Genomic DNA, 45586 nt, shown 5'->3' with positions numbered 1-45586 from the left:
GTCGTCACCCCAAACGGCAAGGTAACCGTCCGCTATGCAAGTAGGCTTTACCAACTTGGTATCGGGCGAAAATACACTGGCGAAACCGTCCTTATGGTCATCACCGACAACCATGTCACCACATCATTAAAAGAAACTGGCGAGATCATCACCGAGCACTACATCGACACGTCTCGCAATTACCAAAAACCTTATTGGAAGAAAGGCCAGCCACCCCTGACCTAAAAGTAAAAACGGCGCCTCGGAAAAAGAAAAACCGAGACGCCAGTTTGTCCATGATGTCGCGACTGAAGTGTCAACTATGTCGCGACTCATGACAATGGCGCCCCCGGCAGGACTCGAACCCGCGACACATGGGGTAGAAACCCACTGCTCTAATCCACTGAGCTACGGAGGCATACGAGTAGATGATAATGCACGCGCACGTGCGCTGAATTTGCGGGGCAGCCATACCGTAAGCGTGGCACAGCCGCGCAGGTCGGTACGGGGCAGCGTGGCACTGTCGCGGGGGTTCAGTGCGCCGCCGCAGTGACGCAACCAACATCACAAAACCAGGAAGTTCACCCTGTCCGGAGCGGAGGGTAAGGTTCCAAACATGTCCTCCCAGGCAGATCAGGAAGCTAAGCAAGAAGCGCCAGCCAAGCCCGCACAGGCGGAAGCGCAAACCCCGTCCCAGCCAGCGAAGCTGGGCAACCCCGGCCTCGTGTACCTCATTGGCGCACTCGTCGCCGGGTGTTTCGGCGCGGCCATCGGCTACTCCTTCCTCGGCGAATCGCTCGCGCTGCTGGGTATCCCGGACCCCGGCCCGCTGACCACTGTCGGCCTGCCTTTCGTCCGCGGCGCGGCGATCTTCATCGGCTGCCTGGGGCTCGGCGGGTTCCTGATGTCCGCCTTCGGCACGCCCCCGGACAAGCAGGGTTATCTCACCCTCGACGGCTTCCGTGCCGCACGCACGGGCACCTGGGGAATGATCGGTTTCGCAGTCCTGTCGATCCTGCTGATCCCCATGTACATGTCGGACATCTCCGGCAGCCCCCTCAAAGAGGTGCTCAAGCCCGAGTACTGGGGGATTGCACTGGATCAGGTGTCGGCGTCAAAGGCTTGGCTCTGGGTAGCCATCTTCGCTGGCGTGGCCGGTGGGCTGTCGCTGCTCACGCGGAAATGGATCTGGCAGCCGATCTTCCTGGCGCTGTCGGTCCTTTCACTGGTTCCGCTGGCCCTGGAGGGGCACTCCGCGGCGGGCGGTAACCACGACTACGGTGTGAACTCGCTGCTCTGGCACATCATCTGCGTCTCACTGTGGGTGGGTGGCTTGCTGGCCCTGCTGGCGCACGCGAAGCGCCGCGGCCCGCACCTGGCCCTCCTCGTCCAGCGCTACAGCACCTTGGCGCTGTTCTGCATCATTGCCGTTGCGATCTCCGGCTTCATCAACGCACTGCTGCGCGTCCACCTGGACGAGCTCTTCACCACCCAGTACGGCCTGGTCATCGTCGCAAAAATGGTCATGACGTTGCTCCTGGCTTGGTTCGGCTGGGAGCAGCGCTCCCGCATCATCCCGAAGCTACGCGAAGGCGAGGGCGAAAGCGGTAAAACCACCAACGCTCAGCGCAAGCCGTTCATCCGCTTCGCTGCACTGGAGATCTTCATCATGGCCGCCACCATCGGCATTGCCGTCTCCCTGGGCCGCATCCCGCCGCCGATCGAGCAGATCGTTGACCTCACGCAGCAGGACGTACTGCTGGGCTACACCCTCACCGAGCCGCCGAGTATCGGGCGTTACTTCACCATGTTCCGCCTGGACCTCATCTTCGGCGTGGGCGCGATCCTCCTCCAAGCCGGTTACATGTGGGCCTGGCTGAGCATCCGGAAGCGCGGCATCGAATGGCCCATCCAGCGCCTGATCTGGTGGACCGCCGGCAACGTCACCCTGCTGTTCGCCACCAGCTCCGGCCTGGGCATGTACTCCATGGCGATGTTCGGCCCACACATGCTGCAGCACGTGATTCTCTCCATGGCCGTGCCCGTGTTCTGGGTCCTTGGTGGCCCCATGACGCTACTACTGCGCGCCCTGCCCGCCGCCGGCCGCGACGGCGTGGCGGGCCCGCGCGAATGGTTGGTCGTGTTCATCAACAACCCGTTCTCGCGCTTCCTGACGCACCCTATTGTCGCCGGAACGCAGTTCGTTGTCGGCTTCTATTACCTCTATCTTTCGCCGCTTTTTGACGCCATTGCGGGTGAGCACGCCGGCCACCTGTTTATGATGCTGCACTTCATCATCTCGGGGTACATCTTCTATTGGGTGATCATCGGCGTGGATGCTGCACCGCGGAACCTCTCGCCGTTCATCAAGATGCTGACGCTGTTTGCGATGGTGACTTTCCACGCATGGTTCGGTATTGCGATGATGCAGATTTCCGAGCCGCTGAATGCGGAGTTTTATAACCAGTTGGACTTCCCATTCCCTGTGGACCTGGATCACCAGCAGTATCTGGGCGGCAGCATCACCTGGGCTCTGGGTGAGATTCCGCTGCTGGTGGTTTCCATCGCCCACGGATTCCAGTGGCTGCGTTCCGACCGGCGCGAGGCCAAGCGTTTCGACCGCCGTGAAGAGCGTACGGGCGACGAAGAGCTGGAGGCATACAACGCGATGCTGGCTGGGCTTTCCAGCGGACAGATTGATACTGGCAACCGCGCATACTACGGCGATGATTACCACGACCAGGACGTTCAGAGCTCCCTGCACTCGGCCAAGCACAAGTCGCAACACAAGGCCCAAAATCGGGGCCAGAGCCAAGCCCAGAGCCAAGCCCAGCGCCAGGCTCAGGAGCAGGGCAAAAAACAGGCTCAGGGCAAGGCCGAAACCAAAGCCGAGGACAAGCAATCCCGCGGAAAGTCGGACTAACACACACCCGGCCGCGAACTGTCAACCCCCTTCTTTTCAACCTGTGGATAAGCGCCTTGGATGGGCGGAGTTGTCCACAGGGTGGCGTCACGAAGAAAAAGAAAAACCCCGAAACGCGCTAACAATAAAGCCACGCGCCGGGGAACAAGCTTCGGTGCGAAAACAAGGAAGGGGACAAGTCGGATGAGCAACAATCTGGCGCAGGCATATCTGGTGGGGAACGCGGTTGACCACCCGCAGATTCGGATCAAAGGGCTGGACGGCGGGCCCACACTCACCACGTTCCGCGTGGCGATGAACCACCGCTACCAAGGCGCGGACGGGCAGTGGAAGGACGGCGACCCGTGCTACATGGAAGTGCAGTGCTGGGGAGCGCTGGGCGATAACGTCAGCGCGACGGTGTGCAAGGGGATGTCCGTGATCGTCGTCGGACGCATCGTGCAGAGCACGTGGGAAGCCAACGGCGAAGATGGCCAGCCCGTGACCCGCAGCGTGCTGCGCGTGCGTGCGACTCACGTGGGTCCGGACCTGAGCGCCCGGAACGTGTTGGTGAACGTCCGTAAGGCCGTGGAGCAAAACGCACAGCAGAGCGCCGAGCAGAACCTGGCGCAGAACACAGCGCAGAACCAAGCTGGCTCCCCGGAGCTAGTGGGAGTCGGCGCGGGCGGCCAGGAAGAGGAAGTGGAACCTGCGTTCTAAGCGCTAGTCTCAGCGCTAATCCAAGCGCTTAATGGGCGCTAAATGGTGAGGCCGACCTGGGCCGCTCGGGGGAGTAGCCCAGGTCGGCCTTCGCACGGTGGCACCACGTACACTGGGTGGGCGAATACATTGGGACACTAACCACGAAAGGTCAAAAGAGTTCACCGTGGGCGAGTTCATTTACACCATGAAGAACGTGCGCAAGGCGCACGGCGATAAAGTCATCCTGGATAACGTCACGATGGCGTTCTACCCCGGCGCCAAGATCGGCGTGGTGGGCCCGAACGGTGCAGGTAAGTCCTCCATCCTGAAGATCATGGCTGGCATCGATCAGCCCTCGAACGGCGAGGCTTTCCTGGACCCCGGCGCAACCGTCGGCATCCTGCTGCAGGAGCCGCCGCTGAACGAGGAAAAGACCGTTCGCCAGAACGTCGAAGAGGGCATGGGCGAGATCTTCGAAATCCGCCAGCGCTACGAAGAGATCGCCGAAGAAATGGCCACCAACTACACCGACGAGTTGATGGAAGAGATGACGACTCTGCAGGAGAAGATCGACGCTGCAGATGCGTGGGAGCTGGACTCCAAGATCGAGCAGGCCATGGAAGCGCTGCGCTGCCCGCCGTCTGATGAGCCGGTGACCCACCTCTCCGGTGGTGAGCGCCGCCGTGTGGCCCTGGCGAAGCTGCTGCTTTCCGAGCCGGACCTGCTGCTGCTCGACGAGCCCACTAACCACCTGGACGCCGAGTCCGTGCTGTGGCTGGAGCAGCACCTGAAGGACTACAAGGGTGCCGTCCTGGCCGTCACCCACGACCGCTACTTCCTGGACCACGTCGCCGGCTGGATCTGTGAGGTCGACCGCGGCAAGCTGTACCCCTACGAGGGCAACTACTCCACCTACCTGGAGACCAAGGCCAAGCGCCTGGAGGTCGCCGGCAAGAAGGACGCGAAGCTGCAGAAGCGACTCAAGGAAGAACTGCAGTGGGTCCGCTCCGGCGCAAAGGCCCGCCAGGCCAAGAACAAGGCGCGTCTGCAGCGCTACGAAGAGATGGCTGCCGAGGCGGAGAAGTACAAGAAGCTGGACTTCGAAGAGATCCAGATTCCGACCCCGCCTCGCCTGGGCAACCAGGTGGTCGAGGTCAAGGATCTGAACAAGGGATTCGACGGCCGCACCCTGATCAAGGATCTGTCGTTCACCCTGCCGCGCAACGGCATTGTGGGCGTCATCGGCCCGAACGGTGTAGGTAAGACCACCCTGTTTAAGACCATCGTTGGCCTGGAACAGCCGGACTCCGGCGAGGTGAAGGTCGGCTCTACCGTGCAGCTGAGCTACGTGGACCAGAACCGCGAGAACATCGACCCGGAGCAGACTGTCTGGGAGGTAGTCTCCGACGGCCTGGATTACATCCACGTCGGCCAGAACGAAATGCCTTCCCGCGCGTACCTGTCCGCATTCGGCTTCAAGGGCCCGGACCAGCAGAAGCCTTCCAAGGTGCTGTCCGGTGGTGAGCGCAACCGCCTGAACCTGGCGCTGACGCTGAAGCAGGGCGGCAACCTGATCCTGCTGGATGAGCCGACAAACGACCTGGACGTTGAGACCCTGTCCTCCCTGGAGAACGCTCTGCAGCAGTTCCCGGGTTGCGCCGTGGTCATTTCGCACGACCGCTGGTTCCTGGACCGCACCTGTACCCACATCCTGGCTTGGGAGGGCAATGTTGCCGAAGGCCAGTGGTACTGGTTCGAGGGCAACTTCGAGGACTACGAGAAGAACAAGGTCGACCGCCTCGGCCCGGAGGCTGCACGTCCGCACCGCGTGACGCACCGCAAGCTGACACGCTAGTCGGGAAACTCGGCGGCGCAGCAGTGCGCCGGCACCGCGCGTGACCACAGCGCGCTGAAGTAGCTCGGCGGCGCAGGCCAATTTGCTGGCCTGCGCCGCCTTTCTCGTTTAAACCGTGTAACTACGTGAACCTGTGTGAACGATGTGGCAGTATTGGTTCACGAAACAAAAGTTATCTGTGAGGTTCTAAGCGAGGTTTGAAACGCAATGCCCTTCATCGAACACGAGGCCACCGGGACTCGCTGGCACACCTGCCACCGCGAGCTCCGCTGGTCCGACTTCGACCAATACCAGCACGTCAATAACGCCAAGTACCTGGAATTCGGCCAGGACGCGCGGATGGTCTTCCTCAAAGACGTGCTGATGGAAATGGACATTGCCGTGCCCCCGATGTTCGCGCGCCACACCACCATCGACTACCCATTCCCGCTGTCGCCGGGGGAGTCGGAAGTGGCCGTGACCTCCTACTTTATCGACGTCGGGCGCAAATCCTGCACCATGCGCCAGGTCGTCCAGGATTCCGTCGGGCGGATCACCTGCACCATCGACGCGGTCATGGTGGGTATCGACGTGATGACTGGGAAGTCCCGCGAGTGGAGTGAGCAGGACATCGACAACATCAACCAGTTCTTGATTCCGGAGGACCACGAGGTGGTCACCGACCGCGCCACCACCGCCGCGCGCTTCTAGGCAGCGCTTGTTGTGTCGTGCGCTTTCGTCCCGGCGCTGCCCCGCTGACCCGCAAGCGCCCAGCCCGCGCGAGCTTTAACCCTGAGGAGGGCTAAGGTGGGGGAACTATGGGCGTCACAATCGATCTACAGGGAACAATTGATTCGCGATCCGCGACCGCGGCCGTGAGTGCCATGCGGCGCGCGGGGGCGGTGATGAAGCGTGCGCTGGTGATGGATCCGGGTGCGCTGGTGCGGTTGAGTGCTGTGGGGGAGCGGTCGACGGATCTTTTTATTTCGACGCCCCTAGGCTGCGTTGCTTCCGTCCGAGTGCCCGGACAAGTAGGCGGCGCCGGCACGGTGGCCTACGCCAGCGACGCGCTGGAGGCCATCGTCGCGTTTGAACCCGGCCAGCAGACCCTCAACCTGGGCGCGGACATGGACCTGATGTGGGTTGGCTCGCCGCCTCCGCAGCAGGGCTTCGAGCTGATCGACACGGTACCGGGGGACGTGGTGCGCGGCCTGCACGCGGACATGGCCACGGAAAACGAGGCGAACTCCGGGCCGATGGGGATTGCGCGCAGCCTTCTGGAGCAGCAGGTGCTGACGGTGCAGCGCACGGACGGTGCCGCCGAGGGCGCGGAGGGTAATGACGCCACCACCTCCGTCGCCCTGGAGGGGCGAACCATCGCGGCACTTGGCGGCCTGCGGCTGGTTCCAGAGCCAGGGGAGAAGCTGCGGGACTATGACTATGTGCGCGTGAGCGCCAGCGGGTCGTGGATTCGGGTGGATGCACTGGTTGGCAGCGTGTACGCGCCACGCCCCGGTGGACTGGCGCGGGTTCCCGGGCCACGCTAGAGGTTTGGGGAGCCGCCGCACGCGGGGGTGCTGCGACGTGAGCGATTTAGGAACCGGCGTACATGTCGTAGCCCAACTTGGTGCTCATGACCACGACAACGACGAGCAGCGCGATGCGGACAAAGCCGGTTCCCTTGGTAAGCACCAGGCGTGCCCCAATTTGCGCTCCCGCCACGTTGAAGACCGCCAGGCCGAGGCCCAGCAGCCAAAGCACGTGACCGCCGATGGCGAACACGGTTAGCGCGCCCAGGTTCGTGGCGATGTTGATGACCTTCGCCAGTGCGGCGGATTCCACGAAGGACCTGCTAAGAAGCGCGGTGAAAACGATAATGAGAAACGTGCCCGTGCCCGGACCGAAGAAGCCGTCGTAAGTGGCGATAGCTCCCACCGCGAACAGCGCGATGAGCCATCGGCGACGGCTCTGCGATGGAGCGCGTTGGGGTGTGCCAAAGCTGGGTTTGAGGGCGACATACGTGCCAACCGCCAGCAAGAGAATAATCACCAGAGGTCGCAGAACCTCGGAGCTGAGCGCTGCTACCAGCAGCGCACCAGAGGCCGAGCAGGCGAAAGCCAGCGGAACCCCATAGGCCACCAGGCGCCGATCGATCTTTTGGCGAATATCAGAGGATCGGAGCATGCGCGTGGCAGCCGATGAAGTGCCAAAAACCGCCGCGAGTTTGTTCGTCGCCATTGCCGAGGCTTCGGGGGTCGCGGGTGCGACGATCAAAATGAGGGGGATGAGGACGAGGCCACCGCCGCCGACGATGGCATCAATGAGCCCGGCGACGAAGGATCCCACTGCGAGGAGTGAAAACGCCTCGGCAGAAAGATCGGCTAACACCGTTAGAACTGATCGGGGGTGTTGACCAGCATGTGTGCGACCCGCTCCATGTGTTCCCACATGGCCGCGCGGTGTGCGTCGGGGAGCTGTTCCTTGTCGATGGTGGCCATGGCGTTACCCATGAGCTCTAGCCAGCGGTCGCGGGCGGCCGTGTCGATGCGGAATGGGGCGTGGCGCATCCGCAGGCGCGGGTGGCCGCGGCGGGCATTGAACTCCGCGGGACCGCCCCAGTACTGCACTAGGAACCAGCGGAGTCGATCCTCGGCGCCTTCGAAATCCTGCTCCGGGTACATCGGCGCGAGGATATCGTCGGTGCGGACCTGGCGATAGAACTCGTGCACGATGGCGCGGAAGGTCTCCTCGCCAACAGCGTCGTAGAAGCTAGAAGTCATGCCTCCAACCATATCTGTTCTGCCATAGCCGGCGGGGCAGGTTGGGCGCGGCCACGGCCGCAGGGGCGCAGCACAACCTGCCGCATGGGCGCAGCCGGGCGGTTACTCTCCCGCCGCGTCGAATGCGCGGGCGGCCTTGGCGCGTGCCACCCGGTCGCGGCCTTCGGAGAGCACGCGGCGCAGACCACTCGGGGTGTCTTCCGCCTTCACGAGTTCAGCGATGGCGGAATCCGTTTCGTCGCTGTGATCCCAGGAGGGATAGATGCCCTCCAGCGTGCGCAGAGCCATCTCCGAGTTTAGGGACTTCCACCACTCCACGGCGTGGGCAACGTAATCCTCGCTGAACTGCTGCAACAAGTCGGCGTGGCCGACGTGCACCAGACCCGCGTTGCGGTGGCGCAGGCTCAGGTTGCTCTGCTGCGGGGCCTCCACGGTCAGGGCGCGCCAGACCTGCTGCTTGGTCTGCTCATCCGGCACGGAGGAGCGCGCCTGCAGTGCCAGTGCTGCTCCGCTGGAGGACTTGTCCTGGGCCTCCTCGGCGGCAATGCGTGCTTCCATCTGCTCGGCGGTTTCGCCGGTGGCACGGGCCGCGGCGGTCAGCGCAATGATGATCGCCCAGCGCAGGTCCTGGTCCACGTTCAGGCCCGGAATCACCTCAGCGCCATCAGCCTCACCCAGCAGCGCGCGCAGCACGCCCGCGGACTCCGCAGAGTGCACGCAACCCACGTAGGCCCGGACGAACGCCAGTTGGGCCGGGCCTTCAGTCTCGCGCGCTGCAGCCAGGAAGGCCTCGCGCAGCTGCGCCCAGCCCTCGTCCGCCCAGTCCGGGTCGGCGTAGTTTGCAGCCGCCGTGCGGGCCTGAGCCAGAATCTGCTCCAGCACCGCCAGCTCGGTTTCCTCAGCCGCGCCGCCGGCAACCAGGCCAATGAAATCGCGCGCCCGCATCTGCGCATTGCGCGTCATCTGCCACGCCGCGGACCACACTAGGGCACGCGCCATCGGGTCCGTAATGCGCACGATGTTCGGCTTGCCGCCCTCGGCCCCGCCGCTATCCCCGCCGCCGATCGCCGTCGCCAGGGATCCCTCATCCAGCGCCATGTTGCCGTAGGCCAGGTCATCGTCGTTGACCAGCACCAGATCGCCGGCGGGCACGCCCACCAGCTCCGGAACTTCGGTGCGCTCGCCGGAAATATCCAGCTCCACGCGCTTGGTGCGCTTCAGCACATCTCCGTCAAAGCCGTACACACCCACGGCAATGCGGTGGGTGCGGGTCTCGCCCGCGCCAGGCTGCGCGCCGGACTGCTCCACGGCAAAGGAAGTGTAAGCCCCGTCGTTTACCTCAAAGACCGGGGTCAGGGTGTTAATACCCGTCGTGCGCAGCCACTGGTCCGACCAGTCGGAAAGGTCGCGCCCCGAAGCCTTCTCCAGCGCCCCCAGCAGGTCCGCGAACGTTGCGTTATCCCAGGCGTGCGCCGCAAAGTGCGCGCGGATGCCCGCGAAGAACTCCTCCAGCCCCACGTAGGCCGCCAGCTGCTTCAACACACTTGCGCCCTTGGCGTAGGTGATGCCGTCGAAGTTGGCCTCCACCGTCTCGATGTCGCCCGCGTCGGAGAACACCGGGTGGGTGGAGGACAGCTGATCCTGCGCATACGCCCACGCCTTCTCCTTGCTGTTGAAGGTCACCCATGCCGTGTCGTACTTCGTGGCCCCAGCCTGGCTCATGGCGGCCGACCAGGTGGCGAAGGATTCGTTCAGCCACAGGTCGTCCCACCACTTCATCGTCACCAGGTCGCCGAACCACATGTGCGCCAGCTCGTGCAGGATCGTATCCGCACGGCGTTCGTACTGGTAGTGGCTGGCTGCGGAGCGGAAGATGTACTCGTCGCGGATCGTCACCGCACCCGCGTTCTCCATGGCACCCATGTTGTATTCGGGGCAGAAGATCTGGTCGTACTTGTAGAACGGGTAGCCGATGCCGAACTTATCCGCGTAGTAGTCGAAGCCCTGCTTGGTCACCTCGAATAGCTCGTCGGCATCCAGGTACTCCGCCAGCGACTGGCGGCAATACAGCGCCAGCGGTACGCGCATCTCCCCGCTGGTCTGCAGGTTCTTCTCCTTCGCAGCCGCGGACTCGGGGTGCTCGGTGATCGTGCCGCGCCATTCGTCGCGCACCACGTGCCACGGGCCGACGCAAAACGCAATGAGGTAGGTCGACAGCAGGTAATCCACGGTCGCACTGTGCTTTTTCTTATTGACGCCCTCAGCCTCCGCCACGGAAACCTCGTTGTTCGTCACCACGGTCCACTCGGCGGGCGTGGTGAGCTCGACATCATAGGTCGCCTTGATGTCCGGCTGGTCGAAGCAGGCGAAGACCCGCTTGGCGTCCGCCGTCTCGAACTGGGTGTACATGTAGGCCTGGTCATCGCTGGGGTCGAAGAAGCGGTGCAGACCCTGACCCGTGGTGGAGTACGGAATTTCTGCCTCCACCAGCAGCTCGTGCTGGCCACTAGACAGGCCTTCGAGCGGAATGCCCGTAGTGGCGTCATAAGTAAAGTCCCCAAGTGCGGTGCCATCGAGCTCCACCCGCGACAGCGAATCCGCGCGCAGGTCCAGGAAGGTGGACCCGGCGCCGGAGGTGAAGGTAATGCGGGTCAGCGAGCGGAAGTGCTTGTTCTCGGGCTTCTCGCCGCCGGAAAGATCCAGCTGGATGGTGTAGTGAACATCGCTGATGAGGTTGGCGCGGTGCTCGGCCTCGGTACGGGTTAGGTTGATGGAAGTCATGCAGACCACCCTAGTAGCCGCGCCGGACAGGGTTCCCGCGCCATGGCTAGAGTGGGGGACATGACCGATACAAAGAACCAGACCGTAACCATGTTCTTCGACGCCATCTGCCCCTTCGCCTGGGTTACCAGCCGCTGGCTGATGGAGGTCCAGGAGGTCCGCGACGTGGAGGTGAAGTTCCAGCCGATGAGCCTCTCCGTCCTGAACGAGGGGCGCGACCTGGACCCCGCCTACCGCGAGAAGATGGATGCCGCGTGGGCGCCGGCGCGCGTGGCCACCGCGATTTGGCAGCAGCACCCGGAGAAGCTCTCCGCCTGGTACACCGCCATCGGCACCAAGATTCACAACGAGGAGCGCGCGGATGCAACCGACCCGCACGGCTACGACGAACTGATCGCCGAGGCTCTGGAAGAAGCTGAGCTGCCCGCCGAACTGGCAAAGGTTGGTCACCTGGCCGCCGACGACGAAGGATCTGTAGACGCGGCTCTGCGCGAATCTCAGGACCAGGCGATCGAGCTGGTGGGCGACGAGGTCGGCACCCCGGTCGTTCAGCTGGGCGACGTGGCCTTCTTTGGGCCGGTCATCACCCGCATCCCACGCGGGGAAGAGGCAGGCAAGCTGTTCGATGCCTCCGTGACCCTGGCGGCGAACCCTCACTTCTTCGAGCTGAAGCGCTCCCGCACCGAAGCGCCGGTCGCGGAGTAAGACATCCGCGGTAGAACACTTGCGGAGTAGCGCCCGCCGGCAGCTGGCAACCGGCTAGACTGGCACCATGCGTATTTACCTAGGTGCAGATCATGCCGGTTTCGAGATGAAGAACGTGATCAAGGATCACTTGACCTCCAAGGGCTTCGAGGTTGTGGACTGTGGCGCCCACACCTACGACGCGAACGACGACTACCCGGCCTTCTGCATCGCAGCGGCCAAGTCCGTGGTGGAGGACGAGGGCTCGCTGGGCATCGTGCTCGGCGGTTCCGGCAACGGCGAGCAGATCGCCGCCAACAAGGTTCCGGGCGCGCGCTGTGCGCTGGCGTGGTCCGTGGAGACCGCGAAGCTGGCCCGTGAACACAACAACGCCCAGCTGATCGGGCTGGGCGGTCGTATGCACTCCGAGGAGGAGGCGCTGGCGATTGTCGATGCTTTCGTCACCCAGCCGTGGTCCGAGGCGGAGCGCCACCAGCGCCGTATCGACATCCTGGCTGAGTACGAGCGCACGGGGGAGGCGCCGGCGCTGCCGGAGAACTAAATAACTACTTCTCCGCGAGATCTGCTCGCGAGAACTACTTCTGCGCGGTGGTGTCCGACGAGGTCGGGGCGCCATCGCGTTTTTGCTGCCATTCCTTGACCACGCTGGAATCCCACAGGGTCAGCCCGTTGTACTTGGCCACTGGGCGGGGTGCGCGACCGCGGCCTGCATAGCTGGTGAAGGTGCCACGAGCTGTGCCGGAGTACTCAGCGCACTGTGATGCTGTCCAGAGCTCCGTGCCGGTATTTTTGTCGACGATAATTAGTTCCATAAAACTAGAATGTACAGCCCATAGGTAACCCATACAATTAGAGTGGCGCATTTGCTACACCTGCATACCCCCGCAACTATGCAGGTTGTAAGGCTTTTTAGCTAGTTGTGCTGGGGTGATTTTGCTGGATGGTGGGGTGTATGGTGTAACATCGCACAACGTAACGGAAGCTAGCTTCCAGTGGGAATGTCGTATAGTGGCTAATACCTCAGCCTTCCAAGCTGAAGACGCGGGTTCGATTCCCGTCATTCCCTCCAAACTTTAAGGCAGTTCCCCCGAGCGCAGGCGAGTGCAACGGCGGGGGAGCTGCCGTTTTGTATTTCCCAGCAACCAGCCAGTAAAGTAGCGGGCGCAACGTCCCTTCGGGGCATGCAAAGATCGGGATATGGCGCAGTTTGGTAGCGCACTCGCTTTGGGAGCGAGGGGTCGCAGGTTCAAATCCTGTTATCCCGACATTTTTTATTTTCACTCTTTTCTTTGTGACGCCACCCTGCGGTTCGTCGCATTGAAAAGGTGAAATGGGGGTTCGCAGTCCGGATCGGTGGGGGATTCGGCGATCCGCTTAGTGGCCAGGGAGCCTGAAAACCACACCCCAGCGTGATGCGCCTGGCGATGGTTCTATAAAATTGAGCACCGACCGTAAAAAGCGCTGCGAGATAAACGAGAGACCGCGGTGCCAAAGAAGCTATTAATACACAGGAGTGTGCATTCGTGAAGAGCTCTGTAGAAAAGCTGAGCGCCACCCGCACCAAGCTGACGATTGAGGTTCCATTCGAGGAGCTTAAGCCAGAGTTCGACAAGGCCTACGCAACCCTCGCGCAGCAGGTAAACATGCCGGGCTTCCGCAAGGGCAAGGTTCCGGCGAAGATTCTGGAAGCTCGCCTGGGCCGTGGCGTTGTCCTGGATCAGGTCATCAACGAGATGCTGCCTTCTCGTTACAGTCAGGCTGTCGAGGAGAACGACGTGAAGGCCCTGGGCCAGCCGGAGATCGAGATCTCCGAGCTGGAGGACGGCAAGCACATCACCTTCACCGCCGAGGTCGACGTTCGCCCGGAGATCGAGGTTCCGGACTTCTCCGCCATCTCCGTTGAGGTTGCACCGCTGAAGGCCGACGACGAGGCCATCGATGCGGAGCTGAAGAACCTGCAGGCTCGCTTCGGCACCCTGAAGCCGGCTGACCGCGCAGTGAAGAAGGGCGACTTCGTCTCCATCGACCTGTCCGCCACCATCGACGGCGAGACTGTCGACGAGGCCACCACCGAGGGCCTGTCCCACGAGGTCGGCAACGATTCCCTGATCGAGGGCCTGGATGATGCGCTGGTCGGCATGAAGGAGGGCGAGGAGTCCACCTTCACCTCCAAGCTGGTTGCCGGCGAGCACGCCGACGAAGAGGCTGAGGTTACCGTCAAGCTCGGTTCCGTCAAGGAGCGCGAGCTGCCGGAGCTGGACGATGACTTCGCACAGCTGGCCAGCGAGTTCGACACCCTGGACGAGCTGAAGGAGTCCCTGAAGGGTCAGGTCGAGCAGCAGCTGAAGAACACCCAGGCCGGCGAGATCCGCGACAAGGTTCTGGCCGAGGCCCTGGAGCAGACCGAGTTTGAGCTGCCGGAGGGTGTTGTTAAGGAGCAGGTCGACGCTCAGATCCAGCAGATCATCCAACAGTTCGGCGGCGACGAGAAGGTCTTCGAGTCCATGCTGGCTGCCCAGGACATGACGCGCGAGAAGTTCGAAGAGGATGCACGCAGCTCCGCTGAGGATTCCGTGCGCACCCAGCTGTTCCTGGACGCAGTTGCGGACAAGGAGCAGCCGGAGGTTTCCCAGGAAGAGCTGATGGATCACATCGCCTTCACTGCAAACCAGTACGGCATGGACCCGAACCAGTTCATCATGCAGCTGCAGCAGGCCGGCCAGCTGGGCAGCCTGTTCGCTGACGTCCGTCGCGGCAAGGCTCTGGCGCTGAACATCGCCCGTACCTCCGTGAAGGACACCGACGGTGCGGACGTTGACCCGAAGGAGTACTTCGGCGACGTTGAGGCTGAGGGCGACAAGGCTGACAAGGCCGAGGCAGACAAGGCGGATAAGGCTGAGGAGAAGCCGAAGAAGGCTCCTGCCAAGAAGTCCACCGCGAAGAAGAGCACGGCCAAGAAGTCGACTGCCAAGAAGTCCACCGCGAAGAAGAGCACGGCCAAGAAGTCGACCGCTAAGAAGTCGACTGCCAAGAAGAGCACGGCTAAGAAGTCGACCGCTAAGAAGGCTTCGAAGTCTACGGCCAAGAAGACCACTGCCAAGAAGTCCACTGCCAAGAAGGCAGCGGAGAAGAAGGAAGACTAAGAGTTTTCCCTGACCGCCGGGACCTCCACGCGAGGTTCTGGCGGTTTTCTTTTTGCCCCGCCTGCCCCGTACCCGCTCCGGTGCGCAGCCACACCGTGCGCTGACAGCGAACAACCCCACCGGAAGGCACGCTTTGCCGACGGGTGTGACTAGGCTGGGGCGCATACAAAAGTGAACTTTCGTAAAACTTTCGGCAAGGAGCGAAGTTGAGTTCGGAAACCCCAAACCATAGAGACTCAGTCTACGAGCGCCTGCTGCGCGAGCGAATCATCTTCCTGGGCAGCCAGGTGGACGACGAGATCGCCAACGAGCTGTGCGCCCAGATTCTGCTGCTGTCCGCAGAGGATCCGACGCGCGACATCAGCCTGTACATCAACTCTCCCGGCGGCTCCGTCACCGCGGGTATGGCTATCTACGACACGATGAAGTACGCGCCGTGCGACATCGCTACCTACGGAATGGGCCTGGCGGCGTCCATGGGCCAGTTCCTGCTTTCCGCAGGCACGAAGGGTAAGCGCTACGCCCTGCCGCACGCCCGCATCATGATGCACCAGCCTTCCGCAGGCGTGGGCGGCACCGCCGCCGACATCGCCATCCAGGCGGAGCAGTTCGCCTACACCAAGCGGGAGATGGCGGAGCTGATCGCGGAGTTCACCGGCCAGACCGTTGAGCAGATCACCAAGGATTCCGACCGCGACCGTTGGTTCACTGCCCAGCAGGCCAAGGAATACGGTTTCGTCGACCACGTCATCACCTCTGCGAAGGAGAGCTAAGACATGTCAGAGATGCAGATGCCAGAAATGCGATACATCCTGCCGTCGTTCGTGGAGCACTCCAGCTACGGCGCGAAGGAATCCAACCCGTACAACAAGCTGTTCGAGGAGCGCATCATCTTCCTGGGTACCCAGGTGGACGACGCTTCCGCCAACGACATCATGGCGCAGCTGTTGGTGCTGGAGGGGCTGGACCCGGACCGGGATATCACGATGTACATCAATTCTCCCGGCGGTTCCTTCACCAGCCTGATGGCGATCTACGACACGATGCAGTACGTCCGCCCGGACGTGCAGACCGTGTGCCTCGGCCAGGCCGCCAGCGCCGCCGCCGTGCTGCTGGCCGCCGGTACCCCGGGCAAGCGCGCAGCCCTGCCGAACGCCCGCGTGCTGATCCACCAGCCCGCCACCGGCGGTGTGCAGGGCCAGGTTTCCGACCTGGAGATCCAGGCCAAGGAGATCGAGCGTATGCGCAAGCTGATGGAGGAGACCCTGGCACGCCACACCGGCAAGTCCGCCGAGCAGGTACGCATCGACACCGACCGTGACAAGATCCTGACGGCCGAGGAGGCCAAGGAGTACGGCATCGTCGACCAGGTCTTCGACTACCGCAAGCTGTCGGCGCAGAAGTAGCACCCGGCAAACTCTAGCGACCCGCGGGGCTTTCAGCTTCCGCGGGGTTTTTGGTGTGGCGCAGTAGAATTGAAGGCCTACGAGGGTGCTAATCTAGCTGTCCCGCAAGTTACCCGATCCAAGAAAGCCTGATGTCCCGCATGCCTGAAAGCGCAGAGCTCCTGAAGTGCTCCTTCTGTGGAAAGAGCCAGAAGCAGGTCCGCAAGCTGATTGCCGGCCCTGGTGTTTACATTTGCGACGAATGCATCGAGCTTTGTAACGAGATCATCGAAGAGGAGCTGCTGGCGGTCGATCCCGCGGAGAGCTCGGCGAAGCTGCCGAAGCCCGCGGCCATCGCCGAGTTCCTGGATAGCTACGTGATCGGCCAGGACGAGGCCAAGCGCACCCTGGCCGTCGCCGTGTACAACCACTACAAGCGCATCCAGGTCGAGGAGTCGAACGCCGCCGCTCGCCGCTCCGACGACGAGGTGGAGCTGGCGAAGTCCAACATTCTGATGCTGGGGCCGACCGGTTCGGGCAAGACCTATCTGGCGCAGTCGCTCGCCCGGATGCTCGATGTGCCTTTCGCCATTGCTGACGCCACCAGTTTGACCGAAGCCGGCTACGTCGGTGAAGACGTAGAGAACATCCTGCTGAAGCTTCTCCAGGCCGCCGACTTCGACGTGGCGAAGGCCCAGCGCGGCATTATCTACGTCGATGAGGTGGACAAGATCTCCCGCAAGTCGGAGAACCCGTCTATCACCCGCGACGTGTCCGGCGAGGGCGTGCAGCAGGCTCTGCTGAAGATCTTGGAAGGCACCGTTGCCGCCGTTCCGCCGCAGGGCGGCCGCAAGCACCCGAACCAGGAGTTCATCCAGTTCGACACGAAGAACGTTCTGTTTATCGTGGCGGGCGCGTTCTCCGGGTTGGAGAAGGTCATTTCCGAGCGCCGCGGCAAGAAGGGGCTGGGCTTCGGCGCGGAGATCAGCGCGAAGTCCGAGGAGGATCCGAACCCGTTCCAGTTCGTGGAGCCGGAGGACCTGGTGAAGTTCGGCCTGATCCCCGAGCTGATCGGCCGCCTGCCGGTGCTGACCCACGTCGGCCACCTGGACGAGGACGCCCTCGTGCGCGTACTCACCGAGCCGAAGAACTCCCTGGTGCGCCAGTACCAGCGCCTGTTCGACATGGACGGCGTGCGCCTGACCTTCGAGGACGAGGCGCTGCGAGAGATTGCCCAGAAGGCACTGGCCCGCGAGACCGGCGCCCGCGGCCTGCGGTCCATCATGGAAACCCTGCTGCTGCCGACCATGTTCGCCATCCCTGAAGATGAGGAAACCGGCGAGGTCATCATCACCGGCGCATGCGCCCGCGGGGAGGCGGAACCGACCCTGCTGACCCACGAAGAGGTCGCCAAGCGGGATAAGAAGAGCGCCTAGTCGTGATATAGGTCCGATGGCGCCGAGGGGGCGTCATCAACCTCTTCATCCTCATGCCGTGCGTGGTTGTAGAGCGACGCGGCGACCGAGGTACCAATCACCGAAGAATGCGAAGCGTGGGTGTACGACGCGCCCTGGTTGGTGGGCATCGTGGTGGTGAGGAAGGCGATGACCGCATCGCACGTCAGGGTCCGCAGGCCATCCTCGTTTTCGGGGGTGCTGGAATCCATGCCGTACAGGGCATGGAACGTTGGGCCCTGGGTGACGGCGAAGGAGCACAGCGCGGTGATGAGTGCATAGGTATCCTCCGCGGAGACGCCGCTGCGAAAGGCGCCAATATCGTGGCCGCGCATTAGCACGCGATCCAGGTGCAGCACCACCGGGGAATCCTCTAAAACGCCTACGCGGTGGACGAGCTCCGGATCGCCCAGCAGATTCTCCGCCACAATCAGGCGCACTGCGTCCGGGTGGGTGGCAAAGCGCGTGTAGGTGGCGGCGACGAGCTTGCGCATCTCGCGGACAGGGGAGCTTTCCATCTCCGGGTTGTCATAACCATTTAGCGGCACGGGCCAGATGGAGGAGTGGGCATAACGCAGCGCTTCCTCGTACAGGCGAGCCGGGGAATCCAGCAGCTCGCAGTTCTGCGGCAGGCGTGCGGCCTGGGTGATCGCGGCCAAGTGTTCAGGAGTGAATGCGGCACCGACCCGGATGGCGATGGTCACGGCGGTGTTCATGGCCTGGATGTACTGCTGTTCGCCGAGGCCATACCAGGCCGCAGAGGCGGGAAGGTGGGGCTTATTCTGCACCAATTCAGTTTATCTATGAAGAGGCTGAGCCTGCAGCGATGTGCAGTTAATCCAGGCTCGTGCGGGGGTGGTTTGATGTGCGAATGCAGTGAGAGTGCAGGGTGTCGGGCAGGTTATTACAGTAGGGAGAGGATTTAAGAAAATTCTCACCAACGCATTGCTTAAGGAGCCCCGCGTGACCACCAACAACCAGAATGCCGTTACCGTCACCGTCACGGGTGCCGGCGGCCAGATCGGCTACTCCCTGCTGTTCCGCATCGCCAAGGGGGAGGTCTTCGGCGACCGCGTAGTGAACCTGCGGCTGCTGGAGACCGAGCAGGGCCTGCAGGCCGCCCGCGGTGTGGCCCTGGAGCTGGCCGACTGCGCCTTCCCGCTGCTGGGGGAGGTCACCATCACCGCCGAACTCGACGAGGGCTTCAAGGATGCCAACGCAGCCTTCCTGGTGGGCGCCAAGCCCCGCCAGAAGGGTGAGGAGCGCGCCGACCTGCTGGCCGCCAACGGCAAGATCTTCGGCCCGCAGGGGAAGGCGATCGCCGAGCACGCCGCCGATGACGTCCGCGTGATTGTCGTCGGCAACCCGGCGAACACCAACGCGGCGATCGTTGCGGCCCACGCAGAGGGCCTCGACCCGCGCCGCGTTACCGCCCTGACCCGCCTGGATCACAACCGTGGCCTGGCGCAGGTGGCGGACAAGCTGGGCGTGGCAGTGCGCGACCTGAAGAACATGACCGTCTGGGGCAACCACTCCGCCTCCCAGTTCCCGGACGTTACGGAGCTGACGCTGAACGGTGAGAAGGTCGCTGACAAGCTAGATGCGGCGTGGGTAAACGATGAGTTCATCCCGCGCGTAGCCAAGCGCGGCGCGGAGATCATCGAGGTCCGCGGGCGCTCCTCGGCAGCCTCCGCGGCAAGCGGCGCGCTGGACCACATGCGCGACTGGGTGAACGGCACCGCCGAGGGCGACTGGGTTTCCGTCGCACTGCCTTCCGACGGCTCCTACGGAATCCCGGAGGGTCTGGTCTTCTCCTTCCCCTGCCGCTCTGTTAACGGCGAGTGGGAGATCGTGCAGGGCCTGGAGATCAGCCCGGCGCAGCAGGAGCGCATCGACGCAAACATCAAGGAGCTGCAGGAGGAAAAGGCCGCTGTCGTGGAGGCTGGCCTGCTGTAGTTTCCTGCAGTTCTCGGTAGTTTTTCTGTAGTTTCCTAAGGAAAAACTTTTTTCTGCATATCGCCACCCGGCCGCCTGGTCGGGTGGTTTTATGTTAGGCATGACGAATCCCACTGACACCACAGCCCCTATCCACTCCCAACCACTCCAGCACTCGCTTTTCAGCCAGCTCATCGCCCGCGCCGGGTGCCTGTTGCCCGCGATCCCCGCGCCGGTTCTGCGCATCTTCGGCTCCCGCACTAACTCCGACGGCGAACGACTGGATTCCGACGTACGCGCCTCTAGCCTGGTCACCGACCTGATGCACCCGGCGGACTATTCCCAGCAGCCCGTCGAAGCCACCCGCGCGGTTGTGGAGGACGCCGCGTACATGGCCGGCGGACACGTCACCCAGGTCGGCTCCGTGGTGGAGGAGCGGATCCGGGGCGTGCGCGTACGCCACTACCGTCCCACCGGGGCGGTCTCGCCGGACGAGGACCTGCCCACCCTGGTGTACTTCCACGGCGGCGGCTGGGTGGTTGGTTCCCTCGACTCGCACGATTCCACCTGCCGCTGGCTGTGCGAAGCCGCCCGCGTAGCCGTGCTCTCCGTGGACTACCGCCTGGCCCCGGAGCATCCTTTCCCCGCCGCGCCGGACGACTGCTGTGACGTGGTTGATGCGGCCATGGCGGGCGAGGTTAAGGGCGTCAATAAGAATAGGGTGGCCGTCGGCGGCGATTCCGCGGGAGGCAACCTGGCCGCCGTGGTGTGCCTGCGCCGTAAGCGCGAAGGCCAGGAACAGCCGCGTGCGCAGCTGCTGTTTGTGCCGGTCACGGATCTTTCCAGGCTGGATACACCCAGCCACAAGGAGTTCTCCAAGGGCTACTTCCTGACCCAGGCGCACATGCAGTGGTATCGCGACCAGTACCTCACCGACGACGTGCAGCGGCTGGACCCGGACGTTTCACCCCTGCTCGCCGACGACGTCAGCGGGGTGGCTCCGGCCTATGTCGCCGTCGCCGGGTTCGATCCGCTGCGCGACGAGGGCACGGCCTATGCCGAGAAGCTGCGGGAGGCAGGTGTGCCCGTTTCTTTCCGACGCCACCCCGGCCTGATTCACCCCTTCGTGAATTCTTCGGGCGTGTGGCATAACTCCGGGCGGGCGTTGGACGAGGCTGCGGGTGTGTTGCGGGCGATGCTCGAGATGTAAACGCTCAGTGGGTGAGCGGGTGGTAGGCGGGGTGTATGCCCTGTCCGGGCCGTCTACTAGACTTGGCAGACGTGAGTGACTCCAGTTCTAAGGCAAATGGCTCTAACCCGATTGGTGCCGACCGCTCGGCACAGCTACCCGCGGCATGGGACCCCGCCGCGGTAGAGGAAAACCTCTACCAGGGGTGGGTGGACTCCGGCTACTTTAAGGCCGATCCTTCCAGCGACAAGCCGCCCTTCAGCATTGTGCTGCCGCCGCCGAACGTGACCGGCCAGCTGCACATGGGCCACGCGCTGGACCACACGCTGATGGATGCGATGGCCCGCCGCAAGCGCATGCAGGGCTTCGAGGTTCTGTGGCTGCCCGGCTCCGACCACGCGGGTATCGCGACCCAGACTAAGGTCGAGGCCAGCCTGAAGGAAACCGAGGGCAAGGATCGCTTCGACTACGGCCGCGAGGCCTTCGTGGAGAAGGTCTGGGAGTGGAAGGACCAGTACGGTGGCGTGATCCAGCGCCAGATGCGCGCCATCGGCGATTCCGTGGATTGGTCGCGCGAGCGCTTCACCCTGGACGATGGCCTGTCCCGCGCTGTGCAGACGATGTTCAAGGAGCTTTTTGACGCCGGCCTGATCTACCGCGCGAATCGCATGGTGAACTGGTCCCCGGTGCTGCAGACTGCGATCTCCGACATCGAGGTTGTGTACTCCGATGACGAGGGCGAGCTGGTGAGCATCCGCTATGGCTCGCTGGACGATTCCGAGCCGCACGTGGTCGTGGCGACCACGCGCGTGGAGACGATGCTGGGCGACGTGGCCGTTGCCGTGCACCCGGAGGACGAGCGCTACGCGGACCTGGTGGGCAAGACCCTGCCGCACCCGTTCCTACCGGATCGCCAGATGATCGTGGTGGCCGACGACTACGTGGACCCGGAGTTCGGTACCGGCGCGGTGAAGATCACGCCGGCGCACGACCCGAACGACTTTGCGATGGGCCAGCGCCACGACCTGCCGATGCCGGTGATCATGGACGAGACCGGCCACATTGCGAACACCGGCACCGAGTTCGACGGCATGGAGCGCTACGAGGCGCGCGAGAAGATCCGCCTGGCGCTGGAGGAGCAGGGGCGCATCGTGGCCCGCAAGTTCCCCTACGTGCACAGCGTGGGCCACTCCGAGCGTTCCAAGGAGGCCGTGGAGCCGCGCCTGTCCGAGCAGTGGTTCGTCAAGGTCGAAGATCTGGCGAAGATGTCTGGCGATGCGATCCGCTCCGGCGACTCGGTGATCCACCCGTCCTCCCAGGAGCCGCGCTGGTTCGACTGGGTGGACGACATGCACGATTGGTGCATTTCCCGTCAGCTGTGGTGGGGCCACCGCATTCCAATTTGGTACGGCCCGAACGGCGAGATCGTGTGCTGCGGACCGGACGATGAAGCCCCGACGGGCGAGGGGTGGCGCCAGGACGAGGACGTGCTGGACACCTGGTTCAGCTCCGCCCTGTGGCCGTTCTCCACGATGGGCTGGCCGGAGAAGACCCCGGATCTGGAGAAGTTCTACCCAACAAGTGTGCTGGTGACGGGCTACGACATTTTGTTCTTCTGGGTCGCCCGCATGATGATGTTCGCCACCTTCGCCTCCAAGCACACCCCTGAGGTGCTGGGCGCCGGCAAGGACGGCCGCCCGCAGATTCCGTTCAAGGACATCTTCCTGCACGGCCTGGTGCGCGACGAGCACGGCCGCAAGATGTCGAAGTCCCTGGGTAACGGCATCGACCCGATGGACTGGGTGCGCGACTACGGTGCGGATGCACTGCGCTTCACCCTGGCGCGCGGCGCCAACCCAGGCTCCGACCTGCCGGTGGGTGAGGATGCTGCGCAGTCCTCCCGTAACTTCGCCACCAAGCTGTATAACGCCACCAAGTTCGCCCTGATGAACGGCGCGCGTGTGGGCGAACTGCCCGCCCGCGAGACCTTGACGGATGCCGACCGCTGGATCCTGGATCGCCTGGAAGAGGTTCGCCAGCTGGTAGACGACGCGCTGGACCGCTACGAGTTCTCCCTGGCAAACGAGAATCTGTACCGCTTCGCCTGGGGCGAATTCTGCGACTGGTACCTGGAGATCGCCAAGGTGCAGATCCCGCGTGACTGGGACAGTGCCACGGAGGCACAGGTCCAGCGGGGCATCAGCACCCAGATCGTGCTGGGCCGCGTGCTGGACGCAGTGCTGCGCCTGCTGCACCCGGCCATGCCCTTCGTGACTGAGACGCTGTGGAAGGCGCTGACCGATGGGGAAGAGGGCTACTCCGACTCCCTGGTCACCGCCGAGTGGCCGACTGCAGACCTCACCAACGGTGGGGTGCAGACCGATGCCGATGCGGTACGCCGAATGGCGGACGTGGACAAGCTGGTCACCGAGCTGCGTCGCTTCCGCAGCGACCAGGGTGTAAAGCCCTCCCAGAAGGTGCCCGCCGCCCTGGACTTCGCCGCCGCTGACCTGGCCGACTTCGAGGAGGCCGTGCGCTCCCTGGTGCGCCTGGAAACCCCGGAGGAAGACTTCGCGGAGACCGCTTCCATCGAGGTGCGCCTGTCCCAGGCCACGATCGCCGTGCAGCTGGATACCTCCGGCACCGTCGACGTTGCCGCGGAGCGCAAGCGCCTGGAGAAGGACCTCGCGGCAGCTCAGAAGGAGTTGGATAACGCGGCGAAGAAGCTGGGCAACGAAAACTTCCTGTCCAAGGCGCCGGAGAAGGTCGTCGAGGGAATCCGCGAGCGCCAGCGCGTCGCACAGGAAGAGTTCGAGCGCATCACTGCCCGCCTGGAAGGCCTGCCAAAGGCATGACCGACGACAAGTTCACCGACGGCAAGGTCGGGGATAGCTACCCGGAAGAGGTCACGCTCGACGATGCAGGCCTAGCCCTGCCTATCGACGGTGTGGGGGCGGACGAGGCCGAGGTGGCGTCAGTAAAAGAACGCCCCATTACGCCCGAAGACCTGGCCGCGCTGGCGGAGGTCGACGCGGAGCTGAATCAGCGCTGGCCGGAGACCAAGATCGACCCGACGCTCGAGCGCGTCGAGATGCTGATGGATCTGCTCGGCCACCCGGAGCGTGCGTTCCCGGTGATCCACGTTGCGGGAACGAACGGCAAGACCTCCGTGGTGCGGATGATCGAATCGCTGATGCGCGCCTTCCACCGTCGCACCGGACGGACAACCAGCCCGCACCTGCAGATCGTCACCGAACGCATCGCCATCGACGGCAAGCCACTGCACCCGCGCGACTACGTGGATACGTGGCGCGACATCCAGCCGATGGTGGAAATGGTGGACGCGAAGAGCCAGGCCGAGGGTGGCCCGCAGATGAGCAAGTTCGAGGTGCTGGTGGCCATGGCCTACGCGGCCTTCGCCGACGCGCCGGTGGACGTTGCCGTGGTGGAAACCGGCATGGGCGGGCGCTGGGACGCGACGAACGTGGTGAACTCCGACGTTGCCGTGATCACCCCGATCGGGCTGGATCACACGGACTACCTGGGCGACACGCTAGAGGAAATCGCAGGCGAGAAGGCGGGCATCATCAAGGCCCGCTGGGATGCCGACGATCTGCTCACCCCGCCGGACAACGTGACGATCGTCGCCGAGCAGGAGCCGGCGGCGATGCGCGTGCTGCTGGAAGAGGCCGTGGCGAAGGATTCCGCCGTCGCCCGCGCCGGGAGCGAGTTCGGTGTGATCTCCAGCCAGATTGCCGTCGGTGGGCAGACCGTGACCATCCGCGGCCTGGCTGGCGAGTACACAGACATCTTCCTGCCGCTCTCCGGCGAACACCAGGCGCGCAACGCCGCCGTGGCTCTGGCTGCCGTGGAGGCGTTCTTCGGTGCCGGAGCCGAGCGGCAGCTGGACGTGGACACGGTACGGGAAGGCTTCGCCTCCGTCGCCTCGCCCGGCCGACTGGAGCGCGTGCGCTCCACCCCGAGCGTATTTATCGACGCCTCGCACAACCCCCACGGGGCGAAAGCCCTGGCTGCGGCTATCGACCGCGACTTCGAGTTCCGCCGGCTGGTCGGCGTGGTCGGAGTGCTGGGGGACAAGGATGCCCGCGGCATCCTGGCCGCCCTGGAGCCCGTGATGGACGAGATCGTGGTGACGGAGGTGAACTCCCCGCGCGCCCTGCCGGTCGACGTGCTGGCCGAGTACGCGCGGGATGCCTTCGGTGAGGAGCGCGTGCACGTATCCGCGAACCTGCCCGGAGCCGTGGAGGTCGCCACCCAACTGGCCGAAGACGACGAGGATGGCGTGCTGTCCGGCGCTGGCGTGCTGATCACCGGCTCGGTGGTGACGGCAGGGGAGGCCCGCACGCTGTTCGGCAAGGAACCGGCGTAGGCGCCGGCAGTTTTTTTAACGGAAGATCTACCAAGGAGCTGCAGAATCGTGGCACAGAACCCGCACAACCGCAGTAAGGCTGGCGAGGACAGTGGGCAGAGCGAGTACGGCCCGCTAGGTCCCGGCCAGGCCCCGGCCAACGACCCACTGAAGGGGCTGCGCGGCGTGATGGCCGGAACGCACATCATGGAAGCCATCGTGATCCTGCTGGTGCTGACCGTCATCACCCGAGTGGACGCCGGTTCCGCCGCCACGACCTTCAACTTGGTCTACGTGATCGGCCTGGGGGTTGCGATGATCGTCGCTGCCTTCCTGCAGAAGGCCAAGTGGGCCGACTGGTTGAACATTGCCCTGCAGGTGCTGGCCGTCGCGGGCTTCATCGTGCACCCGGCGATGGGGGCGATGGGCGTGATCTTCGCTCTGTGCTGGTGGTACATCTACCACCTTCGCTCGAACCTGATGCGCCGCATGGAGCGCGGCCTGCTGCCCTCCCAGCACCTCGATGAGGAAGGTAACGTGCGGCGCCCGGCTACCCCCGCTGACTAGTCTTTATGACGCCACATTTGCACCACCTTTAACATCGGTAACACTCACCTGGGAATACCCTTAAATAGGGGTAAGTCTCCCGCTACCCCCGAATGTGGTTTATTATCCGGTGCATGACGTTAACGCGCCGTGCATTTTTCCGTTCTTCCACCGCTTTGGGAGCCGCCGTTGGTGGCTCCCTCCTCTTCGCCAACCGCAACAACATGGGGGTCTTCTCCTCCGCCGACGACGCACTCCCCGGTGCAGATCCCGCCGGAGCCGCCGGCGCACCGACCTCTGCCGAGCTAGAGGGCTTCACCGGGACGGGAATCGGCGTCAACCAAAAGGGCGAGCTACCCGGAGGCACCGGGTACCTCACGATCACCTTTGCGCCCGCAGCGACCGAGGCAACGCAGGCGACCCTGCGCTTCGAGTTCCAGGACGGCCGCACCGAGGATCGCGTGGTGCAGCCCGAGGCGCACGACCGCGAGGGCGACGATTCCGCACTGAAGTCCGAACCCGTAGAGCTGCCCGAGGGTGCCACGGCCGTCTGGCTGCCCGGCGAGGTTAACGACCCGGCGACGCGCCTGTTCCTCCACATTGTGGAGGCTCCGAAGGGGCAGGAAGAACAGATCTTCGGCGCGGGCATTGCACCCTACGCTGCACCGATGGGTCTGCCCTCCAACCCGGCTGAACTGCAAAGCAGCCTGGAGACCGGAGCTGCGGGCCTGGCTGGCTCCCTGGCGCTGGCGGGCACCATCGCCGGAATCCTGCAGTCCAGTGGCCTGGCCAACCCGGGTGCTCCGGCTCCGGGTGGCGGCGCTGGTATCGGTGGTGCGAACGTGATCAACGGCCTGCGCGTGGTGTCCCGCCGCGAGTGGGGTGCCAATGAGTCGCTGATGGGGTGGACTCCCCGCTTCACCCGCGCGCAGCTCATTACTGTGCACCACACGGCGATGGCCACTCCAGTTAACGGTGACTATGCCGCGAACGTCCGCAGCATCTATGCCTTCCACGCCTCTTCGGCGAATGGCGGTCGCGGATGGGGCGACATCGGCTACCACCTGCTGATTGCCCCGGACGGCACCGTGTTCCAGGGGCGCACCACCGGCACGGATGGCCAGGCGGTCTTCCAGTCCGGCAGCCTGGGTGCATCCCCTATGTCCGTCACCGCAGGTCACGTGTACAACGCGAACGACGGCAACATTGGTGTGTGTCTGCTGGGTAACTTCATGCAGCAGGCTCCCACTCCCGCCGCCATCAACTCCCTGGTGCGCGTTCTCGGCCACCTGTGCCGTGGGCTGGGCCTGGACCCGCGCGGCCACGTGCGCTACGTGAACAACGCGGCCCGCCTGAACCTGACCCGCCGCACGATCACCGGCCACCGCGACTGGGGCGACGTCTCCACCGCGACCGCGTGCCCGGGTGACCGCGCCTACGCGCTGATGAATCAGGTGCGCAGCCGCGTGTAGCGCTGGGGTGTCGCGGCGCTGTGGTGCCGTGACGCCACGTGTAGAATCACTGGCATGACTGAACGCACTCTTATTCTGATCAAGCCCGACGGTGTTAAGAACGGCCACGTGGGCGAAATTATCTCCCGCATCGAAAAGAAGGGTCTGAAGCTCGTGGAGCTGGACCTGCGTACCGCTGACCGCGAGACCGCGGAAAAGCACTACGCTGAGCACTCCGACAAGCCTTTCTTCGGCGAGCTGGTGGACTTCATCACCTCCGCTCCGCTGGTTGCCGGCATCGTTGAGGGCGAGTCCGCTATCGCCGCTTGGCGTCAGCTGGCCGGTGGCACCCACCCGGTGGAGAAGGCCACCCCGGGCACCATCCGCGGCGACTTCGCCCTGACCGTCGGCGAGAACGTTGTCCACGGCTCCGACTCCCCGGAGTCCGCTGAGCGCGAGATCGGCATCTGGTTCCCGAACCTGTAAATAGTTAGACAGATTAACCGCGGGCGCAGCGCGTCCGCGGTTTTTGCGTATCTGGGGCTTATGTCCGGGGCTTAAGGCTTAGCCGCCGTGGCGTTCCTGGAAGTCCTGCGAGCCTTCCTCAGTCAGCGTGACCCATTTCCGCGCTCCATCGGCAGAGCGTAGCTCTCGAATCTTCACGGCCTTGCCTTGTTGGACCAGTTTGTCCAGCGCCTCGTTCACGCTGTGAGCGGTCCAGCCGTAGTGTGACAGATCCTCCTTCAGGGCGTCGCTCAGAATTTGCAGGCCGCCCGGCACGCAGCGGCGGCAGTAGAGGAAAGCCTGCAGCCACTCAGTGGGGTTCTTAATCTCCATATCCTGTTGTAGCTTCTTCGGGTCGGTGTAGCGGGCGGGGCGCCAGGCGTCAAAAGTAATGACCCAGTACATCAAGCCCGCGGTGATCAGGGCGGCAATAGCGGCGAAGCCCCACCTGCCCTGGCCACTAAACATGCTTGCGGCCTGCGATAGGCCGAAGACGAGTGCTAGCACCAGCACTAGGCGGCCTTCTTCTTTCCAGCTGAAGGGAGTACGGGCGGCTTCGGCGTCTGTCTTCATGGGGGAGTAGGTGTTGCCGCGCACGCCGCTCCGCCGCAGGTAGCGCCACCACACGACGCAGGCCAGGATGGCGGTGGCGAGGATCCCCAGCGCCGGCAGTGGCCCGGTAACCGGTGCGCAGAGAATGAACATCGTCAGCGCGAGAATCAGCGAAACCACGAACTGCGCGGCCTTGCTGGGGCGCATGCCGTTCTGGACATCGGTGAGCACTGTCCGGTCGAAGGCGACGGAGGGGCGGGAGGGGTTGGGCATAGCGTTCAGCGTAACAGCCGGGCGCTTTAGCGCAGGGTTGTCGGATGGGTTGTCGGATGGATGCGTGGCGATATGAGACAATGGGGGACAGATCGGATGCCCACAACGACGATGCGGCATGGCGATCAGGAAAACTTTGAAGACTTTAAAAGGAGATTTCGTGGCGACTATCAGCCCGGAAATTGCAGCTCAGGCTGCGAAAATTGATCGAGAGAGTGTGGGGGAGAAGGTTCGCGTCCACACCGTTGCCAAGCAGTTGGGGATCCGCGCGACGGACTTCCTGGGCATTCTGGCGGACCACGGCATTGAGGGGAAGAAGACGGCCTCGTCGCTGACTCAGGCACAGGTCTTTTCTGTTTTGGACGCCCTCAGTGCCAACTCTGAGCCGTCTCAGGCAGACGAGAAGCCTGCGAAGAAGGCTACTAAGAAGACTGCCAAAAAGACTGCGAAGAAGCAGACGAAGAAGGCCGCCAAGAAGACTGCGAAGAAGTCTGTCGAGCCTGCAGAGGAAAAGCCCGCCGAGCAGAACGAAAAGGTGGAGCAGACTGCGGAGGAGGCCGCTGAGAAACCAGAACAGAAGCCGACCAAGCGAACTGCTAAGCGCTCTGCGAAGAAGACGGCGAAGCGCGTCGTAAAGAAATCTGCCAAGAAGGCCGATAAGGCCGATAAAGAAGGGCAAGCAGAACAGGCGGAGCACGCTGAGGAGACAGAGCAGAAGCCGGATCAGACTGAAGCGCAGGTAGCGAAGCCGCAGGAGGAGAAGGCTCAGGAAGAGAACTCTATACCGAAGCCGGTGCGCCGCCGCCGAGTCCGCCGAGTCGTGCGCCGCGTGGGAAGTGCGCGCCGGGCGGAGGAGCGGGCGTCACAAGAAAAGGGCGAACGCAACAACGACCGCGGTGACGTACCGGAAGAGACCCCCGCGAAGAATGTCGCGCCCGAGGATCTGCACCCGGCCGAGCGCGCCACCGAAGATCTGGTGGACGAGCCGGTGAAGATGAAGGGCTCCACCCGCCTTGAATCGCAGCGCCGCTGGCGGGCGAAGAACCGCGACAAGAACTACAAGGCCATCACCCGCGCCGAATTCCTGGCGCGCCGCGAGTCCGTGGAACGCACGATGATCGTCCGCGACTCGGAGCGCACCGACCACAAGGGCATGATGACGCAGGTCGGCGTGGTGGAAGATGGCCAGCTGGTCGAGCACTTCGTGGCGGATGCGACGCACCAGTCGCTGATCGGCAACGTGTACCTGGGTCGCGTGCAAAACGTGCTGGGCAGCATGGAGGCAGCCTTCGTGGACATCGGCACGGGGCGCAATGCCGTGCTGTACGCAGGCGAGATGGATTGGCGTTCGCCGCACCTGCACTCCAAGAACCGCAAGATCGACCAGGCGCTGCGCCCAGGCGACCAGATCCTGGTGCAGGTGCTGAAGGACCCGATCGGCCACAAGGGCGCGCGCCTGACGAACCGCATTAGCTTCGCGGGCCGCTACCTGGTGTACTTCCCGGCGGGCACGACTGCCGGTATTTCCCGCAAGCTCCCCGCGGGCGAGCGCAAGCGCCTGAAGGACATCCTGGGCGAGGTCATCACTGGCGATGGCGGCGCGATCATCCGCACGGCTGCGGAGAACGCGACGGAAGAGCAGATCACCGAGGACGTGCAGCGCCTGGAGAAGCGTTGGCAGGAGATCCAGAAACTGGAGAACAAGGAGCGCAACTCCAAGGGCTCCAAACCGGTGACGCTCTACGAAGAGCCGAACATGCTGATCCAGGTTGTGCGCGACGTGTTTAACGCGGACTTCTCCGAGCTGATCATCGACGGCGATAAGTCCTGGCAGGCCGTGCGCGACTACCTGGGCCGCACCTCCCCGGAGCTGATGGACCGCGTGAACAAGTGGAACCGCGGCAAGCACGACGGCCAGGATGCCTTCGCGCCGCTGGACCTGGACCAGCAGCTGGAAAAGGCAATGGCCCGCAAGGTGTGGCTGCCATCGGGCGGCTACCTGATCATCGACCACACCGAGGCCATGACGGTCATCGACGTGAACACCGGCTCCTTCGTGGGCAGCGGCGGCAACCTCGAGGCCACGGTCACGGAGAACAACCTCGAGGCGGCCGAGGAGATCGTCCGCCAGCTGCGCCTGCGCGACATCGGCGGCATGATCGTCGTGGACTTCATCGACATGCTGCTGCAGCAGAACCAGGATCTGGTGCTGCGCCGTCTGTCGGAGTTCCTGGGCCGCGACCGCACCCGTCACAAGCTGGGCGAAGTGACGTCGCTGGGTCTGGTGCAGCTGACCCGCAAGCGCCTCGGCACCGGCCTGCTGGAGACGTTCTCCACCCCGTGTGAGGCCTGCGATGGCCGCGGATTCATCATGCACCCGGACCCGGTGGAGCAGAAGGATCCGGAGCCGCGACGCGACCACGGGCACCGCAAGGAGCGCCAGCAGGCTAAGAACCAGGGCAGGAACCAGAACCAGTCCAAGGGCCGTAACCAGGGCAAGGATCCGGAGCGGAGCCAGCGCGAGGACAAGCGAGCACACCGCGAGGACAAGCACGCGCAGCGCGAGGACAAGCACACGCAGCGCGAGGATAAGCAGTCCCAGCAGCAGTCCCAGCAAAGTGAGCCCCAGCAGGGCGAACCCCAAAATGACAAGGCCCAGAATGACAAGCCTCAGCAGGGCACGCGCCGTCGGGTGCGCCGCGTAGTCCGCCGCGGCAACCCGCACGCCGCCCAGGCCGCGGAGCGAGAGCAGCAGCGGGGGCGCAACGCCAAGGCATCTAACAGCGACATCGACAGCATCGTCGCCAGCGCCCGCAAGCGCTCCGCCCAGGAGGACCCGGACGAGCCCTCGGCAGCCAACAACGCCGAGCGCCCGGAGTACTCCGGGGAGGGTGCAGGCGCGAACAAGACCACGAACAACAGGTCCCGCCGTCGCCGCCGTGTAGTGCGTTCGGCGCACACCGGCGCGCGCACTGATCGCTCTGCTCGCACCGACCGTGCTGCTCGCAGTGCTCGCTCTTCTTCGGGTCGGGACGCCAACTCTTCCGCCGCCAACCGATCCAGCTACGAGGAAGCCAAGCGCGAGTTCGAGGAATCTCCACGCCGGAAGCGGCAGACACGGGGCAACTCCAAGTCTGACTTTGCCCCGCGGCCGGAGGACTTCGGCGTCACAAAAAATAGCGCCGAGAACAAGACCAAGAACACCCGTTCGCGTGGTCGTCGCCGGCGAGTGGTGCGTAAGACGAACTAGTTCCGAGCGAAAGCGAAGGGATTTGGTTTTTAGCCCCCTGACCGGGTAGTCTTAACCAGTCGCTGTTCGTTCCGCCGGTGACCAGCCTTAACGCGCGCGTCGCCGGGGACTGCGCGAGTGCACTAGCTTCCAGCAGGGTGCGTTCGCACAGTGTGCACAAAAGTGCCCCGGGCACTTTTGGGGGAACGAACGCAGCTAAGCAAAAGTAACAGTCAGGATGCTTCCTTCCCGCAGGGGGCTGCCTGAGCCGATTAGAGAAATAAAGGGGTAGCCCTACATGTACGCGATCGTCAAGACCGGCGGAAAGCAGTACAAGGTTGCCGAAGGTGACCTCGTCAAGGTCGAGAAGATCGAGGGTGAGCCGGGTTCGTCCGTGGCTCTCACCCCGGTTCTCGTCGTCGATGGCGCAAACGTCACCACCGGTGACAAGCTGGCATCTGTAAATGTCAACGCTGAGATCGTGGAGCACGTTCGCGGACCGAAGATCCGCGGCATGCACTACCGCAACAAGACCGGTTACAAGCGCCGCTACGGCCACCGTCAGACCCTCACGGTTCTGAAGGTCACCGGTATCAAGTAAACTACCGAGACACTTTGATTTTCTTCCTTAAGGAGGGAGAGACTAATGGCACACAAGAAGGGTGCATCTAGCTCCAACAACGGCCGTGACTCCGAGTCCAAGCGTCTCGGTGTGAAGCGCTTCGGCGGCCAGCAGGTCAAGGCCGGCGAGATCCTGATCCGCCAGCGTGGTACCTCTTTCCACCCGGGCGTTAACGTTGGCCGCGGTGGCGACGATACTCTGTTCGCCCTGAAGGCCGGCTCCGTCCAGTTCGCTACCAAGCGCCGCCGTCGCGTGGTGAACATCGTCGAGGACGAGGCTGTCGAGGCCTAAGCTTCTAGTGCCTTTTAGGCACTAGCCTTAAAACAACAAGAATCCAGTGGACGCAGCAGATGCGTGCACTGGATTTTGTATTTTGACAAGCCCTCCCGGTGCACAAGCCATCAAAAGCCACCGGGGAGGGCGGGCTTACTCCTCTACCGGGCAGATGACGGGTGTGCCGTCATCGTCCAGCACTTTGGCCCGCAGGCCGTAGACTTCCTCAAGCAGATCCGGAGTAAGCACCTCCGCGGGCTGTCCTTGCGCCTTTAGGCACCCCTGGTGCAGCACAATCAGCCGGTCGCAGTAGCGAGCAGCCAAGTTCAGGTCGTGAATCGCAATCAGCGCCATCGAATCGTTCCGGCGCACTTCGCGACTAATGAGTTGCAACAATTCGACTTGGTGCCGCAGGTCCAACGCCGAGGTTGGCTCGTCGAGAAGCAGAACTTCCGGCTCGCGTACCAACATCTGTCCGACGGCAACCAACTGGCGTTGCCCGCCCGAAAGCTGATGGACGTGGCGCGAAGCCAGATGAGTGATCCCGAGCCTGTCCATCACCGCGGCGGCTCGCTCCTGTGCGGCTTTAGCTGGGCTAGTGCCGTTGATGTTGACCTGCGCCGACGAGGATCGGCGCGCAGCCACAAGGATCGACTCGAACGCCGTGAGCGACGCACTCGACAGCAGATCTTGCGGCACATAGCCGATAGCTTCGCGCCGCGCACTGCCGGTTAGTGCTTCGCCGTTGTGGGTGATGTGGCAGGTGCCTGATGACGCCCCCTGTATCCCCGCGATCGTCTTCACCAGGGTGGACTTACCAGCAGCGTTCGGCCCTAGCAGGCCTGTGATGCTGCCTGGCGTGAATCCGGTAGCGGTAACTCCCTTCAGCACCGAGTGCTTGCCATAGTGGACGTGAATATCTTCCAGAGCGAGCATGCTTAAGACCTCCAGATGGTGCGTCGGCGGGCGAAGATTAGGATCAGGAAGAACGGCACGCCCACCAGGGACGTAATGATGCCTATGGGGACCGCGACACCTGGAACAATCGTGATGGAAACCGCATGGGCAGCAGACAGCAATAGCGCACCGGCGGCCATGGAGGCCGGGGCGAAGTACCGTTGATCTTCGCCTACCAGCATTCGCGCGACGTGAGGGCCTACCAGGCCAATAAATCCGATCACGCCAGCAAAAGCCACCGCACTGGCAGCCAGCAGGGATGCAACAACCAGCGTGGTCACGCGCAGGCGTTGGACGTTGATTCCCAAAGCTGCGGCTCGGTCGTCGCCTAGCCGGAGCGCGGTGAGCTTCCAAGAATTCACAACCGTGAAGGGGATTGCTATAGCCAGGGTTCCCAGGAGGATGGCGTTAGACGTCCAGTTCGCTCGCTGCAGCGAGCCCATCGTCCAGAAGACAATCTGCTGTAAGGCCTCAGTGGTGGCGCTGTATTGCATAAGGGAAAGCATCGCCTGAAAAAGAAAGACCAGAGCGATTCCCAGCAGAATCATCGATTCCGCACTGGCTCCCCGCCACACTGCGGCGCCTGCCACAACGAACACCGCAACCAAGGCCGCCACCCACGCCACAGCGGCGAGATTGAATTGTGGGTTGCTCAGCACGGTCCAGCCCAACACGATGGAGGCAGCACCTCCAAAGGCTGCTGCTGCGGAAATACCCAAAGTGAAGGGTTCTGCGAGGGGATTGTCCAGGATGGTCTGCATGTGGGCGCCAGACAAGGAAAGTCCTGCCCCAATGAGAACCGCCATGCCCGCGGCCGGCAGGCGCAGGTTCCACAACACCGTGCGGGTAGTTTCGTCCACACCGTTGGGGTTGAACAGTCCATTCCAGAGTTCTGCCCAGCTGAGGTTAATCGGGCCGACAACGGTCGCGACGGTGAAGGCCACTAAGGCGCCAAGTGTCAGGACCATAATGGCCAGGATCTTGCGCCGGGATTGACGGCGATAATCCGCTATGACGTCACCAGTGGCCGCGCGTGCATCGACTGAGTCATCTGGATCGGTGGGGCCGACTGAATCGGGAGTGCTAGTGGCAGGGGATGAGGTTGGGGTTACAAGCTGAGACATCGAACTTCTTCTCGGTTGGGGTTAGCTCTTGGCGGAAGTGAAGAACGTTCCGGAGTACTCAAAAGGCATCCACTGCTTGTGGAAGTCTGCGAAATCGCGTTCCACATCAACATCCTGGAACAGCTCCGGGTGTAGCCACTGGGCGAATTGCTCTAGGGCGAACACGTTGAGCGGGGAGTCGTAGAACTGGTGGTAGGCAGCGTGCAGGTTTCCTTTCTTCGGAGCCTTTAGGGCGGTGAAACCTGGCGTCGAAAGAAGCCCCTTGAGGGTCTTTTCTGCAGTAGCAGGCTGAGCGCGATAACCGAGCTCGACATGGGGCAGCACCTCTGGCTCGTCCGGATCCTTGGCCCAGGAACCGCCGGTTGCGATGATTTGCTCGGGCTGTTCAGCAAGGATCTTTTCTGCAGTGAGGTCACCGGATTCGGTATCCAACAACTCATCGCCCATGTTCTTGCCGCCGGCGGCATTGACGAGGTCACCAAGGTTGGAATCCTTCACAGTGGAACAACAGTCCTTCATGCCGGCTGCCCGCCATACCAGAGTCTTTGGCTTGTTCGCGGCCGCGTTGGCACGGTCAGTGATGTCTTTTACCTTGCTGTCGTAGAAGTCATTGAATTCTTTCGCCTTATCCTCCTTGCCGAACAGTTGGCCGTACATGGAGATAGTCTTCGTAGTGTTCTCCAGCGGCTTCTGCCGAAAATCGCTGAACACGTATTTCAGGCCGGACTGATCCATCTTCTTCAGTAGACCGGATTCCTCAGCGGCCTTTTTGTGGTCCAGGGAGAGGACGGTGATGTCCGGCTTGTGGGAAAGCAGTGCCTCCACGCTGACGTCACCCTTGGCGATGTTGCCCACCGTCGGCAGGTCGTTGTACTGCTTATGCACCGCAGAGAGCTTCGCCTCGTAGGATGGAGCTGCTTTGTGCAGGTCGGAGCCTATGGCCACCACGTTCTCTGTTGGGTTTTCCTTGTTCAGTAGCGAGGTGGCAAACAGTCCGCGACCCTCTGCGAGTAGGACCTTCTTCGGCTGCGAATCAAGGTGTACCTGGCGACCGGTCACGTCGGTGATAGCAATGGCGCCACCGGATCCGTTGGCGCTATCGGAACTTTCGGAGTTGCTGGTGCCGGCTGCGCCACAGGCTGCGAGACCTAGGGCGGTGGTTGCTGCAACTACAGCCACGCAGGCTTTGCGTAGCGGAGAAAAACGCATAGTTATTCCTTTGTGTGAGGGGTGTGTTCAGAAGGCCAACCTCGATCAAAAGGTTAGCCTAGCCTTATAGGAGCAAGGGTAGGCTAACTATAGTTCATAGTGATTGTGGTTGAAAGGGAGGGGGTGCTCTTTCGACCGTCTATGCCTCACCTGCGCCCCGTGTATGCCAAAGGAGTGCGCACTTTAGGCTGATGTCCGAATAGCCGATAGACTCGGAACCCGAAGATTTAATTGGGGCGAAAGGAAAGCCATGCCACAGTTCGTTGATCGCGTAGTGCTGCATTTGCAGGCCGGTGACGGCGGCCACGGCTGCGCCTCCGTCCACCGCGAAAAGTTCGTCCCCCTCGGCGGCCCCGACGGCGGAAACGGCGGCCACGGTGGAGACATCATCCTGGAGGTTTCCCCGCAGGTACACACCCTGCTGGACTTTCACTTCCACCCGCACATCAAGGCCCAGCGCGGCAACAACGGCGCCGGCGATCACCGACACGGTGCGCGCGGGGAAGACCTCGTACTCCAAGTGCCGGAGGGCACCGTGGTGCTTAACTCCAAGGGTGAGGCGGTTGCCGACCTAACAGGCAAGGGCACGCGGATGATCGTCGCCGCGGGCGGACACGGCGGGTTGGGAAACGCAGCGTTGGCGTCCAAAAGCAGGAAGGCCCCGGGCTTCGCGCTACTGGGCGAACCCGGCGAGGCAAAGGACGTCATCCTCGAACTCAAGTCCATGGCAGACGTCGGCCTGGTGGGCTTCCCGTCGGCAGGTAAGAGCTCGCTGATTTCCGTGCTGTCGGCTGCGAAGCCGAAGATCGCGGCCTACCCGTTTACGACCCTGGTGCCGAACCTGGGTGTGGTCAACGTTGGCCACGAGGTGTTCACCGTCGCCGACGTGCCGGGTCTGATCCCCGGCGCTAGCGAAGGCAAGGGCCTGGGGTTGGACTTCCTACGCCACATCGAGCGCACCGCCGTTTTGGCCCATGTTGTGGACGCCGCCTCGCTGGAGGCAGACCGCGATCCGGTCGCGGACATCAAGGCCCTGGAAAAGGAGCTGGCCAACTACCAGAAGGAACTGGCGAGCGACTCCGGGCTGGGCGACCTACGCGAGCGCCCGCGCGTGATCATCCTGAACAAGATGGACGTACCGGACGCTGCGGACATGGCGGACCTGCAGGAAGAAGAGCTCAAGGAGTTCGGCTGGCCGATCTTCCGCATCTCGACTGTGGCGCACAAGGGCTTGGACGAGCTGAAGTACGCGCTGCTGGACATCGTGAAGGCCCACCGCAAGGCCAACCCGGTCGAGGAAAAGCCCGCGCAGGTGATTACCCCGAAGGGGCTGCGCAAGCGCTCCGGCGGGCGATTCGCCGACTTCGAAGTGGAGGCCGACCCGTCCGCCGAGGATGCCTTCATTGTTCGCGGAGAGAAGATCGAACGCTGGATCCGCCAGACCGACTTCGAAAACGACGAGGCCGTGGGCTACCTGGCCGACCGTCTGGCGAAGGCCGGCGTGGAGGAAGCACTCTACAAGGCCGGCGCGGACGCAGGCAGCGAGGTAACGATCGGGGAAATCACCTTCGAGTGGGATCCGCAGACCGCCGCCGGTGTGGACGTCATGCGCAGTGGGCGCGGCACCGACATCCGCCTGGAGCAGAACACCCGTGCTACCCCGGAGGAACGCAAGCGTGCCTCGCAGGCCCGCCGCGGCCTGATCGACGAGAACGATTTCGGCGACGGGGAGGTCGCAGAGCGCGAACGCTGGCAGGGGTAGCCACGTTGAACCAATCTGCACAACCCCGGGAGCGGGGCTGGCATACTGGTGAGTATGTCATCCTCCGATTCCGACATTGCAGACGAAAAAGAGTTCAGTTCAGCCCAGTCCGCGTTTAGCTACGCAGGACCGGGGGAGATGACTCCCGAATTAGCCACGCCCGTGCCTACCTACGGGCAAAGGCCAGTGCACGAGCCGGGCCCAGTTGTGCCCGCGACGTCCATTGAATTCCCCGAGCCGGAGGCGGACGAAGACGATCCGGCGATGGGGCACGATTCCTCTGTCCGCGCCGACATCGCCCACGCTCGCCGCCTGGTGGTGAAGATCGGCTCTTCCTCCCTGACCGACGACGACGGCCGTGTGGATCCGAACCAGATCGACATGATCGCCGACGCGCTGGAGGCGCGCATGGCGCGCGACACGGACCTCATCGTCGTTTCCTCTGGTGCTGTGGCCTGCGGCATGGGTCCACTGGAGCTCGCCCAGCGCCCCACCGACCTGGCTACCAAGCAGGCCGCCGCGTCTGTCGGCCAGGTGCTGTTGGCCCAGGAGTGGGCGCGTAGTTTCGCCCGTTACGGTCGCACTATCGGCCAGGTTCTTCTTACTGCTTCGGACGCCGCAGAGCGCGACCGCGCACGTAACGCCCAGCGCACCATCGACCGCTTGCGCCAGCTGAAGGCCGTGCCGATTGTCAACGAGAACGATACGGTCGCTACCTCTGAGATGCGCTTCGGTGACAACGACCGCCTGGCCGCTTTGGTGAGCCACCTAGCCTTCGCGGATGCTTGCGTGCTGCTGTCCGACGTGGACGGCCTGTACGACCGCAACCCGGCCGAGCCGGGCGCCCAGTTCATCGCCGAGGTGAAGAGTTCCAAGGACCTGAAGGGCGTGGCTGCAGGTGACGGTGGCCGCCTGGGCACCGGCGGCATGGCGGCGAAGGTATCGGCTGCCCGCCTGGCCTCGCGCGCAGGTGTGCCGGTGTTGCTGACTTCCACGGAGAACATCGGTGCGGCCCTGGATACTGCGGAGGTAGGAACCTGCTTCTGGCCGGACCAGGATCGCCTGAGCGCATGGAAGTTCTGGGTGCTGTACGCTGCAGATTCTTATGGCCAGCTGCACCTGGATGCCGGCGCGGTTCGCGCCGTGACGGAGAATCACAAGTCCCTGCTGTCGGTGGGCATCACCAAGATCGAGGGCGATTTCTCGCAGCGCGACGTGGTGGACCTGGTAGGGCCGGACGGCAACATTGTTGGCCGTGGTGAGGTGGCATACGATTCCGCCATGCTGCACGACCTGATTGGCCAGTCGACCTCCGACCTGCCGGAGTTTGCCCGCAGGCCGGTGGTGCACGCCGACTACATGTCTCATTACGCTAACCGAGCGCAGCTAAAGGGTTAGTAGGGGCGTGATCTCTTGGCCCGGAGGGGCTGAAGCCGCGTTAGCTGCGCGGCGGTTCCGTTGTGTGGCGAAGCAAGCCCCTACATGGACTTCGCATTAAAGGAGAGGACGCCTGCGCTAAGAGCCGTCATTCCCAGGCAGTTGATCCAGAATTCTGATCCGAGGAAGTTCGCCTTAATGTGGGCAGTGATCGCTGAAAGGAAGTAGCCCAGTACACCTATTGAGACGGTTGTCGCGATTGTAGCGTTGCCGGTAGCCGCACCGTAAACCAGTCCTGTGGCTGCGAGAGACTTGATCGCGATTAGCGTCCACCACCAATCTTCGGGGAACTTAACGCCCTCCAGGCAACGGCGTATGAATTTAGGCGGCTTGACGGAGATCAATGCATCACCGGCGAGAACGGCGGCCAAAAGGTAGCTGCCGCCTGTTGCTAGGGAACTCATTCGGATTCCTTTCTGCGAAAGTCGAAGACAAAGCAGTTCATGAAAATATGCTTCAACTTCGGGGAAGTGGTGCTTTAAGTCACACTACCCTCAAGGAACCGACGTTGTATTCAGGTTTCCAACAACGTGCCGCAGCTTAGGGGCTAGTTCGCTAGCATGGGTTGGTATGACAAACTCCAACGAAGCTAAAGAGAACACCCTTTCCCCGGAACGCCAGGCAGAACGCGACGAGGTTCTAGCCAAGGCTAAAAAGGCCAAGGAGGTCAGTTCCCAGCTGCTGCTGAACACCCAGCAGAAGAACGATCTGCTGGCTGACGCAGCAGATGCGCTGGAGGCTAATGCGGCGGACATTATCGCCGCCAACGAGAAGGATATTGCAGCGGGCAAGGAGCGCGGCTTCGCCGACTCCCTGCTGGACCGTCTTGCCCTGGACACCGAGCGTATTTCCGGTATTGCCGGCGGCCTGCGCCAGGTCATCGGGCTATCTGATCCGGTGGGTGAAATCGTCCGCGGACACACCCGCCCCAACGGTCTGCGCATGAAGCAGGTGCGCGTGCCACTGGGTGTGATGGGCATGGTCTACGAGGCTCGCCCCAACGTCACCGTCGATGCTTTCGGCCTGGCCATCAAGTCCGGCAACGTGCCGCTGCTGCGCGGCTCCAAGTCTGCCCGCCACACCAATGAAAAACTGGTGCAGATCCTGCAGGATGTTGCCGAAAACCACAACCTGCCGCGTGAGCTGGTGCAGCTGTTGCCGTGCGATACCCACGACTCGGTGCAGGACCTGATTACCGCCCGTGGCCTGGTGGATTTGGTTATCCCACGCGGTGGCGCTGGGCTGATCAACGCTGTGGTTCTGGGTGCTACCGTGCCCACTATCGAGACCGGTACGGGCAACTGCCACTTCTACGTCGACTCCTCTGCGGACATTGAGGAAGCTACCAAGCTGGTTATCAACGGCAAGACCCGCCGCTGCTCCGTCTGCAACGCCACCGAGGTTGTACTGCTGGATTCCGCCCTGCCGGACCCGGACAAGATCTACGTCCTGGAGGAACTGCAGAAGGCCGGCGTGACCCTGCACGGTGAGAAGAAGCAGCTGGATCCGCTGATCAACGATGTCGTTCAGGCGGAGGAAACCGACTGGACCGACGAGTACCTGAGCTTTGACATTGCAGTGGCCATTGTCGACGGCGTGGAGGAAGCTGTAGCTCACATCAACCGTTACGGCACCAGCCACACTGAGGGCATCGCCGCCCGCGACTACAAGACCACCAGCTACTTCGAGCAGTACGTCGACGCAGCCGCTGTCTCCATCAACACCTCCACCGCCTGGACGGACGGAGAGATGTTCGGCTTCGGCGCGGAGATTGGCATCTCCACCCAGAAGCTGCACGCCCGCGGACCGATGGGGCTGCCGGAGCTGACAAGCACCAAGTGGGTCATCAACGGCGAAGGCCAGGTTCGCCCCTAAGTGTGGCGATGGCGTTCACTTTTCCGGTTGAGAAGTGGGCGTCATAAAGAAAGAACAGTTACACCACCAGCGTAAGGCTCGCGCCCAGCGCCAGAACCAGACACATCGGTATCTCCCACATGCCGACCTTCTTGGGCGTCCACTCGCGGGGGTTAGCCTTGGCGATCGGTGGGATCAGCTTGGCGCGCAGGGCAGCGGCGGCCATCACCAGAATCATCAGCGGGCCGCTGGCGGTGTAACCACCGTCGATAGCGGCCGTGACCGAGGTGATGAGCGTGACCAACAAAGCGATGCGGTGATAGCGCAGGGAGACCCGCTCGAAGGGTGCATTATCCCTCTCGCGGATGATGGTCTTCACGTAGAAAATCGTGCCCGTGAAATACAAGCCGATGACCAGCGTGGTTACCCAAATGGCAACGGGGGCCTCGCTGAAGAACCACGGCAGGACGGAGAAACCGCTGGCCGAGACCGCGACGATGTACATGAGGGCGCTGGCCACCGTGGTGGAGATACCGGAGATGAGGCTGCGGGGGCGCCTCCTGAAGACCTCCATCAGAGCCACCGCGATCAGCGGCACAAACGGCACGCACCACCACAGCAATCGCGGCTGCAGATACAACACAATCACGGTGAAAATGGCTGTGAGGGCACCGTACGTCAGCGTGGGCCAGAGGTAAGCGCGACGGCGGGCAGGGGCGCGGGTTTTGAACCACAGGCCGAAGGCAAAGAACGTGAAGTAGCCGAAGATCCAGGCCAGAGGCATGAAAGTCAGCGCCAACCACTGCACCGGATTGCCGTAGGACGGAGCGATAACGGCGGCGGTGATCAAACCCGTGGCGATCGGCAAAATGAGCATTGCCCATGCACCGTGCTGGTTTGGGACCCAAGCGTTCGTACTCATCGCTAGATCGGACACTCCCTGCTGTTTCACCTATAATTTGGGCGATCGTACGCCCGCACCTCTTAAGACTAGAATCTTCCGGCAGGAAACATAAAGCCCCAGGCGGCCGGAAGCGCGGCCCGGAAGAAGAGAAGGCAGAATCAACAGTGCAGCAGACCACCACACAGCCCACCCGGGTCGGCATCATGGGCGGCACGTTCGACCCCATCCACAACGGGCACCTGGTGGCCGGCAGTGAGGTCGCGGACCTGTTCGACCTGGATGTGGTGATCTACGTGCCCACCGGCCAGCCATGGCAGAAAAAGCACAGGCAGGTTTCTGCGGCGGAGGACCGCTACCTGATGACGGTCGTCGCCACAGCCTCGAACCCCCGTTTCTTGGTCTCCCGGGTGGATATTGACCGCGGCGGGGATACGTACACCGTGGACACCCTGGCGGACATTCGCGCCCAGTACCCAGAGGCCGAGCTGTTCTTCATTACCGGCGCCGACGCACTGCAGAAGATCGTGACCTGGCGGGATTGGGAGAAGATCTTCGACCTGGCGCACTTCGTGGGTGTTACCCGCCCCGGCTATGAACTGCCGAAGGGTGACGAGGGCAGCGACGATCCGCTATCGCAGGAAGTCGCCGCCGGGCGCCTGTCCTTGGTGGAGATTCCCGCCATGGCCATTAGTTCCACCGACGTGCGCGAGCGGGCGACGAATGGCCGACCCGTGTGGTACCTGGTGCCCGATGGCGTGGTGCAGTACATCGCCAAGCACGGCATGTACGTTTCCAGCGAATAGCTGGCGGGTTGCTAAACTGGATGTGTTTTAAACCAATTATGAAGGGCTGAAATTTTTTGACTGCTACTGCAGATTCGATCGCGCTCGCCGGAGTGGCGGCGCGCGCAGCGGCCGAGAAGTTGGGGGAGGACATTCTGGTCCTCGATGTCTCGGACCGTTTGGCCATTACGGACGTGTTCGTTATCGTCAGCGGCGATAACGAGCGCATGGTGAACTCCATCGTCGACGAGGTGGAGTACGAGGTGGGCCAGGACGGGCCTAAGCCAACCCGCCGCGAGGGCCGCGGCGAGGGCCACTGGGTGCTGCTGGACTACGGCAACGTTGTGGTGCACGTCCAACGCAAGGAAGAGCGCGAGTTCTACGCGCTGGATCGCCTGTGGCGCGATGCCCCGCAGATCGAGGTCGAGGGCGTGGAGCAGGTGGACCGCGGAAGCAACTGGGATGCCGATGCAGAGGTGGACGTTCTGGAGGCCACCAGCATCGACGACCTGCCGCTGGCCGGCCCCGCCCCGGACGCGGACGAGCTGTAGAAGCTGATAAGTCTTCACCATGGGCGAGCGCAGGGTCTTTTTGGTCCGTCACGGGCAGACGGAATACAACGCCAAGGGGCGTATGCAGGGACAGCTGGATACTGACCTGTCCCCGGTGGGTGTGCAGCAGGCCAAGGTCACCGCGCAGATGCTGGGGGATAAGCGCATCGCGCGGGTGATCGCCAGTGACCTTAAGCGCGCCTACGATACGGCGTTGATCCTGGCCGAGCCCTTCGGCTGTGAGGTGACGACCGACACCCGCCTGCGGGAGACGGACCTGGGCCAGTGGCAGGGAGCCTCGCGCGAAGAGGTAGATCGCGACTTCCCCGGGCAGCGTGCGTATTGGCGCCACGATCCGCAGTGGGCTCCGCCGGGTGGCGAGACGCGCCTGGAGGTAGCCGAGCGAGCCTACGCTGTGATCGAGGAGATCATGGCTACCGATGTGTTCGACGAGGGCGACGTGATGATCGTCGCCCACGGTGGCACAATCGGTGCGCTTACCGCCCGCCTGCTGGACCTTCCGGTGCGCTACTACCCGGTGTTCACCGGCCTGGGTAATGCCTGCTGGTCGCAGCTTTTGGCCCGCCCGCGCTTTACTGGCGAGGCGGCGGGCACCACTCCGGTGGCGGTCGACGGAAGCACGGTGCCGCTGGTGCCTTCCAGCCGCGCCGACTGGTGGAAGCTGCCGCAGTGGCACCTGGAGGGCTGGAACTTGGGCGTGGCCACCGACGCGAGCCCGGACGAAGGCGCCCTTCCAGGTGCTGCCCCTAGTTCTTTTGGTAATGACGCCACCCGCTCCAACCCGCACAACCCCAGCGAAGGTAGGTAGGTAGTGACTGTCCAGATCGTCACCGATTCCTCCTGCTGCCTGACGAAGGAACTTGCGGAGAAGGCCGGCATCACTGTGCTGGACCTGCACGTGGAGGGCGAAGGCGAAGAGCAAACGACCTCGAGCCTGAGCAGCCTGGAGCTGACCGCGAGCTACGCCCGCCTGATGGAGCGCGGCAGGGATGCTGGCGTGCTGGCTTTGCACCTTTCCAAGCAGCTGTCCGCGACCTATGCCAATGCGTGCGTGGCGGCGGGAGTGTTCGACGGCCAGGTGAAGGTTCTGGATACCAAGAGCATTGGCATGGTGCTGGGCTTTGCCGCGCTGAGCGCCGCCGAAGTCGCCCGCGAAGGTGCGGATCTGGACACCGTGGTGGCGGTGGCCGAGGAGTCGCTGAAGAACTCCTCGCTTTGGTTGTACGTCCACCAGCTGGACGTGCTGCGCAAGGGCGGGCGCCTGTCGGTGGGGCAGGCGCTGCTGACCTCCACACTGGCGATTAAGCCGATTCTGCAGGTGACCGAGGGCAAGCTGACATTGGCGGCGAAGACCCGCACCCAGGCCAAGGCGATGGATCGCGTGGTGGATCTGGTGCGCCGCCTGGTGATTGACGAGGCCGTAGCGGGTAAGGGCAATCCGCGGGACGTGCAGATTGCCGTGCACCACAGTGATGCCGAGGACCAGGCCGTGGACCTGTCGGCGCGGCTGGGGGAGATGATTGAGCAGCTGAACCAGCTGGAGGCCCCAACCGAGCCGCCGGAGCCGCGCCCGCACTCGCTGCGCAGGCAGGTTCGGATAGAGACCTGGAAGTCCTTGCCGCAGGTAGAGGTCAGCATCGTCAGCATTCCGGAGGTCCTGCAGCTGCACGTGGGGCAGGGGGCACTGGGTGTGGCGGCGACGCTGCGAGGTACGCCGGAGAACGTCGAGGCGACCGAAGTAGCGGCAGAGGCGGCCGACACAGAAGCAGACGATTCTGCCGAGGAAGCAGCAGATAAGTCCGCCGAGACTGCAGAGGCGCCCGATGCACCCGTGGCGAACGGCGAGAAGGCCGAGGATAACGGCGCAGAGAGCAGCGACACCGAGTAACTCAGGAGAGACTTCAGGGAGCTTCTACTCGCGGGTTATCCACAGGGGAGGGGTTTTCCACAGCCCCCTGGGGTTTTGACGTGCCGTTTGCGGTGCCTGACGGCTGGCGGTCTATAGGGCATGGTCTGATCGGCGCATGTCCACACGACGTATGCGGCAGAGTTCTGCCGACAAGGTTCGCGCCCGCGCCGAAGCCTTAGCCCAGCCCATGCCGGAGCATGAGCTCGCCAACGTTGACCTAGACACGCACACGGTCATAGGCAGCACGGCATCCAGGGGGCTTATCGTCACGGTGGTCGTGGCCGTCCTCATCAGCGTCACGTTCTTCGCCTGCCAACGGCAAGATTCGGATGACGGGGCGGGAGTAGGCGGCGCCGATATACTGGCGACCACTGGCGAGCCCGGGGTACCTGGTGGAACCACTGAAACAGGTGCGGGTGGTGCCGCGACGGCAGACGGGACGGGGTTGGCCCCGGCGGGGGATGGCGG

Annotated in this window: 40 protein-coding genes, 3 tRNA genes and 1 pseudogene (1 of these 44 cut by a window edge); 32 read left to right on the top strand and 12 right to left on the bottom strand. The window is 63.2% G+C overall.

Going from position 1 to position 45586, the window contains the following annotated elements; translation table 11 throughout:
* A pseudogene (locus HMPREF3166_RS09895) lies at positions 1-225 on the top strand (IS481 family transposase); the annotation flags it as partial.
* Between the two features lie 95 nt (positions 226-320).
* On the opposite strand, the gene HMPREF3166_RS01850 reads toward HMPREF3166_RS09895, so the two are convergent.
* Positions 321-397, bottom strand: a tRNA-Arg gene (locus HMPREF3166_RS01850).
* Positions 398-595: 198 nt separating this feature from the next.
* Between HMPREF3166_RS01850 and HMPREF3166_RS01845 the strand changes: the two genes are divergently transcribed.
* From HMPREF3166_RS01845 to HMPREF3166_RS01825, 5 genes are all read left to right on the top strand, one after another.
* A complete protein-coding gene (locus HMPREF3166_RS01845; protein ID WP_070487393.1) occupies positions 596-2902 on the top strand; it encodes a bifunctional copper resistance protein CopD/cytochrome c oxidase assembly protein in 2307 nt (768 codons plus the stop codon).
* A gap of 183 nt (positions 2903-3085) precedes the next feature.
* Entirely contained in the window at positions 3086-3601 is a 516-nt protein-coding gene (gene ssb / locus HMPREF3166_RS01840) for a single-stranded DNA-binding protein (protein WP_070487392.1), read from the top strand.
* A gap of 166 nt (positions 3602-3767) precedes the next feature.
* A complete protein-coding gene (gene ettA / locus HMPREF3166_RS01835) occupies positions 3768-5438 on the top strand; it encodes an energy-dependent translational throttle protein EttA (RefSeq protein ID WP_070487391.1) in 1671 nt (556 codons plus the stop codon).
* Positions 5439-5645: 207 nt separating this feature from the next.
* Positions 5646-6128: an acyl-CoA thioesterase gene (locus HMPREF3166_RS01830; RefSeq protein ID WP_070487390.1), complete on the top strand. Its 483-nt coding sequence runs from the start codon at positions 5646-5648 to the stop codon at positions 6126-6128.
* Between the two features lie 107 nt (positions 6129-6235).
* On the top strand, positions 6236-6964 hold the full coding sequence (locus HMPREF3166_RS01825) for a DUF8185 domain-containing protein (protein WP_070487389.1): 729 nt from the start codon (positions 6236-6238) through the stop codon (positions 6962-6964).
* A 46-nt stretch (positions 6965-7010) separates the two neighbouring features.
* Here the strand turns inward: HMPREF3166_RS01825 and HMPREF3166_RS01820 are convergent, their stop codons facing one another.
* From HMPREF3166_RS01820 to pepN, 3 genes are all read right to left on the bottom strand, one after another.
* Positions 7011-7805: a TSUP family transporter gene (locus HMPREF3166_RS01820; protein ID WP_049049703.1), complete on the bottom strand. Its 795-nt coding sequence runs from the start codon at positions 7803-7805 to the stop codon at positions 7011-7013.
* A 2-nt stretch (positions 7806-7807) separates the two neighbouring features.
* Positions 7808-8197, bottom strand: a complete 390-nt coding sequence (locus HMPREF3166_RS01815) for a globin (RefSeq protein ID WP_080971933.1) — start codon at positions 8195-8197, stop codon at positions 7808-7810.
* A 102-nt stretch (positions 8198-8299) separates the two neighbouring features.
* Entirely contained in the window at positions 8300-10978 is a 2679-nt protein-coding gene (pepN, locus tag HMPREF3166_RS01810; protein WP_070487388.1) for an aminopeptidase N, read from the bottom strand.
* A 42-nt stretch (positions 10979-11020) separates the two neighbouring features.
* Between pepN and HMPREF3166_RS01805 the strand changes: the two genes are divergently transcribed.
* Entirely contained in the window at positions 11021-11683 is a 663-nt protein-coding gene (locus tag HMPREF3166_RS01805) for a mycothiol-dependent nitroreductase Rv2466c family protein (protein WP_083293793.1), read from the top strand.
* 67 nt (positions 11684-11750) lie between these two features.
* Positions 11751-12224, top strand: a complete 474-nt coding sequence (locus HMPREF3166_RS01800) for a ribose-5-phosphate isomerase (RefSeq protein ID WP_005296514.1) — start codon at positions 11751-11753, stop codon at positions 12222-12224.
* Between the two features lie 34 nt (positions 12225-12258).
* Here the strand turns inward: HMPREF3166_RS01800 and HMPREF3166_RS01795 are convergent, their stop codons facing one another.
* A complete protein-coding gene (locus tag HMPREF3166_RS01795) occupies positions 12259-12495 on the bottom strand; it encodes a helix-turn-helix transcriptional regulator (protein WP_070487386.1) in 237 nt (78 codons plus the stop codon).
* Positions 12496-12677: 182 nt separating this feature from the next.
* Here HMPREF3166_RS01795 and HMPREF3166_RS01790 point away from each other — a divergent pair.
* The 6 genes from HMPREF3166_RS01790 (at position 12678) to clpX (ending at position 17647) form a co-directional block, all read left to right on the top strand.
* Positions 12678-12752, top strand: a tRNA-Gly gene (locus HMPREF3166_RS01790).
* A gap of 122 nt (positions 12753-12874) precedes the next feature.
* Positions 12875-12948 (top strand) — tRNA-Pro (locus HMPREF3166_RS01785).
* A 258-nt stretch (positions 12949-13206) separates the two neighbouring features.
* On the top strand, positions 13207-14826 hold the full coding sequence (tig, locus tag HMPREF3166_RS01780) for a trigger factor (protein WP_035005363.1): 1620 nt from the start codon (positions 13207-13209) through the stop codon (positions 14824-14826).
* Positions 14827-15032: 206 nt separating this feature from the next.
* A complete protein-coding gene (locus HMPREF3166_RS01775) occupies positions 15033-15599 on the top strand; it encodes an ATP-dependent Clp protease proteolytic subunit (protein ID WP_011273208.1) in 567 nt (188 codons plus the stop codon).
* 3 nt (positions 15600-15602) lie between these two features.
* The gene (locus HMPREF3166_RS01770) at positions 15603-16232 is read left to right on the top strand and encodes an ATP-dependent Clp protease proteolytic subunit (RefSeq protein WP_005296507.1); all 630 of its coding nucleotides are present in this window, start codon (positions 15603-15605) and stop codon (positions 16230-16232) included.
* A gap of 140 nt (positions 16233-16372) precedes the next feature.
* Positions 16373-17647, top strand: a complete 1275-nt coding sequence (gene clpX, locus HMPREF3166_RS01765; RefSeq protein WP_011273210.1) for an ATP-dependent Clp protease ATP-binding subunit ClpX — start codon at positions 16373-16375, stop codon at positions 17645-17647.
* On the opposite strand, the gene HMPREF3166_RS01760 is transcribed toward clpX, so the two are convergent.
* Positions 17644-18453, bottom strand: coding sequence for a hypothetical protein (locus HMPREF3166_RS01760; protein ID WP_237746315.1), 810 nt, complete (start codon positions 18451-18453; stop codon positions 17644-17646). The two genes, clpX and HMPREF3166_RS01760, sit on opposite strands and share 4 nt — an antisense overlap.
* Before the next feature lie 175 nt (positions 18454-18628).
* Between HMPREF3166_RS01760 and HMPREF3166_RS01755 the strand changes: the two genes are divergently transcribed.
* The 7 genes from HMPREF3166_RS01755 (at position 18629) to ndk (ending at position 27641) form a co-directional block, all read left to right on the top strand.
* Entirely contained in the window at positions 18629-19621 is a 993-nt protein-coding gene (locus HMPREF3166_RS01755; protein WP_049050256.1) for a malate dehydrogenase, read from the top strand.
* Positions 19622-19721: 100 nt separating this feature from the next.
* The gene (locus tag HMPREF3166_RS01750; RefSeq protein WP_246816900.1) at positions 19722-20810 is read left to right on the top strand and encodes an alpha/beta hydrolase; all 1089 of its coding nucleotides are present in this window, start codon (positions 19722-19724) and stop codon (positions 20808-20810) included.
* A gap of 35 nt (positions 20811-20845) precedes the next feature.
* Positions 20846-23644 (top strand): valine--tRNA ligase, encoded by a 2799-nt coding sequence (locus HMPREF3166_RS01745; protein WP_070487385.1) that lies wholly within the window; start codon positions 20846-20848, stop codon positions 23642-23644.
* A complete protein-coding gene (locus HMPREF3166_RS01740; RefSeq protein WP_070487384.1) occupies positions 23641-25179 on the top strand; it encodes a bifunctional tetrahydrofolate synthase/dihydrofolate synthase in 1539 nt (512 codons plus the stop codon). Before HMPREF3166_RS01745 ends, HMPREF3166_RS01740 begins: the two co-directional genes overlap by 4 nt.
* Positions 25180-25227: 48 nt before the next feature.
* Complete coding sequence (locus tag HMPREF3166_RS01735; protein WP_070487383.1) at positions 25228-25725, top strand: DUF4233 domain-containing protein; 498 nt, start codon at positions 25228-25230, stop codon at positions 25723-25725.
* 113 nt (positions 25726-25838) lie between these two features.
* Positions 25839-27176 (top strand): peptidoglycan recognition protein family protein, encoded by a 1338-nt coding sequence (locus tag HMPREF3166_RS01730; protein ID WP_246816899.1) that lies wholly within the window; start codon positions 25839-25841, stop codon positions 27174-27176.
* Between the two features lie 54 nt (positions 27177-27230).
* Positions 27231-27641 carry a nucleoside-diphosphate kinase gene (gene ndk / locus HMPREF3166_RS01725; protein ID WP_005296491.1) on the top strand — a complete coding sequence of 137 codons (411 nt, stop codon included), beginning with the start codon at positions 27231-27233 and terminating at the stop codon, positions 27639-27641.
* 78 nt (positions 27642-27719) lie between these two features.
* On the opposite strand, the gene HMPREF3166_RS01720 is transcribed toward ndk, so the two are convergent.
* Positions 27720-28484 carry a cation diffusion facilitator family transporter gene (locus HMPREF3166_RS01720; protein WP_246816898.1) on the bottom strand — a complete coding sequence of 255 codons (765 nt, stop codon included), beginning with the start codon at positions 28482-28484 and terminating at the stop codon, positions 27720-27722.
* Positions 28485-28602: 118 nt separating this feature from the next.
* Between HMPREF3166_RS01720 and HMPREF3166_RS01715 the strand changes: the two genes are divergently transcribed.
* The 3 genes from HMPREF3166_RS01715 to rpmA all read left to right on the top strand — a co-directional run bounded on the left by HMPREF3166_RS01715 (position 28603) and on the right by rpmA (position 32626).
* Positions 28603-31734 (top strand): Rne/Rng family ribonuclease, encoded by a 3132-nt coding sequence (locus HMPREF3166_RS01715; protein WP_070487380.1) that lies wholly within the window; start codon positions 28603-28605, stop codon positions 31732-31734.
* A gap of 277 nt (positions 31735-32011) precedes the next feature.
* On the top strand, positions 32012-32314 hold the full coding sequence (gene rplU, locus HMPREF3166_RS01710; protein ID WP_034985382.1) for a 50S ribosomal protein L21: 303 nt from the start codon (positions 32012-32014) through the stop codon (positions 32312-32314).
* Positions 32315-32359: 45 nt separating this feature from the next.
* Positions 32360-32626: a 50S ribosomal protein L27 gene (rpmA, locus tag HMPREF3166_RS01705; protein WP_035005351.1), complete on the top strand. Its 267-nt coding sequence runs from the start codon at positions 32360-32362 to the stop codon at positions 32624-32626.
* A gap of 135 nt (positions 32627-32761) precedes the next feature.
* Here the strand turns inward: rpmA and HMPREF3166_RS01700 are convergent, their stop codons facing one another.
* From HMPREF3166_RS01700 to HMPREF3166_RS01690, 3 genes are all read right to left on the bottom strand, one after another.
* Entirely contained in the window at positions 32762-33544 is a 783-nt protein-coding gene (locus HMPREF3166_RS01700; RefSeq protein WP_034985378.1) for an ABC transporter ATP-binding protein, read from the bottom strand.
* A gap of 2 nt (positions 33545-33546) precedes the next feature.
* The gene (locus tag HMPREF3166_RS01695) at positions 33547-34533 is read right to left on the bottom strand and encodes a FecCD family ABC transporter permease (RefSeq protein ID WP_070487403.1); all 987 of its coding nucleotides are present in this window, start codon (positions 34531-34533) and stop codon (positions 33547-33549) included.
* Between the two features lie 177 nt (positions 34534-34710).
* Positions 34711-35898, bottom strand: a complete 1188-nt coding sequence (locus tag HMPREF3166_RS01690; protein ID WP_070487379.1) for an ABC transporter substrate-binding protein — start codon at positions 35896-35898, stop codon at positions 34711-34713.
* Positions 35899-36148: 250 nt separating this feature from the next.
* Between HMPREF3166_RS01690 and obgE the strand changes: the two genes are divergently transcribed.
* Both obgE and proB read left to right on the top strand, forming a co-directional pair.
* Positions 36149-37660 carry a GTPase ObgE gene (gene obgE / locus HMPREF3166_RS01685; protein ID WP_070487378.1) on the top strand — a complete coding sequence of 504 codons (1512 nt, stop codon included), beginning with the start codon at positions 36149-36151 and terminating at the stop codon, positions 37658-37660.
* Positions 37661-37798: 138 nt separating this feature from the next.
* Positions 37799-39058, top strand: coding sequence for a glutamate 5-kinase (gene proB, locus HMPREF3166_RS01680; RefSeq protein WP_370642234.1), 1260 nt, complete (start codon positions 37799-37801; stop codon positions 39056-39058).
* A gap of 80 nt (positions 39059-39138) precedes the next feature.
* Here proB and HMPREF3166_RS01675 read toward each other — a convergent pair whose 3' ends face one another.
* Positions 39139-39501, bottom strand: a complete 363-nt coding sequence (locus HMPREF3166_RS01675; RefSeq protein ID WP_035005345.1) for a DoxX family protein — start codon at positions 39499-39501, stop codon at positions 39139-39141.
* Between the two features lie 166 nt (positions 39502-39667).
* Here HMPREF3166_RS01675 and HMPREF3166_RS01670 point away from each other — a divergent pair, with 166 nt between their 5' ends.
* Entirely contained in the window at positions 39668-40972 is a 1305-nt protein-coding gene (locus HMPREF3166_RS01670; protein ID WP_070487376.1) for a glutamate-5-semialdehyde dehydrogenase, read from the top strand.
* Between the two features lie 58 nt (positions 40973-41030).
* On the opposite strand, the gene HMPREF3166_RS01665 is transcribed toward HMPREF3166_RS01670, so the two are convergent.
* The gene (locus HMPREF3166_RS01665; protein WP_246816896.1) at positions 41031-41873 is read right to left on the bottom strand and encodes a YwiC-like family protein; all 843 of its coding nucleotides are present in this window, start codon (positions 41871-41873) and stop codon (positions 41031-41033) included.
* Positions 41874-42019: 146 nt separating this feature from the next.
* On the opposite strand from HMPREF3166_RS01665, the gene nadD reads away from it, so the two are divergent.
* The 5 genes from nadD to HMPREF3166_RS01640 form a co-directional block, all read left to right on the top strand.
* Positions 42020-42658, top strand: a complete 639-nt coding sequence (gene nadD / locus HMPREF3166_RS01660; RefSeq protein WP_083293790.1) for a nicotinate-nucleotide adenylyltransferase — start codon at positions 42020-42022, stop codon at positions 42656-42658.
* A gap of 56 nt (positions 42659-42714) precedes the next feature.
* The gene (rsfS, locus tag HMPREF3166_RS01655; RefSeq protein WP_005296457.1) at positions 42715-43188 is read left to right on the top strand and encodes a ribosome silencing factor; all 474 of its coding nucleotides are present in this window, start codon (positions 42715-42717) and stop codon (positions 43186-43188) included.
* 19 nt (positions 43189-43207) lie between these two features.
* Positions 43208-44017 carry a histidine phosphatase family protein gene (locus HMPREF3166_RS01650; protein WP_070487374.1) on the top strand — a complete coding sequence of 270 codons (810 nt, stop codon included), beginning with the start codon at positions 43208-43210 and terminating at the stop codon, positions 44015-44017.
* 3 nt (positions 44018-44020) lie between these two features.
* Positions 44021-45097: a DegV family protein gene (locus tag HMPREF3166_RS01645; RefSeq protein WP_035005339.1), complete on the top strand. Its 1077-nt coding sequence runs from the start codon at positions 44021-44023 to the stop codon at positions 45095-45097.
* 136 nt (positions 45098-45233) lie between these two features.
* Positions 45234-45586, top strand: partial view of a ComEA family DNA-binding protein gene (locus HMPREF3166_RS01640; RefSeq protein ID WP_035005338.1) — the 5' portion only. 535 nt of this gene lie beyond the right edge of the window; the window shows 353 of its 888 coding nt (coding positions 1-353); its start codon is at positions 45234-45236; the stop codon falls past the right edge of the window.

Origin of the sequence: Corynebacterium sp. HMSC08A12, assembly GCF_001807485.1 — a bacterium.
Classification (GTDB): Bacteria; Actinomycetota; Actinomycetes; order Mycobacteriales; family Mycobacteriaceae; genus Corynebacterium; species Corynebacterium evansiae.
The sequence above is the reverse complement of the archived record's forward strand: the minus strand, read 5'-3'. Positions and strand labels throughout refer to the sequence as shown.

Bases quoted from the DNA above. Each gene is read 5' to 3' on its own strand.
- HMPREF3166_RS01650 (WP_070487374.1), top strand. From the start codon at position 43,208: ATGGGCGAGCGCAGGGTCTTTTTGGTCCGTCACGGGCAGACGGAATAC.
- HMPREF3166_RS01770 (WP_005296507.1), top strand. From the start codon at position 15,603: ATGTCAGAGATGCAGATGCCAGAAATGCGATACATCCTGCCGTCGTTC.
- ndk (WP_005296491.1), top strand. From the start codon at position 27,231: ATGACTGAACGCACTCTTATTCTGATCAAGCCCGACGGTGTTAAGAAC.
- HMPREF3166_RS01830 (WP_070487390.1), top strand. From the start codon at position 5,646: ATGCCCTTCATCGAACACGAGGCCACCGGGACTCGCTGGCACACCTGC.
- HMPREF3166_RS01715 (WP_070487380.1), top strand. From the start codon at position 28,603: ATGGCGATCAGGAAAACTTTGAAGACTTTAAAAGGAGATTTCGTGGCG.
- HMPREF3166_RS01665 (WP_246816896.1), bottom strand. From the start codon at position 41,873: ATGAGTACGAACGCTTGGGTCCCAAACCAGCACGGTGCATGGGCAATG.
- clpX (WP_011273210.1), top strand. From the start codon at position 16,373: ATGCCTGAAAGCGCAGAGCTCCTGAAGTGCTCCTTCTGTGGAAAGAGC.
- HMPREF3166_RS01740 (WP_070487384.1), top strand. From the start codon at position 23,641: ATGACCGACGACAAGTTCACCGACGGCAAGGTCGGGGATAGCTACCCG.
- rpmA (WP_035005351.1), top strand. From the start codon at position 32,360: ATGGCACACAAGAAGGGTGCATCTAGCTCCAACAACGGCCGTGACTCC.
- HMPREF3166_RS01825 (WP_070487389.1), top strand. From the start codon at position 6,236: ATGGGCGTCACAATCGATCTACAGGGAACAATTGATTCGCGATCCGCG.
- proB (WP_370642234.1), top strand. From the start codon at position 37,799: ATGACTCCCGAATTAGCCACGCCCGTGCCTACCTACGGGCAAAGGCCA.
- HMPREF3166_RS01675 (WP_035005345.1), bottom strand. From the start codon at position 39,501: ATGAGTTCCCTAGCAACAGGCGGCAGCTACCTTTTGGCCGCCGTTCTC.
- HMPREF3166_RS01815 (WP_080971933.1), bottom strand. From the start codon at position 8,197: ATGACTTCTAGCTTCTACGACGCTGTTGGCGAGGAGACCTTCCGCGCC.
- HMPREF3166_RS01720 (WP_246816898.1), bottom strand. From the start codon at position 28,484: ATGCCCAACCCCTCCCGCCCCTCCGTCGCCTTCGACCGGACAGTGCTC.
- pepN (WP_070487388.1), bottom strand. From the start codon at position 10,978: ATGACTTCCATCAACCTAACCCGTACCGAGGCCGAGCACCGCGCCAAC.
- HMPREF3166_RS01800 (WP_005296514.1), top strand. From the start codon at position 11,751: ATGCGTATTTACCTAGGTGCAGATCATGCCGGTTTCGAGATGAAGAAC.
- HMPREF3166_RS01690 (WP_070487379.1), bottom strand. From the start codon at position 35,898: ATGCGTTTTTCTCCGCTACGCAAAGCCTGCGTGGCTGTAGTTGCAGCA.
- HMPREF3166_RS01805 (WP_083293793.1), top strand. From the start codon at position 11,021: ATGGCTAGAGTGGGGGACATGACCGATACAAAGAACCAGACCGTAACC.
- HMPREF3166_RS01795 (WP_070487386.1), bottom strand. From the start codon at position 12,495: ATGGAACTAATTATCGTCGACAAAAATACCGGCACGGAGCTCTGGACA.
- HMPREF3166_RS01750 (WP_246816900.1), top strand. From the start codon at position 19,722: ATGACGAATCCCACTGACACCACAGCCCCTATCCACTCCCAACCACTC.
- obgE (WP_070487378.1), top strand. From the start codon at position 36,149: ATGCCACAGTTCGTTGATCGCGTAGTGCTGCATTTGCAGGCCGGTGAC.
- ssb (WP_070487392.1), top strand. From the start codon at position 3,086: ATGAGCAACAATCTGGCGCAGGCATATCTGGTGGGGAACGCGGTTGAC.
- HMPREF3166_RS01700 (WP_034985378.1), bottom strand. From the start codon at position 33,544: ATGCTCGCTCTGGAAGATATTCACGTCCACTATGGCAAGCACTCGGTG.
- rplU (WP_034985382.1), top strand. From the start codon at position 32,012: ATGTACGCGATCGTCAAGACCGGCGGAAAGCAGTACAAGGTTGCCGAA.
- HMPREF3166_RS01745 (WP_070487385.1), top strand. From the start codon at position 20,846: ATGCCCTGTCCGGGCCGTCTACTAGACTTGGCAGACGTGAGTGACTCC.
- HMPREF3166_RS01845 (WP_070487393.1), top strand. From the start codon at position 596: ATGTCCTCCCAGGCAGATCAGGAAGCTAAGCAAGAAGCGCCAGCCAAG.
- HMPREF3166_RS01730 (WP_246816899.1), top strand. From the start codon at position 25,839: ATGACGTTAACGCGCCGTGCATTTTTCCGTTCTTCCACCGCTTTGGGA.
- HMPREF3166_RS01670 (WP_070487376.1), top strand. From the start codon at position 39,668: ATGACAAACTCCAACGAAGCTAAAGAGAACACCCTTTCCCCGGAACGC.
- HMPREF3166_RS01695 (WP_070487403.1), bottom strand. From the start codon at position 34,533: ATGGTCCTGACACTTGGCGCCTTAGTGGCCTTCACCGTCGCGACCGTT.